Annotated in this window: 48 protein-coding genes and 2 pseudogenes (2 of these 50 only partly in view); 28 read left to right on the forward strand and 22 right to left on the reverse strand. The window is 61.4% G+C overall.

The window, feature by feature from the left end:
* On the reverse strand, positions 1-127 hold the 5' portion of the coding sequence (locus tag AC5RT3_RS10910) for a hypothetical protein (protein ID WP_494124148.1). Its footprint begins 1,886 nt before the window's first position; 127 of the gene's 2,013 nt are visible here — the first part of the coding sequence; it begins with the start codon at positions 125-127; the stop codon falls past the left edge of the window.
* 190 nt (positions 128-317) lie between these two features.
* Here AC5RT3_RS10910 and AC5RT3_RS10915 point away from each other — a divergent pair, with 190 nt between their 5' ends.
* The 5 genes from AC5RT3_RS10915 to AC5RT3_RS10935 all read left to right on the forward strand — a co-directional run bounded on the left by AC5RT3_RS10915 (position 318) and on the right by AC5RT3_RS10935 (position 8,912).
* Positions 318-1,556 (forward strand): glycoside hydrolase family 1 protein, encoded by a 1,239-nt coding sequence (locus tag AC5RT3_RS10915; protein ID WP_494124149.1) that lies wholly within the window; start codon positions 318-320, stop codon positions 1,554-1,556.
* Positions 1,553-2,590 carry a Gfo/Idh/MocA family protein gene (locus AC5RT3_RS10920; RefSeq protein ID WP_494124150.1) on the forward strand — a complete coding sequence of 346 codons (1,038 nt, stop codon included), beginning with the start codon at positions 1,553-1,555 and terminating at the stop codon, positions 2,588-2,590. The genes AC5RT3_RS10915 and AC5RT3_RS10920 overlap by 4 nt, the downstream gene beginning before the upstream one ends.
* A complete protein-coding gene (locus AC5RT3_RS10925) occupies positions 2,587-5,652 on the forward strand; it encodes a glycoside hydrolase family 2 TIM barrel-domain containing protein (protein WP_494124151.1) in 3,066 nt (1,021 codons plus the stop codon). Before AC5RT3_RS10920 ends, AC5RT3_RS10925 begins: the two co-directional genes overlap by 4 nt.
* A gap of 5 nt (positions 5,653-5,657) precedes the next feature.
* Positions 5,658-7,451, forward strand: a complete 1,794-nt coding sequence (gene uidA, locus AC5RT3_RS10930) for a beta-glucuronidase (RefSeq protein WP_494124152.1) — start codon at positions 5,658-5,660, stop codon at positions 7,449-7,451.
* Positions 7,452-7,538: 87 nt separating this feature from the next.
* Positions 7,539-8,912 carry an MFS transporter gene (locus AC5RT3_RS10935; RefSeq protein ID WP_494124153.1) on the forward strand — a complete coding sequence of 458 codons (1,374 nt, stop codon included), beginning with the start codon at positions 7,539-7,541 and terminating at the stop codon, positions 8,910-8,912.
* An 89-nt stretch (positions 8,913-9,001) separates the two neighbouring features.
* On the opposite strand, the gene AC5RT3_RS10940 is transcribed toward AC5RT3_RS10935, so the two are convergent.
* On the reverse strand, positions 9,002-10,045 hold the full coding sequence (locus AC5RT3_RS10940; RefSeq protein ID WP_494124154.1) for a LacI family DNA-binding transcriptional regulator: 1,044 nt from the start codon (positions 10,043-10,045) through the stop codon (positions 9,002-9,004).
* Positions 10,042-10,443: a hypothetical protein gene (locus AC5RT3_RS10945; protein WP_494124155.1), complete on the reverse strand. Its 402-nt coding sequence runs from the start codon at positions 10,441-10,443 to the stop codon at positions 10,042-10,044. Before AC5RT3_RS10945 ends, AC5RT3_RS10940 begins: the two co-directional genes overlap by 4 nt.
* Between AC5RT3_RS10945 and AC5RT3_RS10950 the strand changes: the two genes are divergently transcribed.
* Complete coding sequence (locus AC5RT3_RS10950) at positions 10,442-11,068, forward strand: TetR/AcrR family transcriptional regulator (RefSeq protein ID WP_494124156.1); 627 nt, start codon at positions 10,442-10,444, stop codon at positions 11,066-11,068. The genes AC5RT3_RS10945 and AC5RT3_RS10950 overlap by 2 nt on opposite strands.
* Here the strand turns inward: AC5RT3_RS10950 and AC5RT3_RS10955 are convergent.
* The 6 genes from AC5RT3_RS10955 to AC5RT3_RS10980 form a co-directional block, all read right to left on the reverse strand.
* Positions 11,065-12,576, reverse strand: a complete 1,512-nt coding sequence (locus tag AC5RT3_RS10955) for a glycoside hydrolase family 43 protein (protein ID WP_494124157.1) — start codon at positions 12,574-12,576, stop codon at positions 11,065-11,067. The two genes, AC5RT3_RS10950 and AC5RT3_RS10955, sit on opposite strands and share 4 nt — an antisense overlap.
* Positions 12,573-13,436 (reverse strand): ATP-binding cassette domain-containing protein, encoded by an 864-nt coding sequence (locus AC5RT3_RS10960; RefSeq protein ID WP_494124158.1) that lies wholly within the window; start codon positions 13,434-13,436, stop codon positions 12,573-12,575. The genes AC5RT3_RS10955 and AC5RT3_RS10960 overlap by 4 nt, the downstream gene beginning before the upstream one ends.
* Positions 13,436-15,223: a dipeptide/oligopeptide/nickel ABC transporter permease/ATP-binding protein gene (locus AC5RT3_RS10965; RefSeq protein WP_494124159.1), complete on the reverse strand. Its 1,788-nt coding sequence runs from the start codon at positions 15,221-15,223 to the stop codon at positions 13,436-13,438. The genes AC5RT3_RS10960 and AC5RT3_RS10965 overlap by 1 nt, the downstream gene beginning before the upstream one ends.
* Positions 15,220-16,161, reverse strand: coding sequence for an ABC transporter permease (locus AC5RT3_RS10970; protein ID WP_494124160.1), 942 nt, complete (start codon positions 16,159-16,161; stop codon positions 15,220-15,222). The genes AC5RT3_RS10965 and AC5RT3_RS10970 overlap by 4 nt, the downstream gene beginning before the upstream one ends.
* Positions 16,162-16,229: 68 nt before the next feature.
* On the reverse strand, positions 16,230-17,723 hold the full coding sequence (locus tag AC5RT3_RS10975; protein ID WP_494124161.1) for an ABC transporter substrate-binding protein: 1,494 nt from the start codon (positions 17,721-17,723) through the stop codon (positions 16,230-16,232).
* Between the two features lie 400 nt (positions 17,724-18,123).
* The gene (locus AC5RT3_RS10980; protein ID WP_494124162.1) at positions 18,124-18,726 is read right to left on the reverse strand and encodes a TetR/AcrR family transcriptional regulator; all 603 of its coding nucleotides are present in this window, start codon (positions 18,724-18,726) and stop codon (positions 18,124-18,126) included.
* A 93-nt stretch (positions 18,727-18,819) separates the two neighbouring features.
* Here AC5RT3_RS10980 and AC5RT3_RS10985 point away from each other — a divergent pair, with 93 nt between their 5' ends.
* From AC5RT3_RS10985 to AC5RT3_RS11025, 9 genes are all read left to right on the forward strand, one after another.
* Positions 18,820-19,599 carry an SDR family NAD(P)-dependent oxidoreductase gene (locus tag AC5RT3_RS10985; RefSeq protein ID WP_494124163.1) on the forward strand — a complete coding sequence of 260 codons (780 nt, stop codon included), beginning with the start codon at positions 18,820-18,822 and terminating at the stop codon, positions 19,597-19,599.
* A 102-nt stretch (positions 19,600-19,701) separates the two neighbouring features.
* Positions 19,702-21,339, forward strand: a complete 1,638-nt coding sequence (locus tag AC5RT3_RS10990) for an FAD-dependent oxidoreductase (RefSeq protein WP_494124164.1) — start codon at positions 19,702-19,704, stop codon at positions 21,337-21,339.
* A 638-nt stretch (positions 21,340-21,977) separates the two neighbouring features.
* On the forward strand, positions 21,978-24,422 hold the full coding sequence (locus tag AC5RT3_RS10995; protein WP_494124165.1) for a beta-glucosidase family protein: 2,445 nt from the start codon (positions 21,978-21,980) through the stop codon (positions 24,420-24,422).
* A gap of 10 nt (positions 24,423-24,432) precedes the next feature.
* Positions 24,433-25,839: a glucuronate isomerase gene (uxaC, locus tag AC5RT3_RS11000; protein WP_494124166.1), complete on the forward strand. Its 1,407-nt coding sequence runs from the start codon at positions 24,433-24,435 to the stop codon at positions 25,837-25,839.
* Positions 25,836-27,287, forward strand: a complete 1,452-nt coding sequence (locus AC5RT3_RS11005) for a mannitol dehydrogenase family protein (RefSeq protein WP_494124167.1) — start codon at positions 25,836-25,838, stop codon at positions 27,285-27,287. The genes uxaC and AC5RT3_RS11005 overlap by 4 nt, the downstream gene beginning before the upstream one ends.
* Positions 27,284-28,513 carry a D-mannonate dehydratase ManD gene (manD, locus tag AC5RT3_RS11010; RefSeq protein ID WP_494124168.1) on the forward strand — a complete coding sequence of 410 codons (1,230 nt, stop codon included), beginning with the start codon at positions 27,284-27,286 and terminating at the stop codon, positions 28,511-28,513. The genes AC5RT3_RS11005 and manD overlap by 4 nt, the downstream gene beginning before the upstream one ends.
* Entirely contained in the window at positions 28,510-29,046 is a 537-nt protein-coding gene (locus AC5RT3_RS11015) for a gluconokinase (protein ID WP_494124169.1), read from the forward strand. The genes manD and AC5RT3_RS11015 overlap by 4 nt, the downstream gene beginning before the upstream one ends.
* A gap of 141 nt (positions 29,047-29,187) precedes the next feature.
* Positions 29,188-29,622: a MarR family winged helix-turn-helix transcriptional regulator gene (locus AC5RT3_RS11020; protein ID WP_494124170.1), complete on the forward strand. Its 435-nt coding sequence runs from the start codon at positions 29,188-29,190 to the stop codon at positions 29,620-29,622.
* 327 nt (positions 29,623-29,949) lie between these two features.
* Positions 29,950-30,228: a hypothetical protein gene (locus AC5RT3_RS11025; protein ID WP_494124171.1), complete on the forward strand. Its 279-nt coding sequence runs from the start codon at positions 29,950-29,952 to the stop codon at positions 30,226-30,228.
* A gap of 36 nt (positions 30,229-30,264) precedes the next feature.
* Here the strand turns inward: AC5RT3_RS11025 and AC5RT3_RS11030 are convergent, their stop codons facing one another.
* From AC5RT3_RS11030 to AC5RT3_RS11040, 3 genes are all read right to left on the reverse strand, one after another.
* A complete protein-coding gene (locus AC5RT3_RS11030) occupies positions 30,265-31,362 on the reverse strand; it encodes a Fis family transcriptional regulator (RefSeq protein WP_494124172.1) in 1,098 nt (365 codons plus the stop codon).
* Positions 31,363-31,741: 379 nt separating this feature from the next.
* Positions 31,742-32,095, reverse strand: coding sequence for a helix-turn-helix domain-containing protein (locus tag AC5RT3_RS11035; RefSeq protein ID WP_494124173.1), 354 nt, complete (start codon positions 32,093-32,095; stop codon positions 31,742-31,744).
* Entirely contained in the window at positions 32,088-33,212 is a 1,125-nt protein-coding gene (locus AC5RT3_RS11040; protein WP_494124174.1) for a tyrosine-type recombinase/integrase, read from the reverse strand. The genes AC5RT3_RS11035 and AC5RT3_RS11040 overlap by 8 nt, the downstream gene beginning before the upstream one ends.
* A gap of 439 nt (positions 33,213-33,651) precedes the next feature.
* On the opposite strand from AC5RT3_RS11040, the gene AC5RT3_RS11045 reads away from it, so the two are divergent.
* Positions 33,652-34,551 (forward strand): LysR family transcriptional regulator, encoded by a 900-nt coding sequence (locus AC5RT3_RS11045; protein WP_494124175.1) that lies wholly within the window; start codon positions 33,652-33,654, stop codon positions 34,549-34,551.
* Between the two features lie 61 nt (positions 34,552-34,612).
* Here AC5RT3_RS11045 and AC5RT3_RS11050 read toward each other — a convergent pair whose 3' ends face one another.
* Together AC5RT3_RS11050 and AC5RT3_RS11055 are read right to left on the reverse strand one after the other, a co-directional pair.
* A complete protein-coding gene (locus AC5RT3_RS11050; protein ID WP_494124176.1) occupies positions 34,613-36,190 on the reverse strand; it encodes a BCCT family transporter in 1,578 nt (525 codons plus the stop codon).
* Positions 36,191-36,486: 296 nt separating this feature from the next.
* A complete protein-coding gene (locus AC5RT3_RS11055; RefSeq protein ID WP_494124177.1) occupies positions 36,487-37,374 on the reverse strand; it encodes a LysR substrate-binding domain-containing protein in 888 nt (295 codons plus the stop codon).
* Positions 37,375-37,501: 127 nt separating this feature from the next.
* Between AC5RT3_RS11055 and AC5RT3_RS11060 the strand changes: the two genes are divergently transcribed.
* Genes AC5RT3_RS11060 through AC5RT3_RS11080 form a run of 5 tightly spaced genes read left to right on the forward strand, consistent with a single transcriptional unit; the run spans position 37,502 to position 42,770 of the window.
* On the forward strand, positions 37,502-38,953 hold the full coding sequence (locus tag AC5RT3_RS11060; protein ID WP_494124178.1) for an aldehyde dehydrogenase family protein: 1,452 nt from the start codon (positions 37,502-37,504) through the stop codon (positions 38,951-38,953).
* A gap of 2 nt (positions 38,954-38,955) precedes the next feature.
* On the forward strand, positions 38,956-40,674 hold the full coding sequence (locus AC5RT3_RS11065) for a hypothetical protein (RefSeq protein ID WP_494124179.1): 1,719 nt from the start codon (positions 38,956-38,958) through the stop codon (positions 40,672-40,674).
* Entirely contained in the window at positions 40,671-41,663 is a 993-nt protein-coding gene (locus tag AC5RT3_RS11070; protein ID WP_494124180.1) for a membrane dipeptidase, read from the forward strand. The genes AC5RT3_RS11065 and AC5RT3_RS11070 overlap by 4 nt, the downstream gene beginning before the upstream one ends.
* Positions 41,656-42,396 (forward strand): hypothetical protein, encoded by a 741-nt coding sequence (locus AC5RT3_RS11075; protein WP_494124181.1) that lies wholly within the window; start codon positions 41,656-41,658, stop codon positions 42,394-42,396. The genes AC5RT3_RS11070 and AC5RT3_RS11075 overlap by 8 nt, the downstream gene beginning before the upstream one ends.
* A complete protein-coding gene (locus tag AC5RT3_RS11080; protein ID WP_494124182.1) occupies positions 42,393-42,770 on the forward strand; it encodes a RidA family protein in 378 nt (125 codons plus the stop codon). The genes AC5RT3_RS11075 and AC5RT3_RS11080 overlap by 4 nt, the downstream gene beginning before the upstream one ends.
* 777 nt (positions 42,771-43,547) lie before the next feature.
* On the opposite strand, the gene AC5RT3_RS11085 is transcribed toward AC5RT3_RS11080, so the two are convergent.
* Both AC5RT3_RS11085 and AC5RT3_RS11090 read right to left on the reverse strand, forming a co-directional pair.
* Complete coding sequence (locus AC5RT3_RS11085; protein ID WP_494124183.1) at positions 43,548-44,114, reverse strand: recombinase family protein; 567 nt, start codon at positions 44,112-44,114, stop codon at positions 43,548-43,550.
* Positions 44,115-44,347: 233 nt separating this feature from the next.
* Entirely contained in the window at positions 44,348-45,088 is a 741-nt protein-coding gene (locus AC5RT3_RS11090; protein WP_494124184.1) for a DUF6338 family protein, read from the reverse strand.
* A gap of 481 nt (positions 45,089-45,569) precedes the next feature.
* Between AC5RT3_RS11090 and AC5RT3_RS11095 the strand changes: the two genes are divergently transcribed.
* Complete coding sequence (locus AC5RT3_RS11095) at positions 45,570-45,791, forward strand: hypothetical protein (RefSeq protein WP_494124185.1); 222 nt, start codon at positions 45,570-45,572, stop codon at positions 45,789-45,791.
* 60 nt (positions 45,792-45,851) lie between these two features.
* Here AC5RT3_RS11095 and AC5RT3_RS11100 read toward each other — a convergent pair whose 3' ends face one another.
* The 3 genes from AC5RT3_RS11100 to cspE all read right to left on the reverse strand — a co-directional run bounded on the left by AC5RT3_RS11100 (position 45,852) and on the right by cspE (position 50,451).
* Positions 45,852-48,347, reverse strand: coding sequence for a DEAD/DEAH box helicase (locus AC5RT3_RS11100; RefSeq protein WP_494124186.1), 2,496 nt, complete (start codon positions 48,345-48,347; stop codon positions 45,852-45,854).
* 1,305 nt (positions 48,348-49,652) lie between these two features.
* A complete protein-coding gene (locus AC5RT3_RS11105; RefSeq protein ID WP_494124187.1) occupies positions 49,653-49,976 on the reverse strand; it encodes a tudor domain-containing protein in 324 nt (107 codons plus the stop codon).
* A 271-nt stretch (positions 49,977-50,247) separates the two neighbouring features.
* On the reverse strand, positions 50,248-50,451 hold the full coding sequence (gene cspE, locus AC5RT3_RS11110; protein WP_104046164.1) for a transcription antiterminator/RNA stability regulator CspE: 204 nt from the start codon (positions 50,449-50,451) through the stop codon (positions 50,248-50,250).
* 577 nt (positions 50,452-51,028) lie between these two features.
* On the opposite strand from cspE, the pseudogene AC5RT3_RS11115 reads away from it, so the two are divergent.
* The 4 genes and pseudogenes from AC5RT3_RS11115 to AC5RT3_RS11130 form a co-directional block, all read left to right on the forward strand.
* A pseudogene (locus tag AC5RT3_RS11115) lies at positions 51,029-51,244 on the forward strand (DUF4193 family protein); the annotation flags it as partial.
* A 49-nt stretch (positions 51,245-51,293) separates the two neighbouring features.
* A complete protein-coding gene (locus AC5RT3_RS11120) occupies positions 51,294-51,839 on the forward strand; it encodes a TetR/AcrR family transcriptional regulator C-terminal domain-containing protein (protein WP_494124188.1) in 546 nt (181 codons plus the stop codon).
* A gap of 555 nt (positions 51,840-52,394) precedes the next feature.
* Positions 52,395-52,727 carry a YegP family protein gene (locus AC5RT3_RS11125; protein ID WP_494124257.1) on the forward strand — a complete coding sequence of 111 codons (333 nt, stop codon included), beginning with the start codon at positions 52,395-52,397 and terminating at the stop codon, positions 52,725-52,727.
* A 249-nt stretch (positions 52,728-52,976) separates the two neighbouring features.
* On the forward strand, positions 52,977-54,152 hold the full coding sequence (locus AC5RT3_RS11130) for an excalibur calcium-binding domain-containing protein (RefSeq protein WP_494124189.1): 1,176 nt from the start codon (positions 52,977-52,979) through the stop codon (positions 54,150-54,152).
* Positions 54,153-54,364: 212 nt separating this feature from the next.
* Here the strand turns inward: AC5RT3_RS11130 and AC5RT3_RS11135 are convergent, their stop codons facing one another.
* On the reverse strand, positions 54,365-55,000 hold the full coding sequence (locus tag AC5RT3_RS11135) for a class F sortase (RefSeq protein ID WP_494124190.1): 636 nt from the start codon (positions 54,998-55,000) through the stop codon (positions 54,365-54,367).
* Between the two features lie 23 nt (positions 55,001-55,023).
* A complete protein-coding gene (locus tag AC5RT3_RS11140) occupies positions 55,024-55,425 on the reverse strand; it encodes an excalibur calcium-binding domain-containing protein (RefSeq protein WP_494124191.1) in 402 nt (133 codons plus the stop codon).
* 376 nt (positions 55,426-55,801) lie between these two features.
* Between AC5RT3_RS11140 and AC5RT3_RS11145 the strand changes: the two are divergent.
* Positions 55,802-56,100, forward strand: a pseudogene (locus tag AC5RT3_RS11145) (DUF4193 domain-containing protein); the annotation flags it as partial.
* Positions 56,101-56,470: 370 nt separating this feature from the next.
* On the opposite strand, the gene AC5RT3_RS11150 reads toward AC5RT3_RS11145, so the two are convergent.
* Entirely contained in the window at positions 56,471-56,764 is a 294-nt protein-coding gene (locus AC5RT3_RS11150) for an IS1096 element passenger TnpR family protein (protein WP_494124192.1), read from the reverse strand.
* A 362-nt stretch (positions 56,765-57,126) separates the two neighbouring features.
* Between AC5RT3_RS11150 and AC5RT3_RS11155 the strand changes: the two genes are divergently transcribed.
* A protein-coding gene (locus AC5RT3_RS11155) for an alkene reductase (protein ID WP_494124193.1) crosses the window boundary here: on the forward strand, positions 57,127-57,671 show its 5' portion. Its footprint extends 532 nt past the window's final position; 545 of the gene's 1,077 nt are visible here — the first part of the coding sequence; it begins with the start codon at positions 57,127-57,129; its stop codon lies off the right edge, out of view.

Here is a 57,671-nt window from a genome sequence, read left to right on the forward strand (position 1 = left end):
CGAAGCCACCATGGACGTATCTGTGCCGTACTGGCAGCTCACGCTCCTCGTTGATGTCCACGTACGGGGCTTCAAATCCGGGATGGGCCAACAAATGGCCAGATTGGGTTTGCTCCATTGCGGTCAATCCTCCGTGGTGTCGGGTTCCTGGGATGGGGGCCGAACCGACAATTTGGTACCAGGTTTTCCCCTTGCGCTGCGTGATCAGGGACGGCCCCTTGAAATTAGTGACGCGTTTCTAGATTCATGTTAGCATTCTTCAAGTGGCAATCGGTTTCCAAGTCTGGAACCCCAATTCCGACAGATCGGTACGTACAATGACGAACTTTCCGAACGGCTTCCTTTGGGGAGCATCCACCGCCCCTCACCAGATTGAGGGAAACAACGTCAACAGTGACTTCTGGGCGCGGGAGCAGCTTCGGGCTGGCATGGAGCGCAGTGGTGATGCTGTTGACAGCTACCACCGGTACGCCGAAGACATGCAACTGCTGGCTGACGCAGGCCTTAACGCTTACCGTTTCGGGATTGAGTGGGCGCGCATCGAGCCTTCGCCAGGCCACTTCAGTGCTGCCGAGCTCGCTCACTACCGCCGCATGATCGACACGGCGCTGGGGCTTGGCCTGAAGCCGGTTATTACGCTGCATCACTTCACGAATCCCCGATGGTTTGCCGAGGAGGGCGGGTGGATGGGCCCCCGGGCGGTGGAGCGTTTTGCCGCCTATGCGGAGGTGGTGGCAGGCATCCTTGACGGTGTTGAGTGGATTTGTACCATGAACGAACCCAACATGCTCGCGTTGATGACGACGATGAGCCGGGCAGCGGAACAGCAGAAGGACAAACAGTGGCAAAGCCCAACCGTTGACGGTGATGCCCGCCCGGTCCTGCCTGACCCGGACCCGGAGGTTGGTTACCGGCTTGTCGAAGCCCATCACGCCGTCCGGGACCTGCTGCGTGAGCGGACCGGCGCCGCGGTGGGGTGGACCGTGGCGAACCAGGCACTGGTGGCCTTGCCTGGCGGGGAAGACATGCTGCGCAGGAAGCAGTACGTCCGGGAGGACCTTTACCTTGAAGGTGCCCGTGGCGATGATTTCATCGGCGTCCAGTCCTACAGCAGCCAGAACGTCACCGCCGACGGCATAGTGCCCCACCCGCCGCATCCTGACAACACGATCGTTGGGAACGCCTACCGGCCCGACGCGCTTGGCATTGCCGTGCGCCACACTTGGGAAGTCACCGGCGGCGTGCCGATCCTCGTCACCGAAAACGGTATCGCAACGGCTGATGACGAGCGGCGCATCGCGTACACGGAAACGGCATTGCAGCACCTGTCCGCGGCGATGGACGACGGGGTGGACGTCCGGGGCTACCTGCACTGGAGTGCCCTGGACAACTATGAGTGGGGCCACTGGGAACCAACTTTCGGGCTGATTGCCGTGGACCGGACAACCTTCGAGCGGCACCCCAAACCGAGCCTGGCATGGCTTGGGAACGTCGCCAAGAGCGGGTCTGTTTCCTCGCAGGACCAGCAGGTCAGCACTGGAACGAGGGCGTCATGACGGCTCTCCAGAACCCCGATACCGTGCAGGCAACACTGGGCTGGGGGATTGTGGGCACAGGGCGGATCTCAACCAGCGTGGTTGCGGACCTGGCTCAATGTGACGGCGCGAAGATCCTGTCCGTGCACAGCCGGGACGCGTCCAAGGCTGCTGCCTTCGCGGAGCAGTTCGGTGCCTTACGCTCCACGGACAGCTATGAGGAGCTGTTGGGCGACGCCGGGATTGATGTTGTGTACATCGCCACGCCCTTCGCCACTCATCATGAGATGACACGTCAGGCGCTGTTTGCAGGCAAACACGTCCTGGTCGAGAAACCGATGGCAATAACCGCTAACGAGGTGGAGGACCTGTTCCAGCTCGCGGCGGAACGGAACCTCTTCCTCATGGAGGGCATGTGGATGAAGTTCAACCCCGCCTTCAATCGGCTCCAGGAAGAAATTGCAGCGGGCAGCATCGGTGAGCCCCGCAGCCTGCGGGCAATGTTCGGCATGCCGTTTCCACAGGACGGCGGCAGCCGCTGGGACGTCAAACGCAGCGGGAGCACCCTGCTGGACCAGGGAATATACCCTGTGACGCTGGCCCATGTGGTCTTCGGTGCGCCGGAATCAGTCCACGCCGCGGGCACGGTCCGCAGCGATGGCCTGGACCTCGCCGGGCACTTCACCCTCGAGTACAGCGACGGGCGCTTCGCCCAGTGCGCCGCCTCCGCCCTGGAGTTCGCAGACCTCGCCGGCTCGGTCAGCGGAACCAAAGGATGGGTGGTCCTCCCCGGCCCGTTTTGGGCAACCACGGCATTGAGGATGCACGCCGGATCCTGGCAGAACATAATCCACGCGCCTGAGGCTATCGACCTTGACCGTGAAGGCAATGGCTATATCCCCATGCTGCGGGGGGTCAGCGACGCTATCGCCGCGGGACTAACCGAGCATCCGGTACACACGGCCGCGGACACCATCGCCGTGTTCCTCACACTGGATAAAATCCGCGCCGCCATTGGAGCAGGCACACCAACCGTGGAGAAAAACAAGCAATGACCGGCACCGGCTTCACAGCAACTCCTGCTGATTTCTCGGGGCTGCATCCGATGGGACGGCTGCCGATGAGCTCGCTTCGACGTCCCGCCGATGTTGACCTCAATGGAACATGGGACTTCCAGTTGCTGGAGCGGCCGGACGCCCCGGTCGGCGACACGTGGGGAACGACGACGGTGCCCGGCCTTTGGACGATGTCCGAGCCCAGTGACCCGCCGCACTACACCAACGTGCCCATGCCCTTCGATGAGATCCCTCCGGAGCTTCCCAAGCGCAACCCCACCGGCCTCTACCGACGGACCTTCGAACTGTCCCCGGAGCCCGGACGCCGGGCGGTCCTGCACGTCGGTGCAGCGGAGTCAGCCCTTCGCGTGCTGGTTAACGGCGTCCCCGTGGGACTGAGCACGGACTCCCACCTCGCGGCCGAATTCGATATCTCGGAACACGTCACCCACGGCATAAATGAGCTTGTGCTCGTGGTCACCAAGTTTTCGGCCGAGAGCTACCTCGAGGACCAGGACCACTGGTGGCAGGCGGGCATCACCCGGCCGGTCTTTGTCTACACGGTGCCGGATGTGCGCATCACCGATGTTGTGGCGGTCGCTGACTACGACGCAGACTCCGGCAAAGGGTCGCTGACGGTTGATGTCGAGACCGCGGGACTGGCCCACCTGACAAAGGTCGACTGGTCTGTGCAGATAACAGTCCTGGGCCGGGAGGAGACCCTGCCCATCGCCCCGCGGCGGGCGACAATGACCCTCCCCAAGCCCACCGATGAACGAAGCAGCAAACCAAGTCCCCGGTTCCCGTCCGACTTCATGGACCTGCTGAGCATCCGGGCCGCCGGCGCGGAAGTGCCCGAACGGTTCGCCGCGATCGCGGGGAACTTCGCCCAAACAGTCACCCACGAGACGGCCGCCGGAAAGGCGCGCTTCGAACGGAAGGGGCTGGACGTTGCACCCTGGACGGCTGAAACGCCCCACCTGGAAAATCTCGTCGTCCGCCTCCTTGATGCAGAGGGCAAGATTGCCGATGAGGTAAGCCTCCGTATCGGCTTCCGCCGGGTCGAAATCCGGGGCCGCGATCTTCTCGTCAACGGCCAGCGCATCCTCATCCAAGGGGTAGCCCGCCACGACGTCGACCCCGGCACAGGGCGGGTGATGACACGGGAGTCCCTCCTGACGGAACTTTCGCTGATGAAACGCAACAACATCAACGCCGTGCGGACAGCGCACTACCCGAACGATCCGGTCTTCCTGGACCTGTGCGATGAAATCGGCTTCTACGTCGTAGACGAGGCAGACATCGAAGGGCACGCCTTCGCCGGTGGGATCGCCGACGATCCGTCGTTCCTCCCAAGCTTTATGCGCCGCTACTCACGGATGGTGCTGCGCGACCGCAACCACCCCAGCGTCATCATCTGGTCCTTGGGAAACGAGACAGGGTACGGCGCGGCGCACGACGCCATGGCTGCCTGGTCCCGCAAAACCGACCCCACCCGGCCCGTGCACTATGAAGGCGCCATAGCCAACGATTGGCATGGAGGCCACGCCGCAACTGACATTGTCTGCCCGATGTACGGCTCATTCCCGGCCCTGGAGGCATACGCCAAGGACGCCCGGGCGGACCGCCCACTGATTCTGTGCGAGTACGCTTTCTCCCTGGGCAACTCCATGGGCGGGCTGGACGAGTACTGGCGGCTCTTTGAATCACTGCCGGGGCTGCAGGGCGGTTTCATCTGGGGATGGCGTGACCACTCATTGGACCCCGACGGCGACGGCCACTACCGCTACGGCGGTGACTTTGGGGACGAGCCCAACAGCGGCGCGATCCTCAACTACGGCATCGTCTTTCCTGATCTCACACCGAAGCCGGCTCTCTTCGAAGCGCGCGGCATCTTCGCCCCGGTACGGATCATCTCAGACGCTGCAACGGCCCGGGATGGGCAGCTGCAGATCCTCAACCGCCAGGCGTTCGGGGACCTCCGTGAGCTAAGGGGCGAGGTGCGGATCGAAACGGCGGACGGCCCCGTCGCCCTAACCGCCGTCGACCTCCCCGACGCCGCTCCCGGTGCGGCCGCCGCACTGGAACTTCCGCCCCCCGTGCGCGCAGCAGCGCGAAAGCCCGGTGCGCTGGCGGTGACGCTGACACTGCGGACGCGGGAGCGCACACTATGGGCGCCGGCCGGCACCGAAATAGCGGCACTCCAAGTAAACCTGGAAGCCGAACATCACCAGCTCGCGTCCGTCGACCCGATCGAGCTTGAGCTCGACGACGACGGGTCACTTTCACATCCGCTGCTGACCCGCGCCCCCGAGCTGTGCCTCTGGCGCCCGCTCACGGATAACGACCGATCCTTTGCCCTCGATAACCGCTTCGTACGTTCCGGTTTCTTCCGCCTGAACCTCGTTGATACAGAGGTAAAGCACCAAGAAGCGGGTGCCGTGGTAACCCGGACCTATCGCACTGCCTTTGGCGATGACGTGGTCACCCACCGCCGCAGCATCACGGCAGCCGCCACGGGCGACTGGATCATTGATGAGCACGTCATCCTGCCGGAATCCACCCGGGACGGTCTACGCGTCGGCATCGAGTTCGAACTTATCGACGGCTTCGAGGACGCACACTGGGTGGGGCTCGGGCCGTGGGAAAACTACCCGGACCGCGCACAGTCTGCGCTTCTGGGAACCTGGGAAAGCAGCATCGATGACTTGGCTGTGCCCTACATCGTCCCGCAGTCCAACGGCACACGCGGGGGAGTGCGCGAACTCCAGCTCAAGGGTCCGGCAGGCACCGTAAAGACGGAGCACACCAGTGCCTTGCACATGACCGTATCCCGTTATTCGACCGAAGAACTCGAGTCAACAACCCATTACTGGCAGCTGCCCCGCTCTGGGAAGACCATCGTCAACCTCGATATAGCTCACCGGGGCGTAGGGACTGTGTTCCTCGGACCCGACACCCTGCCCAAGCACCGCCTCGACGGCCACGATTACGCCTGGCAATGGCGGCTCACACTCGACAACCCGGCCCCCGGAACAACCACCAAGAATTCAAAGGAATAACCCTCATGCTTAAACCGCAAATGTCGCCCACCCGTGAACTCGTTTCCCTTGACGGGCTCTGGGCGTTCGACATCGAACGCGAGTCCCGACCAAAGACCTGGACCGGCACCCTTGACAGCGGACTTGAAGCCGCAGTCCCTGCCAGCTACAACGATCTCTTCGTTGACTCCACCATCCGCGACCACGTCGGCTGGGCCTGGTACCAGCGCAAAGTGTGCGTCCCCCGCGGATGGACTTCAGACCGGATCTTCCTGCGAGTCGACGCCGCAACCCATGAAGGCCGTGTTTACGTCAACGACTCTTTCGTGGGACAGCACATTGGGGGTTACACGCCGTTCGAGATGGACATCACGGACCTGGTCGCTCCGGGGGAAGAGTTCCGGCTGACAATCGGCGTAAATAATGAACTGACAAACATCACCATCCCCCCTGGATCCATCACGGTAGCCCAGGATGGCCGGCGGCAGCAGAAATACCTGCACGACTTCTACAACTACGCCGGGCTTTCCCGCTCCGTTTGGCTCTACAGCGCGCCCCGGCAACGGATTGAGGACATCACCGTTGTCACCGGGATTGAGGGCACCACCGGCGTCGTGACGTACGACGTCCAAGCATCCGCCTCTTCGACAGTGCGGGTCCGCGCGCTGGATGCCTCCGGTACCCAGGTTGCCGAAGCTGAAGGAGCAGCCGGAACCTTGCGCATCGAGGCCGCAAACCTCTGGAAGCCCGGGGCCGCCTACCTGTACAACCTGGTCGCAGAGATCGTCGACAATGGGGAACTCATCGACAGCTACACACAAACCTTTGGCGTACGGACGGTCGAAGTGCGGGGAACCGAATTCCTTATAAACGGCGAGCCGTTCTACTTCACGGGCTTTGGCAAGCATGAGGACTCACCGGTGCGGGGCAAGGGCCATGATGACGCTTACCTGGTGCATGACTTCCAACTGCTGGAGTGGGTGGGCGCCAACTCGTTCCGGACCTCCCATTACCCCTATGCCGAGGAGGTCATGGACTTTGCGGACCGTCACGGCATCGTCGTCATCGATGAAACCGCCGCAGTTGGGCTCAACCTCGCCGTGCAGGGAGGTCTTGCCGGTGGAGCAACAACGCCTACGTTCTCCCCCGAAACCTTCAACGACGACACCCAGGCTGCCCATGCCCAGGCGATCCGCGAGTTGATCGCCCGGGACAAGAACCACCCGAGCGTCGTCATGTGGTGCATCGCAAATGAGCCATCGTCCAACGAAGAGGGCGCCAGAGAGTACTTCGCACCGCTCGTGGAACTGACCCGGACACTTGATCCAACCCGCCCGGTCACCTACGCAGTTGTCATGTTCGCCACATTCAAGAATGACAAGATCGCAGACCTCTTCGATGTCATGTGCCTCAACCGCTACTACGGCTGGTATGTAGCCACCGGAGACCTGGCAACAGCCGAAACTTACCTCAAGGGCGAACTGCAGGGATGGGTTGACAAGTTTGGAAAGCCCATCATGATGGCGGAGTACGGCGCGGATACCCTGCCGGGCCTCCACTCTGTCTGGGACATGCCGTGGACGGAGGAGTACCAGGCCGACTATCTGGACATGAACCACCGGGTCTTCGACAGCATCCCGTCCTTTGTGGGGGAGCAGGTCTGGAACTTTGCTGACTTCCAAACGTCCAACGGCATCCACCGCGTCGATGGCAACAGGAAGGGCGTCTTCACCCGGGACCGTAAGCCCAAGTCGGCAGCCCATGCACTCCGAACCCGCTGGCGAGGCCTCGAAAACCAAAAGCCCGGAACCAGCAACTAGAGGATATACGAGCCGAAACACATTACAGCGTGGACGTCCTGCCTGGTCGTGCGGCGGAGCTCCCGGATACGAGAGGTGGTGAGCTCAGTGGCACCTGAGGAGGAAGCGGCGGGGCGTTCCGAGCTGTTCGAGGCAGAAATCGGGCGCATTCCAAAGTCAAACGTAGCGTTGCCGTCGCCCCCCGCTACTGATTCCCCCCCACCTGACACTGCCGGGAATCCGCAGCAGCCTGTCAGCCGGGCAACGGTCGCCCTACTCGTCCTGGCCACCTTCGGCGGGGGCATGGCGATGATCGTGCCGATGGCCTTTTCCCTGGCCCTCAGGCTCAACCAGCTGGCCCCTGGGCGGGAGGAGTTTCTGGGGTACATGCTCGGCATTGGTTCGCTGTGCTCCCTGATCGCTGCACCGCTCACAGGCATCCTCAGTGACAGAATGCGGTCCCGATGGGGCAGGCGACGGCCGTTTACCGTGATCGGTACAGTACTTGGGCTGGCCGCGATACCGCTCATGGCGTTCGCTCCGAACGTTGTCGTACTTGGTGCCGGTTGGGTCCTGTCCACAGTCGGATGGGGTACAGCTGTGGGGTCCATAGGCAATTACCAGGCTGACAACCTGCCTGGGGTCCAGCGGGGCAAGGTGTCCGGCCTGACGGGCCTAACGATGCAGATTTCCCCGGTGATCGGAATCATCCTCGTCGGACGGGTTACTGCTGACGCATTATGGGTGTTCCTGCTCCCGGCTGCCATCGGAACACTTCTGGTTGGCGCCTTCGTCATCCTTGCTCCGGAAAAGGACACCCGCGGCGCCGCCTCAGCCGGCCCACTTTCAATTGGAAGCGTGTTCAGAAGTTTCGTATTCAACCCCAAGGAGCATCCGGCGTTTGCCTGGACATGGGCGGGGCGTTTCGTGTTCTTCCTCGGACTGACCTTCACCACCAGCTACGCAACTTTCTTCTACGCCCAACGGCTGGGCATCAGCGTCGCGGAGGTCACGACTGTCATCGCGGTGATCTCAGCTGCAAGCATCGTCAGCTCCACCGCCGGTGCATTAGGCGGCGGGTGGTTCTCCGACCGCGCCAACCGCCGCCAACCCTTTATTCTGGTGGCTGCCGTAATTTACGCGGCAGGCACGGTGGTGTCGGCCTTCTCGCACGACTTCATCACCCTTATGGCAGGATCCTTGATCTCATCCCTGGGCATTGCAGTCTTCATCTCGGTAGGACAGGCACTCGTCCTTGATGTCCTCCCACACCGGGAAACACAAGCAGGAAAGTTCATGGCGATAACGAGCTTCTCACAGAAGATTCCAGCCGCGCTGGCCCCCGGGCTGGCCCCCGTCCTCCTCTCCATCGGGGCGACCGGGACCGATAAGAATTACACGGTACTGTTCCTGGCCGCCGGTGCCCTTGCCCTTGTCGGCGGACTGATAACAGTGCTCGGCGTCCGCGAAACTAATAGCTGACAGCACGGGACCCACCAACTCACCGGCTGCCGTTCATGCCGGCGCCCCGACTCCTTTAAGCCAGGACAAAGCTGCACTCCAGCCCCGGGCTAGGTCCTTGCCCCTGGCGGGATCCGGCCTGTTGATCCGCGAGCCACGAGTTCTGTCACCAGTTCCACCGGGGCAGGTTCGTCATTACCCCGCACGCTCTCTACGAGGCGACGGACCGCGTATTCGCCGGCTGTGCCGAGAGGCGTGCGGATTGTGGTCAATTGGGGAGAAGTGAACGCGGAACCGAAGATGTCGTCGAATCCAACGATGCTTAGCTCTTCCGGTACGGAGATGCTTGCTTCCTGGCAGGCTGTGAGCAGACCGATGGCCATGAGGTCATTGTAGGCAAGGACCGCTGTGGCGCCGGCTGCCCGGATTCGGCGCAGTCCCTTATGGCCACCCTCCACAGTGGGCTGGCCTGGACCTATCTCAACAATCGACATGCCTCGGTCCAGGGCTTCTTCCAGGATCACTTCCCAGCGCAGCGAGTTCATCCAGGAGTTGGCCGGGCCTGACAGGAAGGCGGCAGAACGATGGCCGAGCTTGTGTAGATCATCCAGCGCATGCCTGATTCCCGGGACGACATCGGGGACCACACTGGGCAGCCCGGGCACAGCACGGTTAACCAGGACGACGGGTTTGCGGCCTGCGGAGGCACGGATGTCGTCCTCGGACAATCGGGTACCCACCAGAACCAGCCCGTCAACGGAGGCCAGAAGCCGCTGGACGGTTTGCGCTTCCAACTCCGGGGACTCCTGTGACTCGGCGAGGACAAGGGTGTAGCCTTCGGCCTCTGTGGCACGCCCCGCGCCACGAATAAGGTCAAAGTAGACAGGATTCGTAATGTCGGACATAACGAGGCCTACCGTATTGGTCATCCCCGTGGGCAGCGCCCTAGCCATCGGATTGATCCTGTAATCCATGGCGGTTGCCGCATCCCTGATGCGTTGAGCCGTCTTGGCATTGACCCGACCAGGATTGCTCAACGCTCTGGACACTGTGGACGGATTGACGCCCGTCGCGCGGGCGATGTCGTAAATGGTCGGCTGGGCTTTACGGGCGGGACGTATTGCCTTCTCATCAGCCACAATCTTTTCACTCACCCGAAAATCTCCCCGGCCAAAAGCAGCTTCACGTAAACGCCATCCTGCCTAAGGATCAAACGCCGGGTGGCTGCCCCCTCGTGGGCAAGCCACAGAATGGAGCCGTCATCCGTCACGGCATCAACTAGGCCGCGGTCAAGGAAGGTGCAATGTCGGTGGATTTCCACGAACCGGTCCTGGAGCTGTGTCCAATCATCGACGGGCTGCCAGTAGCCACCCAGCTCGCCCGGACTCTTCACAGGGCTTTCTTCGCGGCACATCATTTCCTCCCTTGCCGGCCCCCAGGCAACGGCTCTGTTTGATGATGATTGATTGTCAATTCCACCAAGTGCGTACCAATGAAATTTCAATCCTGATGCTATTTTGGTGTTAGAAACGGCGACGATAGGAATCACCATGCCCACGGCCACGGCCAACCAGCGCGGACCGTATGCGAAGACCGCGGCACTGCAGTTGAGAATCCTTGAGACGTGCATCGAGCTCTTTGGGCAGACAGGCTTCCACAACCTGACCATGAAAGAGGTGGCGCAGCGCGTTGGCATAAGTCACACGGGGCTCCTCCATCACTTTGCCAATAAGGACGAGCTGCTCTCCGGCGTTCTGAAGCTCAAAGACCAAAAAAGGAGGGAGTTCTTTCGTGACCGCGGCGTGGACGTGTTGAACGTACCGGAAGGTACCGCGGCCATTATGGCAATGCTGAAGACCGTAGCGGCAAATGATTTGCAGCCGGGTCTGATCGAGTTGCACAGTACGCTCTCCACGGAGGCCACTTCTCCAGACCATCCAGCCCATGAGTACTATCGGCAGCGCTATGCAACCTCCATAAGCGTCTACACCCGAGCGTTCGCGGCATTGGCAGAACGTGGTGAGCTGAAAAGCGACATCGCCCCCGAAGACCTGGCGGCTATGTTCGTGGCATTGACTGACGGACTGCAAATTCAATGGCTGTATGACCGGGACACGGAACGGATTCAACGGCATGTCCACCTGTTCCTCCGTTCGTTCATTCCTGACATTGACTAAGGTGTTGCTGCGGTTGTTTCCAGGGTTGCTTCGTTGATTTCCGATGCGGGAAACCCCTGGTACTCGAAGCTGGCGAGTCTTGCGGGCGAACCCAGCGCCTCGACGCCGATGACCCGCCCCGTGAAGCCGCCGGCGACCTCAGTTGAGAGATAGCGGCCGTCCGCGCTCGCGAGCCTGCAGAACTCGTTGTTCTTGAGGTACCCCAGCTCGAGTGTGTCCGGGCCGCTGCGGAACCGGCGCCCGGCCTCCGGTCCCACGGCCCGGATAGCGAGCGGCGACACAGGAAAGACCCCGTCCTGGACAGCCAGTTCCTGATCGAGCGGTCCCACCACCAGACGCGCCTTTAGGTGATCTCCACATCTTTCAACTCCGGCCCAATGTTGATCATCGATGCCCACCACGAGGGCGGCATCACCGTCAGGAATTGTTGCAACGGCGGTCCATTCCGGATCGCGGGCTCTTACAGCCAGCAGGTTGACCGCCTCTGTCTCCTTAACCCCTCGGCCCTCGGAGAGAATCAGCCCGGGTTCGCCGTCCCGGGTAGTGAAGGAACGCGGGTTGACCCCTGGAGAAATCCATCGAGGGTGCAGCTCATTCGTGGAGAAATTGTCGCCAAACGACGTTGCGGCTCTCGGGGGGTCAAAGGATTCCGGCCGGACGACGGGCCAGTCCTCCACCCAATCCACGCCGGCGAGAAAGGTTTCCCTCCCATTGACATGGTATTTCGGGAACGAACCGCGCGGACGCACGCCCAGGTAGACCATCGCCCAAGTGCCATCGGTGCATTCCACCAGGTCAGCGTGGCCCGTGTTTTGGACAGAATGCGGGGTACTCCGATGCGAGAAAACCGGGTTCTGCGGATGTCCTTGAAACGGACCCTCGATGCTACGGGAACGCGCAATTGAGACGGAATGTCCGTGATGGGTGCCGCCCTCCGCGACCAGGAGGTACCACCAGCCGTTGCGTTGGAATAGGTGCGGCCCCTCGGGATGGGCAAGGCCGGTACCTTTCCACAATTCATGTGGAGCCGACTGGAGGTCACCGGTAGTCGGGTCCACGGTCGCGTGAAAAATTCCGCCCATGGGATGGGACCAGGTGAGGTGGCAGGTTCCCTCGTCGTCCCAGGACAAATCGGGATCAACCCCCACCGCACCTGTCGTGTACACAGGGTCAGTCCATGGACCCGAGGGGTCCTTGGCGCGGACGATAAGGTGACCGCGGCGGATGTCCGTGATGTTGGTAGTAGCCAGCCAGAACTCGCCGTCGTGGAACCGGAGCGTTGGTGCATAAATGCCTCCGCCGGCGCCCGTGATGCCCGGGCGCACATTCAGCTGGGTCTCCCGATTTAGGACATTGCCGATCTGGGTCCAATCGAGCAGATTCTTGCTGTGGAAGATGGGCACGCCTGGAAAGTATTCGAAGCTGGAGTTCACCAGGAAGTAGCTGTCGGCTACCCTGCAGATGGACGGGTCCGGGTGGAAGCCGGGAATGATCGGCTCCGTGGTCATGCGCGGACAACACCTGCTTGCAGGTCCTGTTCGCGGTGGAGCTCCAGGAGCCGGCGTCGTTCAGCCCGTCTTTTCTCCTGAGCCACAGGATCGGCAATCGGGGCTGCGAGCAAGAGCCGCTGTGTGTAGGGGTGTTCAGGGTCCGATGTCACCACTTCAGCTGACCCGGTCTCGACGATATCTCCCTTATAGACAACGCTGACCCTGTGGCTGACATGCCTGACCACGGCAAGGTCGTGGGAGACGAACAGGTAGGCCACCCCGGTTTGACGCTGAATATCGATAAACAGGTCCAGGACCCGCGCCTGGGTGGAGAGGTCAAGTGCAGAAACCGGCTCGTCGCACACAATGAGCTTGGGCTCTGGGGCCAGGGCGCGGGCAATTGCAACCCGTTGGCGCTGGCCACCGCTGAACTCACGTGGGAGCCGTTCGATGGCATCAGCGGGCAGCCCCACTTGGTCAAGGAGCATCTTCACACGCGTTCGAGCATCCGCCCGGGTACGGCCCTGAATAATGAGTGGCTCGCTGAGGATGTCGCCGATTGTCATGGACGGGTTAAGGGAGGTGTAGGGGTCCTGGAAGACTACTTGGATGTCCTTGGACAGTTCCCTGCGTTCCTTGGGGCTGACATGGGTGATGTCCCGGTCCCTGAAAGTGATCTTGCCGCCGCTGGGTTTGACCAGTCCCAGTACTGCGCGGCCAATTGTGGTTTTTCCTGAACCGGATTCGCCAACGACGCCAAGAGTCTCGCCTTCGCTGATCGTCAGGGAAACTCCATGCAGGACCTCGTGTGGCTTGGCGCGGAAACCGCGACCGGGGTAGGCAACCCTCAGCTGGTTTACATCGAGCAGGGTGCTCATCAGTGCTGCTTTCCGACCGGGCTGTGGAAGGCCATAGGGCCATCCTTACGCACCGTGGTCTCGTCGAGAATGGAGTCTAGAAGCATGGTGGTGTAGGGGTGCTGGGGATTGTGGAAGATATCCAATGCAGTTCCCGATTCCACAATCTGTCCGTACTGCATCACGGCGATGCGGTCACAAATGTCCGCTACAACGCCGAAATTGTGAGTGACCAGGAGTACAGCCATGTTCAGTTCTGCCTGCAGGTCACGCAGGAGGTCCAGGATTTCGGCCTGAACGGTGACATCAAGAGCGGTGGTCGGTTCATCGGCGATGAGAAGCTTCGGCCGGCTTGCCACGGCTCCGGCAATCAGAACCCGCTGGGCCATACCTCCGGAAATCTGATGCGGGTAGGAATGGAAGGTCCGATCAGGGTCCGTGATGCCGACACGCTTCAGGAGCGCGAGCACGCGTTCCTTCGCTTCCTTAGCCGACATGTCGGAGGATGCACGGATACCTTCGACCAGCTGGGCGCCCACCGAAAAGGACGGATCCAGATTCGACATCGGTTCCTGGGGAATGTAGGCGATGGACCGGCCACGGAGGGAGCGAAGTTCCCCTTCGCTGAGGCCAAGAAGCTCACGGCCGTCCAACTTTATTGATCCGCGGGTGATAACGGCCTCAGGAGGCAGGACGCCTAGCACAGCAAAAGCTGTCTGCGTCTTTCCTGAGCCGGACTCACCAACCAAACCCAAGGTCTGGCCGGCAGCCAGCTCCAGGTTAACGCCGTTGACCACTTCGCGGAGTTCCCCTGTAGGTGTGGGATAAGCGATTGCGAGGTCCCTAACGGTCAGCAGCAGGGGTTCGTCGATGGTCGCCTCCTGCTGGTCCGGTGGTGTTGCCTGGACCTTCGCCGTCGGACGCTTTGCGGCTTTGGGCCGGACGCCTTCGAAGGCGTCACGCAGTGCATTGCCGAGCAGCACCATTGACGCGGTGATCACGCCCAGAAGCAGGCTTGGCCAGAGGAATTGGGTGGGCTCTTCATACAGGTTCAGGAATCCGTCAGCGATCATCGCACCAAAGCTGGGGATGGTGTTGGAACCGACGCCAAGGAACGCCAGGCCCGACTGCAACGTGATGGCTGAGCCGGCAAGGAAAGCTGTGGCGATGATGATCGGTCCGCGGACAACGAAGAGAACATGCCGGGCCAGGATTCTGATATCCGAAAGGCCCGATACTTTCGCGGCATCAACGAACAGTTCGTTCTTAACCCCGACAACCTGGTTTCGGACAATCCGATAGATCCCCGGAGAAAGCAGGACCCCGTAGATCAGCATTGTGGAGCGGTAGTCGCCTTTGGTGACAGGCATGAGGATGATCAGGAGGAGGATGCCGGGGAACGTCATGATGAGGCTGAAGACCCACTCGGTGACGCCTTGGAGCTTGCGCCCGTAGTAGCCTCCGATCAAACCAAAAGTCACGCCGATTACGAGGGCAACGCTCGCTCCGATCAGCCCGGAGATCATGCTGGTGTTGATGGAGTGGAGCAGGCGCGTAAAGATGTCCTGCCCGTTCTGGTCACCGCCCAAAGGGTATCCGGGAGTTCCCATGGGTGCGTTGATGGCATCCAATGAGGCCTCGTTGGGCCCATGCTGGGTCAGGAGCGGGGTCAGGATTCCGAGCAGGGTGATGACCAGCAGCAAACCTGCCGTGATGACAGCCTGGGGGTCCTTAAGCAGTTTCCGCCATGCCGACTTACGGGGGGCAGCTGTGTGGACCGGTTCGACGATGAGTTCTTCGACGCTCAAAAGATTCTCGCTTTCGGATTGAGCCACCCGTTCACAAGGTCGACTAGTAGGTTGATGCAGACCACGAGCAGAACGCTGAACAGCGTGATGCCCATGATCACGGTTATGTCCCCCTGCAGGGAGGAGTTGAATGCAAACGTGCCGAAACCGGGCAGCGCGAATACCTTCTCAATGATGAGAGCCCCGCCGAGCATGGCGATGAACTCGAAGGACAGCACGGTCAAGGCAGGCCCGGCGGCGTTCCGCAGGGCATGTTTGAGAACGATGGACCGTGTCGAGATCCCCCGGGTGCGCAGGGTCCGGACGTAGTCCTTGCGCATTTCGTCGATCATCGTGCCACGGACTTGGGCCGTGATGTTCGCGGCGCCGCCGATAACGAGCACGATGACGGGAATAGTGATGGTGGCTGCCCATCTGCCCGGATTCACACCGAAGGGGGTATATCCCGTTGCGGGCAACATTCGGAGGTTGATGGCGAAGACCACAACCAGCACAATCGCGATGAGCAGGCCCGGAATGACGTAACCCACCAGGGACGCTGCCTGTGCCAGGCGGTCCACGATGCCGCCTCGGGTAGCTGCGACGACTCCGAGAGTGACACTGATCAATACGGTAATAGCCAAGGCCACGAGCACGATGGACAGCGTGACGGCCAACCGTGAAGCAACCGCTGGTCCGACCGGTTCGCTGGTGAACAACGACGTACCAAAGTCACCGCGGAGCACTCCGCCGAGCCATTCAAAATACTGGACCAGTACGGGACGGTCGAAGCCAAGTTCGGCCGTCATTGCTGCCACTGATTCGGGAGTGGCGACGCTTCCGAGGCGGGCCCGGACGACCGCGTCGAACGAGAGGCTAAGCAGAAAAAAAGTGATCAGTGTCACCAGCATTGCGAGCAGGAGTCCTGTCCCAAGCCGGCGCAGAATATAGGTGGTCATGAGGGTCCTTCAAAGAAGTAAGCAGGGGAGGAGAGCCCCGGACAAACCACGCCCGGGGCTCTCCGTTATCACTTCGTGGCGTTGAACGCGCGGATAGTGCTCATGGTGTTTGAGCCATCACCGAGATACTCGATGCCGTCCTTGGTCGCCCAGATGGTGCCAAGGTAGAACAATGGCGAGGTCAGGGCGTTCTCTACGATGTGTGCGTTGATTTTCTTATACAGATCTGCGGCCTTGGCTTCATCGGACTCAAGGGAAACCTGGGAGGCGAGCTCCGTCAGTTCGGGGTCTTCAGTGCCGAAGGGGTTAAGGAATCCGGGATTCCCGAAGTTGTTCTGGAGTTCCCGCTGTGTCACGTTGAGCCCATCGATGAAGAACACCATGGGATATTTCTTCGAGGAAACAGCTGCGGCGGCGTTCTGCGGAGGAACTGGCTCCCAGTTCACCTTAATGCCAATGTCAGCGAGCGGTTGGGTGATAAGGGGTTCGAAGGACTTCGAAATCACGGTGCTCGGCATAGTGACTTCGAACCCGTCCGCGTATCCTGCCTCTGCAAGCAGCTTTTTCGCTCCGGCAGGGTCGAACTTGTACGTGTCATCCAACGAGGGGTCGTAGGCTGCACCCTTGGGATTGAAAATTTGCACTGTTGCCTTGCCGGATCCGCGCAGGACCTGCTGGACCAGCTTCTCCCGATCAAAAGCCATATTGATGGCTTTGCGCACGCGTTCGTCAGCCAGGGGCTTCAAAATCGTGCCCTCGCGGTCGGCAAGTACGAGGTTGGCAACCGCAGTGGCCTCCACCTTTTTGGTCTTAAAGCCCGCGCCCTCGATCTGCTGGACCTGCTGGGCCTCAACGTTTCCCGCATCGAGTTCCCCGGCCTGCAACGCGTTAAAGACGGCGGTGCGGTCCTGGATGACCCGGACAGTCAGGGTCTTGAAGGGGTACGCCTTGGCGTTCCAATAATCGTCGCGGCGGTTCAAAACGTAGGTGGTACCTGGAACGGTCGCGCTCTGATCAAGCGTGTACGGGCCCGAACCCGTGGGGTTCAAGGCAGTGGTTTTGTCGTTGAGGGTCTCGGGGTCACCGATGACGCCGGCTGCCAACGCCATGTTCTGAAGAAGCGAGGGGTCCTGTTGCTTCAACTTAAGGACGACGGTCTTGTCGTCCGGGGCTTCAATGGACTCGACGGACGCCAGCTTCCCCTGTTGCTGGCCTGGCGTGGTCCGGGTCCGCTCCAGCGTTCCCGCGACGTCTTTTGCCGTCACCGGCTCGCCGTTGCTGAACGTCAGTCCGTCCCGCAAGGTCAGCGACAATGTCAGGCCGTCCTCGGAAAGCTTCCAGCTTTCCGCTGCATTTGGCTGGAGCTTGCCCGCGTTGTCGACGTAAAGGAGCGTGTCAAAAACCGACCCCCAGACATAGGTCTGCTGACCCTCCTGGAGCTGGGCGGGATCAAGGGACGCCGGAGCTGAATTGACTGCCAGAGCAATGGTGGCGTTGGAGTTGGCGCCGGTCGAACCGGAATCGGCCTCTTCCTGGGCGGGGCTGCCAGAGCAGGCAGTCATGGCCAGCAAGACAGCTGCTGCAACTGAAGTAGCGATTCCGGAACGGAATCGAGGTCGGGTCACACGGGTGTTCACAAGAACTCCTTTGGTCATGGAATGAGTTGCCTGCACTGTAGAACGTCAACCTGCAGTGGGCCTCGCGGAAATTAGTAACAGCTTTCTAATTTCGTACTGAAACCAGTGAAGCATCCTTTGAGGGCCCTGACAACCGATTGCGTTAACTTTTTTGAGGTAACTTCAGCGGCAGATGGAGGCGCAGGGCGGCTGTAAAGCCTGAGGCCATCTTCTGGGGCGAACTCAGCGCTGGTGGAGCCGACGGAAGCCCGGATTGGGCGGTGCGGTGCCGTTGTTGCGGACTCGGCCCAAGGGAGCGGCCGGGAAGGCGCGTGGAGCGAAGGGGTCAGAGCCTGTCTAGATGCAGGACAGCCAGGGCTGCCTCCAGGTGTGCTGTGGGCGAAGGCTCATCGCCGACGGCCCACTGCAGCCAAGCCTCAAATGAAGCGCCAATAAGGGCAGCGCAAAAATATCGTGCTGAAGTCTCCGAGATGCCGCGGGCGGTCAGGTAGGAGCGTGTCCGATCACGCTGCCCCCCCAAAAATTCGTAGCTTCGGCTCATCAGTTCCGGATGTTCCGCGATCAGCCGCAGTCGTCCGCGGGTAACTGCGAGGTCCGGAAGTGCGTCAACACCGGCAATCAGCGCATCGCGAAGGCCATCCAGGATCTCCTGGGCTGTCGCATTAGGAGCTGGAGGCGCGTCCAATAGAGGCACGGAGGCCTGGATCGCCGGTCCCATCCCGCCCCACACCAGGTCCGCCTTGTTGGCGAAATGGCGGTATAGGGTCTTGCGCCCGACCCCTGCCTCACGGGCGATGTCTTCCATGGAGGTTTGCTCGTACCCGTGCTCAGCAAAAATGCGCAGCGCTAGGGCCGCCACGGCGTCAGGGTCGATGCTCACCGGCCGCCCCCGGGCCCGGGTGGGGGTGACCAAGTTGTCCGAAGGCATCCCACCAGTATTCACCCTTCCATAATGACACAGTGTGTCATAAGGTGGGTGGCGCGGCCATCACCGAATCTACTCAGCGTCTGGAAGGACATCATGAGCAACGAAGCCACGTGGCAAGAAGCCATCACCAACAACCGCTTTGCAGGGAAAACCGTCATCGTCACCGGTGCAGCCTCCGGGATCGGTCAGGCAACTGCCCTGCGTATTGCGAAGGAGGGCGGCAAGGTCATCGCCGCCGACATCAGCAAGGAACGCCTGGACGTGCTGGTGGAAGAGAATCGCGGCCTGGACCTGGTGCCTGTGGCCGGCGACATCTCCACTGAAGAAACGGTCGCCGCCGTTGTTGCCGCGGCCGCCGGGCGGGTGGATGCCCTGGCCAACGTCGCCGGGATCATGGACAACTTCGCTCCCATCCACGAGGTGGATGACGAACTTTGGGACCGCGTCTTCCGGATCAACGTCACCTCGCTGATGCGCCTCACCCGCGCCGTAACACCGTTGATGCTCGACGCCGGCGCCGGCTCGGTTGTGAACGTCTCCTCCGAGGCTGGCATCCGCGGGTCCGCCGCCGGTGCCGCCTACACCGCCTCGAAGCACGCCGTCATCGGCCTCACCAAGAACTCCGCGGTGATCTATGGACCCAAGGGGCTTCGCTTCAACGCGGTGGCTCCCGGCCCCACCATCACCGGCATCGAGGCGAACTTCGGATCCCGGATGGCCGCAGAGCGCCTTGGCCCGCTGATGCAGGCCAACATCCCCACCCCGGCAACAGCCGCGCAGCTCGCTGCATCCATCACCTTCCTGCTCAGCGAGGACGGCACCAACGTCAACGGCGCCATCCTCGCCTCTGACGGCGGCTGGTCAGCCCTGTAATGAACTGAAACGGACGACGGCGGGAGGTTCCGTCGTCGTCCGCGTCCAGAGCCAGTCCCGGTTAAAAGCGGAACCGGCGCCCATGTACTGAAGGAGCAGAGCATGTCAGAGTCAAAGCCTTTTGACCACAGCTATGACGTCGTCGTCGTCGGCACAGGTGCCGCGGGGCTGGCGACAGCAATGGGTGCCGCGGATGAGGGCCTGCGGGTCCTCCTGCTGGAGAGCACCGGGAAGTGGGGTGGCAACACGGCCATGTCGGGGGGCGGCATGTGGCTGCCCAACAACCCGCTGATGCAGCGCGACCGCGCCGGCGACTCCCGCGAGGAAGCGCTGACCTACCTCGAGACGACGGTCGGCGAGGAGGGGCGCGCCACCACACGGCTCCGGAAGGAGGCGTTCGTCGACGGCGTCTACGACTTCATCACCACGGCGGAGAAGTACGGGGTGAGGTTCGAACGTGCGGCGGACTACCCCGACTACTACCCCGAGCTCCCGGGCGGCAAGATCGGCCGTGGCCTGGAGGTGAAGCCGTTCGACATCAAAAAGATCGGCCACTGGTGGAAAACCTGCCAGGCGCCCGCCGCGCTGCCGATTAAAACCGACGACATATGGCTCCTGGGCCGTGCCTGGTCGACCCCTGCCGGTTTCATCCGCGGGACGCAACTCGTCTTCCGCGCCCTCGGCGGCCTGGCCACCGGCAAGAAGCTTGCCGGCATCGGCGCAGGATTCGCCGCTGCGTTCCTTGACGTCGTCGTGCAAAAGCAAGGTGCCGACCTGTGGCTGAATGCCCCGCTGCAGGAGCTCATCGTCGAGGACGGCCGTGTCGCAGGGGTTCGGATAACGCGGGATGGCAAGCCCCTGACCATCGGCGCTACACGCGGCGTGATGCTTTCCGGCGGCGGTTTTGACCACAATAAGGACCTCCGCCAAAAGCACCACGGGATCGACGGCGCCCCATCCGGCGCTCCGGGCAACCTGGGGCGCCCCATCGAGATCGCGCAGGACAACGGCGCAGCACTTGAGCTCATGGACGACGCATGGTGGGGCGGATCAATCGCCGCAGCACCCGGCCACGGCGCTGCGTTCATTGTGGGGGAGCGTTCCCTGCCATACTCGGTCATCCTCGACGCCAAGGGTGACCGGTTCGTGAACGAGTCCGAGTCCTACGTCGACCTCGGTCACCACATGCTCGAACACGACAAAGACGGCCCGTACTGGCTGGTCGGAGACGCCCGGCACGCCCGCCGCTACCTTCGCACCTTCGCGATCGACCCGAAGAACAACAAGGCAATGAAGGACGCGGGGATCATGGTCAAGGCAGACACCCTCGCCGAGCTCGCCGCAAAGCTGGACGTGGATCCCGCACGGCTGGAAGCGACGGTTCAACGGTTCAACGGCTTCGCCCGCTCCGGCGTCGACGGCGACTTCGGCCGCGGCAACTCGGCCTACGACCGCTACTACGGCGACCCTACAGTTCGTCCGAACCCCTGCCTCGGCCCGCTCGAAAAGGGCCCGTTCACCGCCTTTAAAGTGGTCATCGGAGACCTCGGCACCAAGGGTGGCGTTGTCACCGACGGCGATGCACGTGCGTTGCGCGAAGACGGCACGGTCATTGAGGGTCTTTACTCCGCTGGCAACAACTCCGCCTCCGTCATGGGGCGGACGTACCCCGGCCCGGGCTCCACCATCGGACCCGCCGTCGTGTTCGGCCTCCGCGGGGCCCGACACATGGCACGCTAAGCCGGCTGAAATCGGAGGGAAGCATCCCAGGGGACTGGCTTCTCGTTTGTCGCAACCGAATTCGACGCAGCGTGCAGGGCGCAGGCTACGCACGCTCGTCGTCGTCAATTGAGAGCCCACGCCCGCTCGAGGCTTACCTGTCCGGTGGGCACCGGTTCAGCCCCTGTGCGCTAAGGCACTGAAAGCAGGGGGTCCCTGCCTTCGGGAACCGCATGATGAAACTCCAACCACGGCAGGAGCGCCCGCTGCGGGCGCTCCTGCCGTGTCTTGTGACGGCTGCGCTCAAAGATGGTGCGATCTGTGCCCCCTTAGGGATGTCCATCAACTCCACGCAGGTCAACAATATCGGGGCGCCCCTGGCGTCCGAGCGGGGCGGGAGGGCTCCTATTGCGGGAAGCAGTCGGACATCAACGTAGCCGGCAGCCTCCCTGCCGAAGAACCCGCACGTTCCAACGTTGCGCTCACCTGAACCCCCAGGCCGGTAAAGACCATGCGTGAAACGCAAAAATTGGCATCCGAAAAACGGAAACCGATTGCCAAGAAGATGCTAGGATGAATTTCGAAACGTGTCACTAAATTCAGTAGCGGGTCCCGTTGATAGCCGCACTACGGCATGCGAGCCACACGAAAGGTCACCGATGACTTACCAGAACCCCTCTCTCCCTGTAGCCGAGCGTGCGTCGGACCTGCTGAGCCGCATGACTCCGGCGGAGAAAACCATGCAGCTCGTTGGGATCCTGCCGCAGCCGCTCCTTGGAGCCGACGGAATTGCCAAAGGGCAACTGAGCCGGCACCTCGGCCAGGGCATCGGCCACATCTCCGGTGTAGGCATGGCAGGCGGTGGACCTGAGCGTTTGGCCAAGATGAACAATGACATCCAGTCGTTTTTGCGCGACTCCACCCGGCTGGCAATTCCCGCCATCCTGCACAACGAAGCGCTCAATGGTGTTGTTGCAGAAGGCCACTCCTCTTTCCCTACGGCTATCGGTCTGGCTGCGACCTGGAATCCGGCCAAAGTCCGTGAAATGGCAGAGTTGACCAGGCGGCAGATGCTGTCACTCGGTATCCGTCAGGGGTTGGCGCCCGTCCTGGACGTGGCGCGGGACGCCCGCTGGGGCCGGGTGCATGAAACGTATGGCGAAGAAGTCCTGCTCGTCTCGGCAATGGGCGTGGCTTTTGTGCAGGGCCTGCAGGGGGAGGACCTCCGCCAAGGTGTTCTGGCCACAGCCAAACATTTCCTTGGTTATGCGATGACGGAAGCAGGCCAGAACCTTGCTGCCACGCAACTCGGAATGCGGGAACTCTACGACGTCTACGCAACGCCCTTTGAAGCTGCCATCCGCCTCGCCGGCCTTCGCAGCGTCATGAACAGCTACTCGGAAATTGACGGTGTACCGGTAGCAGTATCGTCAGCCGTGCTCACGGACCTGCTTCGACAGAAGCTGGGCTTTGAAGGGACCGTGGTGGCTGATTACCGCACCATTCAGTATCTGGTGGAACGCCAGCGGGTGGCCCGGACTCCTGAGGAAGCGGGAGTGATGTCACTGACCGCAGGCCTGGATGTCGAACTGCCCAGTGCCTACGGCTATGGACCGGCACTGGCCACGGCCGTGGAAAAGGGGATGGTCGATGAAGCTTTGGTGGACCGGGCTGTTCTAAGGGTCCTTACCCACAAATTCGAACTCGGCCTGTTTGAGGACCCTTTTGTGAACGAGGATCCAATCCGGTTGAGGTCCGTGGCGAAGGAAGGCCGTGAACTGTCGGAGGAACTGGCCGCCCAATCGGTAACCCTGTTGAAGAATGAAAACAATCTGTTGCCGTTTGACCGCGGTGTTCGCCGCATCGCGGTCATTGGCCCGCACGCGGACTCCGTGATGGTCAACTTCGCCAATTACACGTATCCCACGGCTCTGGAAATGATCAAGGGGATGATGACCGGCCGCTCGCGGATGGTCGGAATGGAAGGGGCGCTCGATGGCATGCCCGAGGCAATGAGAAAAGCTGCCGAGGAGCGCGTCAGTGCCATGGAGAACCTCGATTTGGAGAAGGTTGTCCGCGAAGAATATGGGAGCCAGAGCCTGGCAGAGGCAGTCGGGATGCTCATGCCAGAAGCGGAGGTCGTCACCGTTTCGGGTACAGGTGTCCTCGATTCAGATCCGCACGACATTGAGGCGGCCGTGGCTGCCGCCTCAGCAGCTGACGTGGTCATCCTCGCTATTGGCGGCAGGGCGGGCGCCTTCTCCGGAACAACCACGGAAGGTGAAGGCACGGACTCCGCAAACATCGACCTCCCCGCACGGCAGGTACAGCTTGTAAAGGAAGTGACAGCAGTCGGGAAGCCTACCGCAGCGGTCCTCTATATGGGCCGCCCCTACGGGCTCTCCGGCGTGGATGACGCCCTGCCCGCCCTGGTGACCGCCTACTACCCAGGCCCGGAAGGCGCCACGGCCCTCGCCCGCGTACTCTTTGGCCTTGCTGCTCCTTCAGGCAAGCTCCCATTTTCGATCCCCCGGCACTCAGGGCAAGTACCGATCTACCAGGCGCAGAAAAGAGGCAGCGGCTACCGGCGCGAAAGTATCGACATGGCCAAGGCCTACGCCGACATGCCAAGCACCCCCCTGTACGCATTCGGGCACGGGCTGGGCTACTCCGAGTTCGAATACGGTGAACTTCGGATTGAGCCGGCGGCCATCACTGCAGAGCAGGAAGTTACGATAACTGTCCCTGTCAGGAACGTAGGAACAATCCGCAGTGCAGAAGTTTCCCAGCTGTACGTCGGCCTGCTGGGAACGGGAATCACCCGGCCCGCACAACAGTTGGCAGGATTCGCGCGAATAGAACTTGAAAGCGGCGACGAGGCAGAAGTCAGTTATAAAGTCCGGGGCTCACAGCTGGGACATACTGCTCACGACGGCCGGTTCGTCGTCGAGCCGGGAGAAGTTTCAGTGTGGGTGGGCTCGGCCTCAGACGACCTCCGGGCTCATGGCTCCTTTACGGTTCTTGGTGACCAACCTGTAGACGTCTCTGGGACCCGTAGTTACTTTCCTGAGGTCAGGGTTCTTCAAGCAATGAGAGCTGAGTGAGTTGACGAGTATGTCACAGTCGATTGCCGCCCACCCAGACAGGCTCCTGCCCGCAGATCCCGGGACGCGCAGCATCGCGCGTTCCTTGCTGGAGCGAGTGCAGGACCTGCCCATAATTTCTCCGCACGGCCACGTTGACGCCGCAGTCATCGAGCAGAACACGCCGTTTCCCGATCCTGCCGCCCTCCTGGTCAGCCCTGACCACTACGTCACCCGCCTGATCCATGCCAGCGGGGTCCCCATGGACCGGCTGCGCGACGGAGCGGCGTCGGCACCCACATCGCGTGAGGTCTGGAGGACGTTTGTGGAATCCTGGCCGCTGTTTGAAGGCACGGCCTCGGGCTACTGGCTGCGCACCCAGCTCGATTCCGTGTTCAAGCTGGGTACAGACCTTGGGGAGATGTCGGCTGATGCCAGTTATGCCGCCCTTGCCGCCAAGCTCCAGGAGCCGGGCTTCCGGCCGCGGGAGCTGTTCAAGGATTTCAACATCGAGGTCCTGGCCACCACGGATGATCCGCTGGACACGCTGGAAAGCCACAAGGCCATCGCGCAGGACCCCAGCTTCCACGGGCGCGTCCTGCCCACCTTCCGCCCCGATGCCTACCTCAACATCGCCCACCCGGCGTGGTCGGAGAACGTGGATAAGCTCATCGCGGCAGCGGGTGACGGCGGCACGGGCTATGGCGCTTACCTCGCCGCGCTGGAGAACCGGCGTCGTTATTTTGTGGAGCACGGTGCCGTGTCGGCGGATCACGGGGTGCTGACGCCCGCGACGCTGAAGTTGGACGCCGCTGATGCGGCCAAGCTGTTCGACCGTGCCCGTTCGGGCGAGGCAACAGCCCAGGACCGGGACGCCTTCGAAGCGCACATGATGTACCAGATGGCGAGGATGTCCGTGGAGGACGGCCTGGTAATGACCATCCACCCGGGCTCGTACCGCAACCACCACGAGCCCACCTTCAACGCCTTCGGCGCTGACACCGGACACGACATCCCGTTCGCGATCAACTACACAGAGGCCATCCGGCCCGTGCTGCAGGACTTCGGCACCGCCAAGGACTTCCACCTGGTGCTCTTCACGCTGGACGAGACCGTGTTCTCCCGCGAACTCGCCCCGCTGGCGGGCTTCTATCCGTCTGTGTACCTGGGCGCTCCGTGGTGGTTCCTGGACGCACCGGACGCGATGCTGCGGTTCCGCTCCGCAGTGACAGAGACTGCTGGTTTTTCCCGTTCCTCCGGCTTCATCGACGACACCCGGGCTTTCTGCTCCATCCCGGCCCGGCACGACGCCTCCCGCCGGATCGAGGCTTCCTTCCTGGCCCGGCTCGTAGCCGAACACCGTGTCAGCGAGGACCGTGCGCACGAACTCATCGTGGACATTGTGGACAGTTCACCCCGGCGGGTGTTCAAGCTGTGAGCGCGGAATTGCACCTCTCATCCTCCACCACGGACGTTCCGCAGCTGGACCGGGCGCTCCGCCCGGGACCCAAAGCCCCGATCCGCATCGTCCACCTGGGATTGGGCGCCTTCCACCGCTCCCACCAGGCGTGGTACACCCAGCAGGCAGGGGACGCCGCGGAGTGGGGGATTGCCGCTTTCACCGGCCGCCGTCCCGATGCCGCCGTCGCGCTGGCCCAGCAGGACGGCCTGTACACCCTGGTGGAACGGGCAGACACAGGTGACTCGTTCACGGTGGTTGACAGCATCGTGGACGCGGTGGATGGGGCAGACGTTGAGCGGCTTTCCGGGCTTGTGGCCGCACGCGGCACTGCCGTGGTTACACTTACCATCACTGAGGCTGCCTACGGAGTGGTAGCTGACGGACGGCCCGACACGGCAGCGCCCGAGGTCGCCGCGGACCTTGCGCTGCTGGGCTCCGGCAGTGGGACACCGGCCACGCCGCTGGGACGGCTGGTGCTGGCACTTGCCGCCCGCCGCGACGCTGGGGCCGGGCCCATAGCCGTGGTCTGCTGCGACAACCTGTCCAACAACGGCGAGGTTGCACGGCGGGCAGTGGCCGGGTTCGCCGGTGTGCTGGATGCCGGGCTCGCCGCCTGGGTCGACGCCAATGTCAGCTTCGTCAGCACCTCCGTTGACCGCATCACCCCGCGGACCACGGATGAGGACATCACCGGCGTTCGGGATGCATGCGGCTACCGGGATAATTCACCCGTGGTGGCGGAACCCTTCTCCAGCTGGGTGCTGAGCGGGGATTTCCCCGCTGGCCGCCCGCGCTGGGAAGACGCCGGTGCCCTCTTCGTGGAAAACATCGAACCCTACGAAAACCGAAAGCTATGGCTGCTCAACGGCGCACACTCACTGCTGGCCTACAGCGGGCAACTGCGCGGGCACGGCACCGTGGCAGAGGCACTGGCGGACCCGGTGTGCCGCCAGGCCGTGGAAGCATTCTGGGACGAAGCCGAGGCCAACCTTCCTGGTGGGGAACTGCAGATCCCTGCCTACCGCGCCGCGCTGATCGCGCGGTTCAGCAACGCCAGGATTGCCCACAACCTCGCCCAGATCGCCATGGACGGCAGCACCAAGCTTCGGATGCGCGCTGTACCGGTACTGCAGGCCGAACGCGCGGCCGGCCGCTCAGGGGCTGCCGCTGCGTCCATGATCGCGGCCTGGATGAACTACACCGCAGCCAGCGCATCCTTTCAAGACCCGCTGGCTGACGCCGTGGACGCCGCCAACCTGCTCACCGACACCAACCGGACCCGTGCCCTGCTGGCCCTGGTGGACCCCATATTGGCCGCTGACGAATCTGTGGTTGAGCTGATCGAGAGCTTGCAGGGAAGCTTTGACAAGCCCGCCTCCACTTCAACTGAGGCACTTGCCTCCCCTCGAAAGGATTCGCTGTGAAAATCATTGCCGCCGACGTCTTTGTAACAAGCCCGTCCCGTAACTTCGTGACGCTCCGGATCACCACCGAAGATGGCGTGACCGGTATTGGTGACGCCACGCTGAACGGCCGCGAGCTTGCCGTCGCCGCGTACCTGAAGGAACACGTAGCGCAGCTGCTTATCGGTAAGGACCCGCACCGGATCGAGGACACCTGGCAGTTCCTGTACCGCTCCTCCTACTGGCGCCGCGGCCCCGTGACCATGGCTGCAATCGCCGCAGTGGACATGGCGCTGTGGGACATCAAGGGCAAAATGGCCGGCATGCCGGTGTACCAGCTCCTGGGCGGGGCATCCAGGAACGGTTTGCGCGCCTACGGCCATGCCTCCGGCGCGGACCTGCCGTCTCTGTTCGACTCGGTCCGGGAGCACCTGGAACTCGGTTACAAATCCATCCGTATCCAGACCGCAGTCCCCGGCATCAAAGCCGTGTACGGTGTGGCCGCCCAAGCACAGGCCTCCGGCGAACGCTACGACTACGAACCCGCCGGCCGGGGCACTTTCCCGCTGGAGGAGGACTGGGACACCCGCGCCTACCTGCGGCACCTGCCCACCGTGTTCGAAGCCGTCCGGAACGAGTTCGGCCCCGAGATCCCGCTGCTGCACGACGGCCACCACCGGATGACTCCGATCCAGGCCGCCAAACTGGGCAAGGCCCTGGAACCCTACGACCTGTTCTGGCTGGAGGACTGCACCCCGGCCGAAAATCAGGAAGGCCTCCGCCTGGTCCGCCAGCACACCACCACCCCGCTGGCCATCGGTGAAATCTTCAACACCGTCTGGGACTACCAGACCCTCATCAAGGAACAACTGATCGACTACGTCCGCGCGGCCTCGACCCACTTCGGCGGGATCTCCCCGTTGAAGAAGGTCATGGATTTCGCCGCGCAGTACCAAATCAAGTCCGGCTTCCACGGCCCCACCGACATCTCCCCGGTGGGCTTCGCCGCGCAGCTGCACGTGGGCCTGGCCATCCACAACTACGGCATCCAGGAATACATGCAGCATTCGGACAAGACCAACGAGGTCTTCGAGCAGTCCATGACGTTCGTGGACGGCTACCTCCACCCGGGCGACAAGCCAGGGATCGGCGTTGAATTCAACGAGGAAGCCGCGGCGGCCTACCCCTACCAGCAGGCCTACCTGCCCTACAACCGCCTCATCGACGGAACGGTCCACGACTGGTGAGCATTTCCAATACCGAAACCGGGCAGCCCAAGCTCCGCGTCATCGTGATGGGGGTTTCCGGGTGCGGCAAGACCACCATCGGAGACCTCGTCGCACGGGAACTTGGCGTCCCGTTCCTCGACGGCGATTCTCTCCACCCCTTGGAGAACGTCGCCAAGATGGCGGCCGGCACGCCCCTAACCGACGAGGACCGCTGGCCATGGCTCGCCACCGTAGGCGCCGAACTAGCGAACGCGGGCGACGGCGGCATGGTCCTAGCTTGCTCGGCGTTGCGCCGCAGCTACCGCGACGCCATCCGTGCACATGCCCCGGACACGATCTTCCTGCACCTGCACGGCAGCAAGGAAGTGCTCAGCCAGCGCCTCGAGGGCCGGTCCGGGCACTTCATGCCGCCGGCGCTGCTCGAATCCCAGCTCACTACGCTGGAACCACTAGCAGGCGACGAACCCGGCGTTGTGGTGGACATCGCAGCACCCATCCAGAACGTAGTATCCGCGGCTTTATCGATTCGCGGGACCGCTAAGCCCCGATAGCAAATCATGAAGAAACCAGCGAAGCCAACGCCGCTCCAGCGGACCACGCTGAACTCTTCAAGCAGGTCCTCCAACTCAACGGCCGGGAGTAGCCACGAAACTTTAAACCTTTCAGTCCGTGGACTCTCTAGCAATACCGAAATGACACTGAATCCCGGCACGACAGCGAATCTGGTATCCGAGATATTTGATCTCCAACGGGCAGTGCGTTGCATCACTGCAGCCAGCTCGCGGCGGGAAGGAACTGGACCAGCACTGCACTTCGTACTTCGGCTCGTAAATGAGGGGGAGTGCCGGGCCACCAGGCTCGCCGAGCGACTCGGTGTTGGTACTCCAGTCCTCAGCCGCCAAATCGCGGAGTTGGAGGAACAGGGTTTGGTGGTCCGGAGAAAGGATCCCGATGACGGCCGGGCCCACGTCGTAGCCCTAACACCGCTGGGCGCGGACAAACTTGAGCACCTGGAAGGCCAGCGGTCAGCCATGTTCCAGGAGCATCTATTGGACTGGACCGAGGACGATGCGACGAGAGCGGCGGCCGTCCTTCGTCAGCTCACTGATTCGCTAAGGAAGACCTGACCCCGGGCGTCAGAAAACACTGCCTAATGCCCTTAGTCAAAATGCAAACCCCAGCCTCAGCGCTCACTACAGCACGTCGACATGACTACAGCCGTGTGCACTCACATCAAGCGTCAGCCTATAACCCGGGAACACACCAGGTTCGCCGCGCAACGGGAGTTCTCACAGCTACTTTTACCCCCGTGCTCTAACTGGCATGCACGGGTATTCATGAGCCGGGAGTTGCTACGTCCGTCATTTGCGCGACGTAGAACGAGACTCGGGCTGCTCATGGACGGGGACCGGTGGGCTCATGACAGAAAGGTCCTCCGGTTGTAGGCTCCGGATATGTCTGAGGGTCGGAAGCGCCTTGAGCCGCGGATGACGCGGGGCGGATTTCGTTTGCAGCTGGTCATGGTGGCCTTGCTGGCCGCTAATGCAATCGTGCAAATTGCATTCCGGTGGGATGAAGCTTGGGATGCATTCCGCTACCTCATGCTGGCGATGCTGATTATGTGCGCGGTCTTCACGGCCTACCTGTTCTACGTGCGCCACTACGACGGTCATTTCTGGGACGAGGAAGAGACCCGTCGCAAGGACTGGGATCGTCGGGGCAGGCAGCTTTAGGTTTACCGTCACGGACGCAAACGGTATCGACCCGTTCTAGTTCCTCGGACTTCCATCCTGGGCTGCCTCGTTTACTGCCGCGATGTAGCGAGCATATGTCGCGGCTGAACTGGTGGCGTGGCGTTCGATGGTTTTGGGGGAGTAGCCAAGGGTCTCGGCGATGATGGCGACCGGGGCGAGTTTGGTGAGTTCGTGGAGTGTTCCGAGCCGTGCGGCGCGGGTGCTGAAGATCCGGGTGAGGCGTTCGGTTAGGTGGCCGGGGTGGATATGTTTTCCGGGGGATCCTCCGGTGAAGACCCAGTTGCTGTTGGGATGTGCGGCTGTGAGGCCATGCCTTGGGTTCTCAGCCAGCTCCCGCCAGGGCTCATCCAACGGGGCTGGCAGCGCGATGTTTATTGATCCGAGCTGGACGGTGACGAGTTCTTCAGTGACCGTCACGTCTTCCCACGTGAGCTGCGCCATGCGTTCGGCCTGTTGCCCGAAAACCAGGACGAGGACCGCGGCGGCCTGATCGCGTGCCTCGATTTGTCCGCCGGCGTGAAGCACGCGGTTAAGTGCTTCGTCCTGCCCTGTTTTATCGAGTTTGGCGCTCGTTCCACGACGATGCGAGATGATAGTCAGCCCTGCAGGAGCGGCCTTCGCCTTGATGGCCCATTTCAGGAAGTGTTCGGCGATCCGCCTGGTGGTGGGTCCTTCTGCTTGCCAGAGGTCGAGATGAGCTTGGGTCAGCCCGGCGAGGCTGGCGCCGTGGCTGGTGAGCCAGTTGAGCAGGTCGATTGCGACCGTCACTTGCTGCTTGGCTCGGAGGAAGGTGCCACGGGTGATTTCGTCCATCTGGTTCATCCGACGAAGGTGATGCCACCGGATGTAGCGACGGATAATGTCGCGGTTCTCAGGGTTGTTGATTCGGTCGAGGGCTTGTGCAGACCAGCTCTCGTAGCGCGTGCGAAGTTCGTCGCGGCGGGGGAGAACACCGTGCTCGATGAGGAGGCCCCGGACGTATTCACGGGTCCGCGAGTCGGGCAGTTCGTCGAAGACGTCATGCGTGATCGTTTGCGCGACGGCGAGGTTTCGGAGGAAGGCGGTGACGTGCTTTTGCTGAATCCAGGTAATGCCGCTGTTGGCGCGTTTCATAGACCTTAACGCCGTGGCGAGCGGAATCAAGTCCGGGGCCATTGCTCCCGTTGAGGGGTTTGTGAGCACCTCATCGACAACTGTTGTGAGCACGCATTTCCAGCAGCGTCCGCCGCTGTGGAGCTCGTCTTCTGCTCCGCAGGCCTCGCAGTCGACGTTGAGCCGAACTCCCGAGCACTGGCGGCAGGCAGGCTGCTCATCAATAAGGCCTGGCAGGACGCCCTCATGCCCGCAAACGCAGGTGCCTTTCGTGCGTTTTGCCTGTTGGTAGCAGTAGCCGCAGATTGCACCGTCGGGCCACCTCGCAACGGTTTTGTGGTGCTGGCGGCAGCGGGCGCAGGGGACTGGCCAGCGGGCGGGGTCCTCTGGCTTGCGTGGCCTAGTCACCGTTCTCGGGACTGACGAGTCGGATACGTTTAGCGATCGGGTTGCCGGGCTGAATTCCGAGGTCTTCGCTGCGTTGGGGTGCGTTGGCTGTGGCCGCGGCGCGCATCTCCACGAACGGTTCGAACAGGTCGTTCGGGGTGCAGTCCAGGATATCGCAGAGAGCTGCAAAGGTCCTGGCCGGGATGCGTTCCGGCGCTGTGGTGACTAGCCGGTAAACCTGGCTTTCAGAGAGGTTGATGCCGCGGGATCGCAGTAGGGGCATCAGTTCGGTGGTCTTCCAGAGGTTGCGTTTAGCCATCAGGGCCCTCAGGTTCCAGCGGTATCCGATCCGGCGCTGTTCAGGCATCTGGGTCCTCCAAGTTGGTGATGCGGCGTGCGATCATCTGCTGCACGGTTTTCTGCTTGAAGTCCGACGATACCGATGTATATAGGCCGGTGGTTGAAGCGTACGAGTGGCCAACCTGGGTCTGTACGAACGCCGCATCATAGCCAGCCTCGATCAGATGGGTCACGTAGGAGTGCCTGAGGCAATGCAGCCCCAATTCTTTTGGCAATCCAACGGCGTCCCGCGCGGCCGCAAAGGCATCCCCGAAGGAACCGAGCGACATCCGCGCGCCACGCTCGCTGGGCCAAAGAGCCGAGGACCTGTCAGCGGTGGGGAACCGCTCCCGCATCCCGTTGGACGTCCAAGTCCTTAGCTGGTCCACGACCCAGTCGAACTCCGGGACGGTCAGGACGGTCCGCCGTCTGGGCCCGGATCCTGCTGTGCCCTTGGCGAAACGGACCTGCAGGGCGCCGAAGCGTCCATAGTCGCTGATATGAGGGTTGGGGCCGAAGTCCTCCAGGTCCAGCATGGTCATTTCGCGTCGGCGGAGACCGTAGGCATAGCAAACCTTGAAAGCCACCGAGTCACGGAACAGGGGCAGCCACCGCTTGCTGCCGGCCGCGTATTCCCGGTCGATGAGATCGTCGAGGTAATCGAAGAGCCGTTGCAGTTCTGCCTTGGTGAATGACCGCCGCTGCGCCGGAACCGCGTCGTCGGTCGTATGCCTGGGCATGTTCCACTCGAAGCAGATCTGGCTTGGTATATTGCCAAAACTGCGTTCGCAAAACTCGCCCCAACCATAACCGGGATGTGTCAGGTAGGCGCAGAACATCGCCACGGCGTTGCTGTACGAACGCAGCGTTTTCAGACTGATCGGCTTCTCACCGGAACGCAGCTCAGCCAGGAAATCCTCAATGTCCGCCGGACGCCATTGCCACGGAAACTCACCGGTGAACTTTTGAAACCGTTCCAGCAGCTGGCAGCGCTGTTTGATGGTTTCCGTCGTGAGGCCGCGTGCGAGCATCTGTGCGCGCCAGCCATCCAGCATCGCCGCGAAAGCCCGTTCGTCGGCCCGGAACAGCCCGATATCCGGATCAACCAGCATCCGCGGGACGAAACCCGGGACGGAACCACTCACCGCCACCCCTAAACCGTGGAAACATGCATTAGATGCAGGAAACATATAGCTTCAGCGGTCAGCGCGCCAAATCGGGCCGGCTTTAATGTGAGTTGGCTTCGAAGCAAAAGCGGCTTCTGACCTGCGGAAACGTTGAATACGTCAAGAGGCGGGAGTTCTCGCAACTACTTCTACTCCCGTTATTTAAACGCCGATAACGGATATTCCGTCAAGCTGGCAGCGGTGTCAGGTTTGGGTGGGTGTGAACCCGACACAATCGCGCCGCGGGCGCCGATGGCGGTTCACCACGCCGCGTCGCCCTCACGGACTAGGACTGCAACTTCAAGGTTGGCTAGGCTCTGCACAGAGGGTACGACGTCACTCTTCTACCAGCTCTGGGGCGGATCGCTTACTTCAGCTGAATATTTGTTGCCCGCTGAATGATAAGTCATGACAATGAATGGTGATGGAACTTAGACAGCTTCGGCACTTTGTTGCACTGGCGGAGGAGTTGCACTTCAACCGTGCTGCCAGGCGCCTGCAGGTCGCCCAGCCGGCCTTGAGCCAGCAGATCCAGCGGCTTGAGCATGAGTTGAAGACGCAGTTGTTTGTGCGGACGACTCGTTCTGTTGAGCTCACTGACACCGGCCGGGTGTTGCTCGAAGAGGCGCGGCGGGTGATCGCTGATGCCGAGCGTGCTGTGGCAGCGGTCGAGCATGCAGCCAGCGGCCGAACAGGAGTGTTGGAGGTCGGCTTCGTCGGGTCTGCAGCCCTGCAAATAGTGCCCCGTCTCGTCCTAGAGATGCAGGTCCAGTGGCCTGGTTTGCGCCTGCAACTGCAGGAGAGCACAACGGAGCTGCAGATCGAGGCCATTCTTGAGGGGCGGCTTGACGTAGGGATCGTGCGGGAGGTTGGCAGGGTCGAAGGTCTGCACGTTCAGGAACTCGGTCACGAGGCATTGGTCGTGGCGGTGCCGGCCAATCACCGTCTGGCGAGGCATGTCAACGTGCAACTGGCCGAGCTGCACGGCGAGGACTTCGTTGTCTTCCCGCGCCGCCAGGTTTCGCGCTTGTACGACCGGATCGCGGCCCTGTGCCATCAAGCCGGGGTGCGTTTCGTTGTAGCCCAGGAGGCCGTGCAGTTTCCGACAATTCTGGGGCTTGTTGCCGCTCAAACCGGCATCGCGATCGTGCCGGCTTCTTTGTGCTCACTCCATATCCCCGGACTCGCCTATATCGCCCTGACGGATCCCGAAGCGTTTTCAACAGTCTCGATGATCTGTGCCGGCAGCCGCCGCGACACGCCTCTGGTTTCACAGTGCCTGGACACGGCTAAACGTCTGGGCGTCACCGGTCCCTGACGGCAGGGTACGGCGACGCCCGGACGTCGACGGTACGTCCTTCCAGGTTTTCCCTGTGCTCTTAGTGGACGGCCACAGGGGCCGATGTACGCGGGCGCACGATGCCCTGGTCAAGTGCCATCCGGCGGACGAAGATGGGGGCGGCCCACACGGAGGGGAGCATCACGAAGGCGACCGGGACCGCGGTAATGACGATGAATGACTGCAGTGCTGATATTCCGCCATCGCCGATGGAGATCAGCACTGCCGCGGCCGCACCCATGATCAGCGCCCAAAGGGCCCTGAGCCTGGATGAAGGTTCACCTTCTGTTGTGCATGACTGGGCGATGCTGTAGGACATGGAGTCTGCCGTTGTCGCGACGAACATGATGGTCAGAAGCAGGAAGGCGGTGCCGATGAGCCCGGGCAGTGGAAGTTGTGCAGAAATGGACATGACTGCAGCCGGAAGGCCGGTGTCGGTAAGCGGTCCTGAGATTGATCCGGGGGATTTCTGTTCCAGCATGATGCCGGTTCCGCCCAGCACTGTGAACCAGAAGCAGGTCACGACCGGCGGCAGGACTGCGGTGCTGACGATGAGGTCGCGCACTGTGCGGCCGCGTGAGATGCGGGCTACGAAAATTGCCATCAGCGGCCCGTAGCCGAGGAACCAGCCGAAGAAGAAGATTGTCCAGCCTGACAGCCAGCCCGCATCGCCTTGGTACAGCGACATGCCAAAGAAGTTCTGTACGTAGGTGCTGAATCCACCAATGAACGCGTTGAAAACGTAGCCCGCCGAACCCAGCACGAGTACTGCCGCCATCAGGCCCAGGGCCAGCCAGACATTGGCCCGGCTCAGTAGTTGAATACCTCGGTTGACGCCGGACATGACGGAGAGAACGGCGACGGCGGTCAGGACGGCGATCACGGTGAGCTGCATGGGGTAGTTATTTGGCAAGCCAAAAAGGGTGGACAGACCGTAGGAAACCTGCAGACCGAGAAATCCGATCGGGCCGACCGTTCCGGCAACTACTGCGATGATGCAAACGATGTCGGCGGCGGCGCCGATGCGGCTGGTGGCCGCACGTTTACCCATGATGGGATAAAGCAAGGTACGCGGTCGCAGCGGCATGCCCTGTTCTGCGGCATACAACATTACGATTGCGCCCAGTGAACCGAGGATCGCCCAGGCCAGGAAGCCCCAGTGCACGAAGCTTTGCGCCAGGGCAGCATCTGCGGCAGCTTTGGAACCGGGAGCAGTGTCGGCGAAAAACGGCGGTGTGTTGATGAAGTGGTACATCGGTTCCGCGGCTGCCCAGAAAACGCCGCCGCCGGCTAGCAGGGTGCACATGATCATGGCGATCCACTTAAACCGTCCGAACTCCGGCGTGGAGGTTCCACCGAGGCGGGCGCGGGCGTACGGCGTCAAAGCGAGCAGGATCGCGATACAGAACGTGGCAAGCAGTAGAACCTGCCAGAACGTCCCGAACCAGGCCGCCGACGTGCTGAAGCCGATATTCACCCAATCAGTGACTTCCGCAGGGAAAAGCAGCGTCCCGAGAACGAATACCAGGAGCACGCCGAGACTCACGCCCGCAACGCTGCGGTCGATGAATTGGCCGGAAACGGTCGGTTTTTCGGCGTGCAGAGTCTTCTTGCACATAAGTGCCTCTTTCCTTGGGCTGAGGTGCCGAGAATCAAACGGTGTGTGTCTATGCCGCCGGACAGGGAGGGGAGTGACGGCGTTCACATCGTGTTGATTGACGTTAGGCTCAAGCAAGGGGAGAAGTCCAAGTCTTATTAAGCCGTCATTGATGCATCATGAGTATTTATCGGGTGCTGGCTTCCACTCTTCGAATCACCGGCGGAGCCAGGCGCGGGACATGCGAATGGTCAGCGGGAGCCAGGGGAAGGGTCCTGTCTTTGGGTCCGGCTGCGTGACCCGAACCGGTGGGAGTTCTATCGTCTTATTGTTTCGATGGCCGCTTGTCTGATTTTGACGATCAGGGCCGAGTCCGCCAGATCCGAGCGATAGATGAGACTCAGTTGGGAGACGGCGGCCTCGTCGGTCAGGTTGATGTACGTGACTCCGGGGATGGCGAAGGTGCGCAGGCATTCGGGCACGATTGCGACCCCGACACGGGCCGCGACGAGTGCCAGGATCGTTGGAAACTGAACGGCTTCCTGGGCTATGTCGAGGGTGACGCCTGCGCTGTGCAGGAGGGCGGAGACGTGGTCAAAAAGGCGGGAGACCTGATGGCGGGGGAAGGTGACAAACTTTTCGCCCTGCAGGGCGCTCAAGGGTATGGCCTGATGCCGGGCAAGGGCGTGGTCCGAGGACACCGCAGCTATCAGGCGTTCGTCGGTAAGAAGCGTGCGTTGGATTCCTTCCGCCGCGCCGGTCTCCCTCACGATGCCTACATCCAGTGCAGCATCCTGGATCAAGGCTATTTGCGCATCGGTTGTTTCCTCCTGAAGGGCCAGATCGATTTCCGGCCAGCGTGATTTGACGTGGGGTACCAGCAACGGAATGGCCGAGATGGCGGCAGAGGCCACGAATCCAAGCCGGACGCGTCCGGCCTCCCCGTTTTGGGCATGTTGCAGGGCGAGTGACATTGCGTCGTACTGGGACAGCACCTTCCGGGCATAGGTCAGCAGGACCCTGCCTTCGGTGGTCAGTTGGACGCTGCGGGAATTGCGCTCGAACAGCTGGACTTTCCACTCCTGTTCGAGTTTGCGGATCTGCTGGCTCAGCGGTGGCTGGGCCATGTGCAGCCGCTGGGCTGCGCGGTTGAAATGCAGCTCCTCCGCTACTACGACAAAGAGTTCCAGGCGCCGAAGGTTCATAAGAACAAGACTAAACACATATTGATGAGCGTCAAATAGATACTTCAGTGAATGGACTTCGGGGGCTACCGTTGATCGTGAGGACCATCACAGATCCGCAAACACTAAGAGGTTGAGAATGCCCGTCATGACCAAGCCCGCCAGCAGCTTCATCAACGGACGTTGGGTTGAAGGCGCCGGGGACACAACGTCCCGTTTCAACCCCTCGGCACCGGACGAAGCAGTCACTACCTATCATCAGGCCGGTTCCGAGGAGCTGACCCTGGCGATTCAGGCTGCCACTGATGCAGCCCCGGAATGGGACAGGCTGGGGATTCTGGCCCGCGGCCGGATCCTGTCCAATGCCGCAGCACTGATCCGGGAACGGGCCGACCAGATAGCCCGCGTCATGACGGCCGAACACGGCAAGACACTGGCTGAATCCAGAATGGAGGTCGACGCCTCCGCTGACACGTTCGACTATCACGCCGGTTCGGCCCGGAACCCCGTGGGCACCGAGTACCCTTCCAGCCACCCCGATGAGCGGATCCTCACCGTGCGGCGCCCGTTGGGCATCGTCGGTGTGATCACACCATGGAATTTCCCGCTGCAGATCCCCGCGTGGAAGATCGCGCCGGCACTGCTGCACGGCAACACGGTGGTCTGGAAGTCCGCAAGCCACACCCCCGGTGTATCGGTCCTGCTGATGGATATCCTGGCCACGGCCGGCGTTCCGGCCGGTGTCGCGAACCTACTCCTGGGCCCGGGCCCGCTGGGCTCCGAGCTGGTGTCCCATCCCTCCGTGGCGGGCGTGACCTTCACTGGATCGGTTCCGGTGGGCCACCACATCCGCGGGATTATCTGCGGACGCGGAGCGAAACTGCAGATGGAACTGGGCGGGCACAACGCCACCCTTGTCCTGCCTGATGCCGACGTCGAGCTGGCCGCATCCAGCGCCGTCAACGCCGCGATGGGCTCCACGGGCCAGAAGTGTACCGCGACCAGGCGGATCATCCTTGTCGGAGACGGGCACGAGGCGTTCCTGGAACGGGTCAGGGAGAAGGTCTCCGCTCTTGTCCTGGGCCCCGGCACTGACCCGTCGGTGCAGGTCGGCCCCGTAGTTTCCGCCACCGCCCGCGCTGAAATCACTGCCGCGATCGACACGGCGCTCACCGAAGGCGGGGAAATCCTTGCCCAGGCCCCTGCTCCCGCTGCGGAGGGGCACTACGTACGACCCACCGTGCTGACGGGGCCGGCGTCAATGACGATCTGCCGCGAAGAGGTCTTCGGCCCTGTGGTTACCGTCCTCCGCGTGGCGACCCTTGATGAAGCCATTGTGTTGGCGAACGACACCGACTTCGGCCTGACCGCCGCGGTGTTCACCAGCGATGAGCGCGCCGCCCGGCGCTGCGTGACCTATCTGGACGCCGGCCTCGTCAAGGTCAATGCCCCCTCGACCGGTTCCGAGATTCATGCTCCCTTCGGCGGGATGAAGGATTCCACTTTTGCCGGTCCCCGGGAACAGAACAGTGCCGTTGCCGCAACGTTTTTCACCCACGAGAAAACCGCTTACCTCCGCCTGGCGCCGGAAAAGGCATGATCATGACCCTTCAGGACGAACGAACCGCACACCAGCTCCGGTCCCGGGAGGAAGTGCTCTCCGGCGCCGACATGAACGGCGCCTGGGCCACCAGGCACAGCTTTGCCCGCACGATGCTCCGGCGCGCCGCAGCCCGTAGATGGACTGTGGCCAGGACCCGGCTGGATCTCGACGCCGAGGCCCGGGGCACGGCCGTCTACACCGTTGAGGCTGAAGGCCGGCAACTGCACTTCATCGCCTTCTGCCGCACCCTGGAGGAAAGCGAACGCACCGACCGGGTCATCGCTGATGCCTGGGACGTGACCGCGGCACTCATTGAAGGAGACCTCACTCCTGAACGTGAAGCTGAGCTGCGGCTTAATGTTCCCGTCCAGGAGCGGGGCCGCGTCGATCCGGACACCATCATCCTGACCCGGGCGAACCGCAGCGCCCGCTTCTTTGACTATGTCAGTGACTGTTTGGCCTCCGGGTCCCAGCCCGATGTCAATGCCATCGGCCCCAGCCCGTATCTGATCCGTAGCACCGCTTTCTACGGCAACGGGAAGTTCGGGCTCAAGGAATTCACGGACATCCCCGCCGACCACCCGCTGTCCGTGCCGTATCGGTCCCAGATGCTTGCCGCGTGGCTGCTGCGTGAACTGAGCATGGACATGGTTGAACACGTTGCCCGTGCCAAAGCAGCGGCGGCCGGCACCACCGCGGTCCCGCTGGATGGGCAGTGGAGCCGTTACCTTGGCCTGGGCAACGCCACCGGGCTGGGCATGGTCCCTTTCGTGATCAACCACCCGGACTACATGGACGCCTGGTGCCGGCTGCGGGAAATACCGCTCGCCTCCGGACTCCACCGGGACTATGCCCCAGAGCATCCGGACCTTGTCCGCGTCGCGGAGCTTCTTCTCAAGGCTGACCGCCACCTTGAAGAGAAACACGCCCTCCAGACGGCCCCGTTCCTGCCCACCGATGCGATCCGGCCCCAGCTCCAGCAACTCCTGCAGGAGCTGCAGACCCACAGGGCCTCCGCCGCCGAACCGGCACCGGTCCTGGCGCGCCTGCACGAGAAGGCCGCCAGCCTCAGCCCTGAGGCCAGGGGGATCCTTGCCTCGATCGTCATTGAACTCCGCGCCGACTTCGACGAGGACGCCGAGTCTCTGCTCAGAATTGATGGCGGTGTGCCGTTCGAGCCGGCCATGCGCTGCTGGGAACTGAAGCAGCTGCTGGAGAACAACTACGCCTGGTCCCGCGGCTACGACTTCACCGATCCGGAGAGGACACGCTATTACTGGTTCTCTTCCGCCGCCAACGAAGAACCCCGCCGCGCCCTACGCACGTCCCGGCCCGAAGGTGCCGCCGAGCACTGCACGGACATTGCCCGTCGCATTATTTCCCTCGCCGCGGACCTCGAAAAGTTCCCGGCGCACCGCAGCATCGCCGACTTCCTCCTGGCACACCCCGGTCACCGCTTCGCCGCGGCCCGGGTTCAGCAGACACGGCACTATCTGTACGGGGAGCTGCAGGACAACCTCATCGACGGTGAGTTCCTGCCCCTGAGCACCCAGCGCTTTCAGCTGGCCAGTTACGGGATGAACAACTTCAGCCCGCAGTCAACGGACTGGCTGCGCGTGACCTTGTTCAGCGGAGCCCCACGTGCAGTGGATATTAATCACGGGACGGACGAGGATGACTGGCTGTTCCCCACTGCACCGAAGGGGGCGGAACAATGAGCCTGCACGAGCAGCTGACGGTCGTGGACGGGCTGCAGATCAGTAACTGGAGCCGCCCGGTCCTGGAAGAATTGCGCACCGGCGGGGTCAGCGCCGTCAACGCGACCTGCGCCGTCTGGGAGAACGCCGCGGACACCCTCCGGTCCGTCGGTCAGTGGCTGGAACTCGTCAACCGCAACCCGGACCTGGTGTTCCTCGGCTCAAGCGGGGCAGACATCGAAACCGCGAAGCAGCAAAACAGGATCGCAGTGTTCCTGGGGTTCCAGAACGCCAGCCCCTTTGAAGATGACTACCGCTACGTTGAACTCTTCCATCGGCTCGGGGTGCGGATCGCCCAGCTGACCTACAACAACCAGAATCTGATCGGCAGCGGGTGTTTCGAAGCTGACGACGCCGGGCTGACCCGCTACGGACGGGTAATTGTGGAAGAGATGAACCGGGTCGGAATGCTCATCGATCTCTCCCATGTCGGATACCGGACCAGCCGCGACGCTATTGAAGCATCCTCCGTCCCGGTCTCCGTCACCCACTCCAACCCGCTCTGGTTCTTTGACACCCCGCGGAACAAACCCCACGGCCTCATCGAGGCTCTTGTCGACAGGGGCGGCGTCATCGGCTGCTGCCTCTACCCCACCGTCAGCGGCGGTGAACACGTCACCATCGAAAGCTTCTGCGCGATGGTTGCACGCATGGTGGAACAGTATGGGCCCGAAAGCGTCGGTATCGGCAGTGACTGCACCCGCGGCTGGGACCAGGAATTCGTCGGCTGGCTCCGCAACGGCCGCTGGCAACCGACCGACCCACAAAACACACCGACCTGGCCCCTGTGGCCGGACTGGTTCACAGGCCCCCTGGACTTTCCGCGCCTCACCGAAGGCCTCTCAGCAGCAGGCCTCACCGACCACACCATCACAGCCGTGATGGGCGGCAACTGGAACAGGCTGTTCACACAAGTCATGGACACAACAAAGGAACCCGCGCATGTCTGACACCATTACCGGCCCGGGCCCCGCCGGGCCACAGACGGGCCGCACCATCGCCGTCCAGCCCCGTGAAATCAAGGAAGCGGCCTTCCGGTCCCTCTGCGGGGCCGGCGCCGACCCCCTCGAAGCCCAGGAAGGAGCCCTCGCAGTCCTCCGCGCCGAAGCCGAAGCACATGCCGGCCTCCGCCTCCTCGAAGCGCTGCTGGACGCAGACTGGACAACACTTACCCGGCCGACAGCGGCCAAGGACATGTTCTGGGCGGGCGGCACCCTGCGCGAGCTTGACCCCGCCGGACAGCCTCCACTGCGAACAGCACTGCAACTCCTCGACCTCGCCACGGATGCACCGGCAGGCGGGATCTCCGCGGCCCGCGCATCGGGCACCGGCATTCCCGATCTTCTCTGGAATGACCTGCTGCTCAGGCGCACCGCGTCCCTCCAAAGCCGGATCATCATCGCCACGGCCAACCCCGACGCGACACGGAATGACGGACCCAGCACTGGCTGCCTCACGGTGCAGCACGGGGCGCTTTCGGCCATGCAGACCCTGGCGCCGGAGGCGATCACGGCCCTCATCCCAGAAACCGGTAAAGACAGCACCGTCGTCATTGCATTGCCCGAACCAGACCACGAAACACCGGAAACAACCTTCGTCCCACCCAAACCGCTGAAAATGCGTGAGAAAGAATGGCAAAGCATGTACCAAATGTCCCGGAAATACCTGGTGCCGGACGCATGAACGCGATCACCCGGACCCAGTTCACCGACGGTAAGCCGCGGCCCTACTCCGCCTCCGCCGCAATCGGCGGCATCATCTACCTATGCGGGCAAATACCGGCCCGCGAAGACGGCACCGTCCCAGCCGACATCGCAGAGCAGGTATTCCAGGCCTTCGACAACCTCGAAGCCGCCCTCAAAGAGGCCGGGTCCAGCCTGCCCCACCTTCTCAAACTCACCGTCTTCCTGGCCGACCTTGACGAATTCGACGACTACAACACCGCCTACCTCACCAGGCTCAGCGGCCACCCCCTGCCTCCCCGGACCACCGTGCAGGTCGCACGCTTCAGAGGCGAAAAGCGCATCGAAATAGACGCCATCGCAGCAACAGCGTGACCCACCGCAACCAACCCGTCCCGCAGCCCAAAACTCGAGCGTCATGTCGAACCATTTGCAGTTCGGTGGCGTCAAGCAGCCCGGTCTTGACCGCGAAAGCTGCCCGGAAGATACCGAGGCACCCGTACACCGGCATCAACGGTCCCTGCCTCCGCTGCAAACGCCCGGACGCTTCCCAGCCCCTTGACACCCGCCAACGTGGTACCCGAAACCACCAGGGCTTCCCGTTCTCGCAACGTGGGAGGCCCTGGTTTCACCGCCTTCGACCAATTGGCCAAGATGCAGCAATCAAGAACGCCAGAGTCCAGCAGTCTGGACGTGGGGTTTGTTGACACCGGCCTTAGTCCTTGAGCCTCAGAAAACGCCGAGATTCGTCATGGGACGGGAGTTCCTGCAGCTACTTCTACTCCCGTGCTAAAAAGCCGATAATTGTGATTCCGTCAACCGGCCTCGGTGGGGCAAGCGCGTGCTTGTCGTCACGCGGCCGGAACTGGTGGCGACTATGATCCGTCCATGGCTGGGGTCAATTCAGGTTATCGACGGCTTGAAATTGGCAGCCATTGGGGTAGCTCCCTGGCAGCAGTAGCGGTGGGTAACCTACGAGAACCATCCCCGGCTATGGACGGGCGGGCCGGACTTCTCGTTCGAACGCAGGTCAGTGCCGGTCGTTCCGAGGACCAACGCACAGCGACTCCGCGCGGCCGGCCACACCTACGAGGTAACCAAACTCGCCTGAACCCAGGTCCTGCACATCGACCGCGCAGGCAGGGGAGCGGCTCACTCCACCTTGGCCTGTCGCAGGTACTGGTAAACCGTCTCCCTGCTGATCCCATAGTCGCGGGCAAGGACGGCTTTCGGAACACCGTTGCCGACCCGCTGGACCAGTTCGGCGGCCCGTTCCGGCGTAAGGGTCTTTTTCCGCCCTTTGTAGGCGCCGCGCTGCTTGGCCAGGGCGATCCCTTCGCGCTGGCGTTCCCTGATGAGGGAGCGTTCGAATTCGGCGAACGCGCCCATGACGGAGAGCATGAGGTTGGCCATGGGGGAGTCCTCGCCGGTGAAGACTAGGCTCTCTTTGACGAACTCCACCCGCACGCCTTTGCGGGTGAGTCCCTGGACGAGGGCGCGTAAGTCATCGAGGTTGCGGGCCAGGCGGTCCATGCTGTGTACGACGACGGTGTCCCCGTCTCGCGCGAACCGCAGCAACTCTGTAAGCTCTGGCCTCGCGGTGTCCCTGCCCGAGGCCTTATCCGTGAAGACCCGGTCCAGAACCTGGCCTTCGAGCTGGCGCTTCTCGTTCTGGTCCAGCGTGCTCACGCGCACGTACCCGATCCGCTGTCCCGCCACCTGCGCCTCCAACCCTTATCCTGTCAGGTTGAGTTCTAGGTCCGTACCAGAAGAAAGTCAAGACATGCGGTCCTCTTTGCCAGGCTGGCATGAGCCCTAATTGGACGCACCCCAAGGCCATGAGCCAAGTTCTTCAGACTTCCCGCGGCCGTGAACGAGAGGTGCAATGGGTGATTCACGGCTTCCCCGCCGTAGCCACAACTAGAAGCGGACCCACAAAGGATGCTCCCAGGCTACGCGGCGTCGTTCGTAGACGAGACCGAAATCTGCTCAGGGAGACCAGCGGAATCAGTGTCGACTTCTACGTATCCCACAGTCAGATAATCAATCTCCGAAGCTTGGACAACGACGATCGAATACCCCTCAAGAGGATGAGCAATTTCACTTTCTGGAGATCTGTAGAGAAGGTCATGCGTCAGCGTGAGCGCACGTTCTCCAGTTTCTTCCCCAGTATGAGTCCAGGTTTTCAGGGTGCCTTGGAGCCAAGCCCCGCTTTTCAGGTACACGCCCACGACCACTTTGTGGTCGGGATACATCTCGAAGGCCGCGTTCCATCCGGATTGGCCCCGCTCAAATGGGATGTCCTTTTTTCGCAGTTTGTACCAGAGGCCCTTGGCCTTCTTCAGCATTCGATTTGCCGCATTACTGCCGTAAAAGAATCCAAGGGCGACCGCCAGAGCTAGATCAGCAAAGACCATCGTCAAGAAGAGTTGCGAATCGGCGCGGAAGAGCACCGCGGGGTCTATGAAGAACTGTCTTACGACTGAGCTAATTGGTTCAAACGCGAAGGACAACACGTGGTGGAGGACCAAGACCGATAGAAGAGACGCAGCACTGGCGACGACAACGATCGCGGTCTCCCTGAAGACTGATCGCTTGACTATTGAGGCATGACCTTCATAACTCCAAAGAAAAGCTATCCCCGGTAGGAGTAAACAGATATAGAGTACTGCTGCAAGCGGTTCTGTTGGCACGCGTATCCCTTACTGGTGTCCGGACCCTCAATAATGAATGACAACGGTAGGACGACAAAATGACTGACAACAAATCCACCAAGAAGGTCTCTACGACCAACAGCGGAACTCATAAGTTCTCGGAAGGCCAAAAGCCCGCCAGCATCCAGGTACAGCCGATGACTATGAAGCCAGGAGCAACCCCACCGGTCCCTAAGAAGTAGGAGCAGAAGGGCGCTGGGCTGATGAGAGGCGCTGGCTTTCCTTGTCCTTCTGCCCGCCCCATCCAGCCTTCAGATGAGTCCCGAAGCCACCAACATCGTCTGCTTCAAGTAACGGTAGCCGCGCTCACCCTTCACCGGCATTCGCCTCCCTCCGTCTGAACTCGTGGGCCTGATGCAGAAGAACATGCAAATGGCTAGCAGGCTAGCGTCAAACTTTTCTGCAGACTGGCTGCCTGAGTTTAGAGTTAGCCCATCAATCAAACTGAGGCTGGAGTGAAATGGAACTGGGAAACATGTTCGGGGATCGTGAAGCCAAGCTGGGCATCGAAATTGACGATGCGGATTCCATCGAAGACATTGAAGAGCGCTGGAAGCGTCGTTTTGATGAAGCAGGCATCACTGTTACCGCAGAAGATCTGAAAGATCTTGCACGTCGGAGCTACGACCACTTCTTCGATGCGAACGGCAATGTGCGTGCGGAAAACGTCGAGCAGCGCTGAAGCCACGGCGGAACTGAAGAAGACCGCTTTCCAGGACTCCACCAGTGAGCGGGTCTGCGCCTAGCCCGAGTGAGCGACGGTACTCGTGGCGAAGGTAAGCAGCGCGTTCTTACCGTTGATCTTGTGATGCATCAACTGCTCGCCGACCCTATCCGGATTGTGGAACTGCCCCTCCGATGCCAAAGCCGTCGCGAACGCCGACAACGCCGATTTCAGTCTCGTAAGACCTGCGTCCGTGATAATGCGCGTTCCCGGGGGAGCGAAGGCATCCTTGTTCGGCTTGTGGGACCGATGGAACATAACAGGAATGGCCGACGCTGGTTGCTCGTACTCGTTGTTAAACCAGTTGACTGAAACTGCGAGCTGACCGAGATCATGTTTGCGAATGAAGTCAGTGACTACGTTGTTTTTCGCCTCGATGATGGCGTATTCATTTCCACCGAAGTGCCAGAAAACATCCGGCCCCCTTTTGTAGTCGCGCTCTGGTCTCTGGGTAGCGAATCCCAGGTGAAGGCCGAGCCTGCTGATGGCGTGCTCAAACGGCTCAACGAGAGCTGGGTTCGAATCATAGACGAGGTCTGCCAGTAGCCCGTTCATCCCGATCAAGAGATCGTTTGGAGATCCGTACTCCGAGCCAAGAAATTGTGCTGCCTGCTGCGCCTGCTGGGCGGCGACACCTTTGAGGCGGACGTACGCAATGCCTTGCTCCGGCTTGAGCAATGCCCTGTTGTCATCCAAAGCCGATGCCTGACATTTCTGGGCGCCCACAGGATTGACAGGGGTCAGATACGCAACCTGTTGTTGCTTAAGCCACCCACGAAGTCGAGGGTCGTTTGAACTTGCGTTGACCGCCATCTGCTGAGCATCCGACGCCTCTTGAAATCGCTGCTGTGCTGCGAGATCAAAGGCCCGTCGTATCGCCTGAGAATACGGAGAAACTGTTCCAGGCCCGTACTCCAGTCCGGCAAGCGCGTTTCTACTGGCCGTCACCCAGCCAATGTCTCGGCTAAGGGACTGATCAACGACCGCCTTGAAATCAGCTACTGTCGCACCGGTGAGTTGCTCGGAAATAAGGCGGGACAGTTCCAGCTGGGCTCTTGTGGCAGCGCTGAAATGTTGCAGTGCCTGCGGGTCGTGCAACCTGCGCACCAGCCGACTACCCAGCAGGATGACCACGCAGTAGTCGTCGCGTGAGCGAACGCCGCGACCCATACCCTGCTCGATGCGCTGTAGTTGGCGGCCAGTCATGGACAAAGTGTCTTCAAGTGCGGAGGCTTCAACCCTATCTACCCCCGAATAAGCCTCGGGTAGGCCGTCAAGAACCAGTATTCGGCATGCGTCGTCGGGAAGGTCAACCCCGTCATACTTTGCGACAAGAACGGTGAGACCATTTCTGACCTTGGCCAGGCGCGCAACACCATCTTGTATGTTTTCCGCGGTCAGGGTTGCTCTGGAGACGTCAGCCCACCACTGGGCTCGAGCAGCCGAAGGAACGATCACGACGACATTCCAATGTGCTGACTGGTCAACCAAGTATGCTTTGATTTCCGCGTCCGCCCAGTCGGGATTGGCTTCCTGCGGGACGAGGATCATTCGATCACCGATATCATCGGCGGCACTTGGCGTAATGGACCTAGCAACAGACGCCGCATCTGCTTTGAAGTGCGTGACAAGGACACTGTCGTCTGCGAGCGTCGCAGTCAGGTAGATACGACGCTTGGCATCAACAAAGCTAGGGATCTCATAGACCGGAGGCAGGGGTGGCTTTATTTGCACTTCGGCAGCCGTGAAGACGCAGCTGCAGATTGGTAAAACATTCTTGATGAGCGGCCAGGACCACTTGAAATCTTCATCCTCGCGTGCACTGTGGAGGTGTTCTATGACCTTCGAGCGCGCGTTGTACCAGTCCCATGAGGGCACGAGAAGTGCCGCTGTTCTGTCGCCGGCTTTGAGGTCAAGCAAGCCAGCGGGGTACTGCTTCGCAAGGGGTTGATCAAAAGCCTCAAGGAGCTTGCCGTAAACGGGATGGGCCACAGGGATGCGGAGCTCGAACTGCTGTTCCACGGCGCTCAAGCAGGCATGAGCGTCGTCGATGAGAATGGTGCCCAACTTAATCTTTCGTGCGCCGACGCCGAACTTGCTAATACCGTTGAAAAGCGTGTGCACCGTGGCAATCAGGATTGCGTTCCCGCTCAGAACTTGAGTATCCCGAGGGTCTCTGGAGAACTTGATACCCAGATCAATGGCTGTGGCACTCACCTGGTCAGCAAGATACGAATCCGGTGTCAGATAAACGGCAGGTCCGACGCTTTCGTTCAACGAACTCTTCAGAAGGAGCAAGCCAGCCAGCGTCTTACCGTTTCCAGTATTCATCTTCACGACTAAGTCAGGCTCGTTGCGGCGTCCATGCCACTTCTCAAAAACTTCACCTTGAACATTCCGCAGATACTCATAACGCTTGCTCTTCGAAGGAAGCGCAGCAAAGATGGCGCGTGGATGAATCTCGCGATCCGCCGCTGACGGCCCGCCAAGAGTGCTGAAGTCGATCCCCGCCATTGATTCCCCATTTCTACGGTTTGCCCAAATAGTACGTCTCAGATGAGAGTTCGCCGTTCTCATGTACCGTGTCTTGCGACTAGAGGTGCCTTAGACGACAGCTATATGTAACGTCGGTTAACGGCAATTGATTTTGCCCGGGGGAGTGCCTGCAAAAAGGGCTCTTTCCTGCCGACATTCCTGTCGTTTTTCCCCAAGCTCCGGAACTCGCAACAGCTTAGCCAGCGTCTGGTGCACGGCGGAGATGTCCAGGAAGGCCAAGTCAAAAGGCGCATCGGAAGTGCCGGGCGTTCGACGCTACGGATCTCCGTCGGGCCGGTACGCAGTTAGCGGCACCGATGGCGTACGAATATCAACAGCACCGGCGGCCGCTCCGCTGCGGTACCAGGAGGTCCTGAATGCGCCGGGTGTCCACGAACAGGACCGCAGCCGCCCGGAAGTGAACCACGGTACAGCGGGTCAGGTCTTGCACACAGGAATGGATTCATTGGCCCAGCACACGCGCATGGTCGTCTACCTTTTGGTGGGGAGGATCGAGTACCCGGTACTCGTGCGCTTCAACCCGCAATAACTTGTACTGGTATCTGTACTAGAGCGCTGCCCGCATGCCGCTGCGAACACCAAAGTGATCAAGTGGATGGGGGATCGAATATGAAGCAGCATCGCACCCCAGGTGAGATCCCATGCTACGGCCCCCTACGCAGGGGGCCCGTGGCAAGACAACTTGAAGGAGAACGGTCAGTATGACCCCTCGCGAAGCACAAGCCCCCGACTTCCGGGTCGTGAAGGACGTCTACGAGCCGGCGCAGTACGAAGCTAGAGGGCGGTTGAGGCCGCGCCCCTGGCCTGTTGGCCCTAGTGAAAGCTACGGGACAGTGGACTTTGATGACGGCGAGGGAAAGGCTGTCCTCACCCTCTACATTCAGCGCGGGCCCGAAGAAGGTTACGTCCTGCACGTAGAGCACCTAGCCGCGCCGCTGCGGGTGGATGGCACGCTCCTTCGCCTGAGCCCAGCACCTCACGTTGACAGGGACGCCGCGGACTTCCGCCGGATGACCGCTGCCCGTACGGCTGCCGCGAAGGCCGAGGCCGAGTTAGACGCTGCCATCAGCGCCGCCCGCGCGAACGGAGACTCTTGGGAGGTTATCGGTGCCGCCCTCGGCACGTCCGCTCGAACTGCCCGGGAGCGGTTCGGACACACACTGAGACGACCGCGAAATGGGCTGTCGACGAGGTGACGAACGTGCGCGTGATTGCCGTCGCGCAGGAGGACCAGTTGCGCTAATCGTGATGTGTATCCGGTCCTTAGGATTTTGGCGACGCGGGCGCGGGGCGTAGCTCCTGGTGGCTGCGCCAGGCCTGCCGGCCGTCGTCGTACTCCACGGTCCACTCATCGACACCGACCCGCTCGACGATAACGGCACGGTCCCAGCCGGAACTGTCGTTCCGGAGCACCTCCACCGGGGTCTCGTCAGGGAATGGGTTGTGGGTGCCCAGGTACTCCTGGACGGTCTCGTCAATGGAATCGGGTCCGCCGTTCGGCGCTGCATTGACCCATTGTTCCAGGGGGTCGGACCCGGCCCAGTGCGATGCGAGATCCGCTACATAGTTCTCCTCGGCGCCGCTCATGACAGCCCAGCCGGAAGCGAAGAGTCGTGCGGTTCAGAAGTCATGCTGACACCCTACGCGCCCGGACTGACATTCCAAGTGCGCCCACGATGGGGCAGGCTGATCAAGCAAATATGATGTAAAAACAGGCATTAGCTGATGCTCAAAGCAAACAACTTTACATAACGTCGGCTATCAGCAGAGAACGCGATTTGAATGACGAGGCGGGCTCGGCGTTGAGGGAACAAAAAGAAGCTGGCCAGCATGTGCCGGCCAGCTTCTTATCAACCGCTTAGAGCGGCTGGATGTTCTCCGCCTGGGGACCCTTAGGTCCCTGGGTGACGTCGAACTGAACCTTCTGGTTCTCGTCGAGGGAGCGGTAACCGCTGGATGCGATTGCCGAAAAGTGTGCGAACACGTCAGCGCTTCCGTCGTCGGGGGCGATGAAACCGAAGCCCTTTTCGGCGTTGAACCACTTGACCGTACCTGTTGCCATGCTTGTTTCCTTCAAGGGTCGCGGGCCGGATCCGCTTTTCGGATTGCCGTCCCCGCCACTCACACCATGAGCCTATGTCCAGCAGTGGGGGCGGGCAAGAGATTGGTCAAGGGCTGGACGCCGGGAGGACGACCATACGAGGTTGCGGCAGCCTGACTTCGAGTACCGAACCGGCGCGCAGTGTGCCCTCCGGAGGCGACACGAGGGGCCTCTCGCCCCCGTTGCGATACCACCGGTAAGAGTGCGTCGTTGCCGCACCCGGAGTGGCGGTCGTGGGCCTGGGGTTGCCAGCCTCGCAGCGGTTGCTCAGGTTGCGTGGTCATAATGAATCGAAGCTCCGGTCAACCGCTATTTGACCGGAGCTTCACCAAGCTGAGCGCAGCGTGCTCCTGAGGTGTGTAGCACCTGAATCGTCTTGACGTAAATATTGATCGGGGGAGCGTGAAGCGTTGCCACGCGCCTACTAGACGCCCCGATATCGCTGGCATGCGTTCTGAGGAACAACCGCGCAACCGCGTACGTTAGAGTCTCGTCCGACAAGAGCATCAGACAGACGATAGAAGGAAGAAGCACCTAAGTGGCAGCCGACTATGACGAAGTCCGTTCCGACGTCAAGGAATCTCAGGACCGATCTCTGGAGGATTTGCAGTCCGCGAACGCCCCTGACGCCCGCAGTGTAGTCACCGAGCTGGACGAAGCCGATGTCCTCGATGAAGGACTGACACCTGGTGGCGAAATCATCTCCGACGAGCTCATCGTGCAGGTGATTCCCCAGGCTGCGGACGAGTTCACCGGCAGCAGCCTTCACGCTCATCAATGAGTCCGGGTACCAGGGCCTTACGATGGCAGCCCTCGCCAGCAGCCTCAGCGTCTCAAAATCCGCACTTTATAACCACGTCACCTGTAAACAGGACGTCCTGCGGCTGCTCGAAGAACACCTCATTACCCAGGTCAGCGTCTCCGCCTTCCGCAGCTCCCACTGGGAAGACGCCGTCCAATGCTGGGCCCTCAGCTACCGCGATGCCTTCGCCAAACACACGCCGCTGATCCCGGTCATCGCAGTCCTTCCAGTGACGGGCGCGCCCAAGACCCTCGCCATGTACGAAGAAGTCAGTACCGGACTCCTCAAAGCGGGATTTCCCGAAGAATGCATCGTCCCGATCATCTCCGCACTCGAGGCATTTATCTTCGGCGCCGCATTTGACGTCACCGCGCCCGAAGGCATCTTCAACCCGGGGGCCCTGGCACAGAACGTCCCGAGATTTTCGGCAGCCGTGGCCCAACGCGTCCCTGGCCAGAACAACGAGCATCCCTCCGACATCGCTTTCCGACTCGGTCTTGACGCCCTCATAAGGGGACTAAGCAACCTTCGGACGAATCTCCCGTAAGGCCGCGGGAGACGCAACAGCAAAACTACGGCCCTGTCGTGTCTTAGACCGGGCTAAGTGGGTGGACATATGTCAGTCGTCAGGGCCGGCCCTGCTCAGCTTCCCAGGGAACCCTCAGGTTTAGCTCACATAATGAACCGAAGCTCCGGTCAACCGCTATTTGACCGGAGCTTCGCCAAATTCAGGTGCCTGCAGGGCAGGACTTATGTCGCGGTCAATCGGCTAAAGGGCTGTCCCAAAGAGACGGCTGAAAACCTTCAGGGAGCCCCTTCTCAGCCCCAGCTTGGCATAACGTCGGCTATCAGCCAGGGAGGTTCCCGTACTCGTTATGCCCCTGGACCGAACCTGAGAGCGGGGGATCACTTCGCTTGGATGCCGGGCAAAGCCTTGCGCGGCCAAGCGTCCCTGCGGAAGACTCGGGGAACGCATGCTGAATCTGATGGAAATTTGGATGGCGGGATATCACGGAAAACGGAGGCAACGATGCCTCGTGCCTGATGGCGGCAAAGACGCAGCCTAAGAGTCCCGCGGACCGAAAGGATCGCAATGGCAGGAATGTTCGAACTATTTGTCGATGCGGAATCAGCTTTTAGGTTCCGACTGACAGCGCCCGATGGCACCGTCATGGCAGTGTCCAAGCCCTTTGACACCAAGACCGACGCCGTTGCTGGGATCGCCGCCGTGCGCGAGTACGCCGGAATGGGACTGATTAGCGACCATTGCACAACGACCATCAATGCCACACCGCCCCGAGCCTACGATGATGCTGCCGGTCAGTCTGCTGATTCCCCGAGGGTCCCAAAGATCGACTTCCACGCGCGCGCCAGGGCCGTTCGCAGAGCCGTCTCCGGTCCCCGCTGGGCCGGTGCAATACACAACCTCTCCTGAGCGTCGGTGGGCCCCTTTACATAAGCTTTGCTATCGGCTCGATGCGATCTCTTGACGGGGCAGGGGAGTGAGGCGCTCTTCACGGCTCCGTTGGCCATACGTCCGACCTGGCATAGTCCTGCTTGAAGGCAGAGCCGGCCTGCCAGTATTGAACTCGGTCAGCAGAGCGAGCAGGAGGAAAGCTCAGCCAACTCCTGCACGCGGATTTGCGTGAGACGATTACGCATCAACACCTATTGGGGGTCCAAAATGAAGTACCAAAAGTCCTTTGCAGCCATTGCTGTAATGGTCACTCTCGGCCTGAGCCTGTCCGCCTGTTCGGCGACAACAACAGCAGCTTCGGAAAACAGAAGCGCCACCACAGCAGCGTCACCTTCTGCAACGGCAACGGCAACTGCAACGGCAACTGCAACCGCCACTGATACTGGGGCACCTTTGGATCCCGAGAGCGTTGCTGCTCTTACCTCAGGCATTGATTACACAGCTCCAGGTTCCCAACCCGTATATGCAACGAAGGCTGTTGAGCTGTTGGGTACCCTCGCAGTGAAGGGAAGGGCGCCGAAAACGGGATACGACCGTGCCCAGTTCGGTCAATCCTGGGCTGATGTAGACAGGAACGGCTGCGATACCAGAAATGACATTCTCAAGCGCGACCTGACTGCAATCACCTACACCAACAGTGTTCCCTGCAGAATTCAAAGCGGCGTTCTCGCAGACCCCTATACCGGGACGACTATTAACTTCCAGCGTGGTTCAACCACGAGCACGGCTGTTCAGATTGATCACGTCGTCGCGCTTAGCGACGCGTGGCAAAAAGGTGCGCAGCAGTTGAGCCTTGAGCAGCGCATGGCATTCGGCAACGATCCGCTGAACTTGCAGGCAACTGACGGTCCCACTAACCAGAAGAAGGGCGACGGGGACGCGGCCACATGGTTACCGCCGAACAACGGATACCGCTGCGAATACGTCGCACGCCAGATCAGCGTTAAAGCCACGTACAAGCTGTGGGTGACGCAAGCCGAGCACGACACGATGGCCAGGATCCTGGCTAACTGCTCCGATCAGTTGGCGCCGACCAACGAGAAAGCGCCCGAGCCCGCACCTGCCGAAGCTGAAGGCTACCCCGACTGCTCTGCTGCAGCAGCAGCAGGCGCTTTCAACATCCCGATCGGACAGACAGGCTATAACCCCAAACTAGATTCGGACGGTGACGGCATTGCCTGCGAAAGGTCTGCTGGTGCCCCGCAAGCTCCTGCTCCTCCCCAGGCTCCCGCACCAGCAGCACCGGCCCCGGCACCCGCAGCCGCCTATTACAAGAACTGCGATGCTGTCAGGGCTGCAGGTGCCGCTCCCATTCACATCAGCCAACCCGGTTATGGAACGCACCTTGACCGGGACGGGGACGGCTGGGGCTGCGACAGGTAGGAAAAAGCATAAAGAGCGCGACGTAGTGGCCACTCCTGCTAAGGGGTGGCCACGGCTGTGTCCGGAATCCTTGACCGTGTGCACTGTGCTTGACTGATCTCCGGGCTGCCGGAATTTACAGACGTACCAATTGCTCGCACGGTGGAACAGCTCTGGTACAGCAAGACCCCGCCCCTAAGAGCGAGGTCTTGCCCATGTCGAGAGGCATTTACCTAGGAGGCGAGCTTTGCGTAAACAACATAGTTATCGTCGAACTCACCAGTTTTCGGGTCGTATCCGTCGCACGTGATTAGCCGTAGCTCAGCTCCGTCCGTATTCCCGTAAACCTTTTCTGTCGGGAACTCGGCCTTGGAATATTGTTCCCCGCGATCAGCTATAAAAACGGCCGTTGTGCCGTCTTTGCGGATGACCTTGATGAGGTCCCCCTTCGCCAGACTTCGCAGGTCGGCGAACACGCCTGGCCCCCCGTCAGTCGCGTTGACGTGCCCGTAAATTACAGCAGGCCCCTGATCGCCGGGTGTAGGCGACCCGTTGAACCAGGCTGCTGGGGCTCCTGGCTCGTCCGGCGGCACTTCCAGAGTCCCATCATTACGAAGGCCCAAACTGATCAGCTCGGACTGCGTGCCTGAGGTCGGGATCTCTATGGATAGCGGGGCAGAAGCCACGGCGAGCTCATGCGGCGACACCGGTGCTGTCGGGGTGGACGACGGGGCAGCCGACGTAACAACACCCGCGTCCAGCGCGCTGACAGCGTGTGTTGAAGCGTTCGAGGCGCAGCCTGTAAGAAGTAGCAAAGCAACCGCCGCAGACGCAAAGCATCTGCGACGGCCACTGATTGAGCTAGTCATTCGAAGCGATCAGTTCGAATGCTCTACGCCTGAACGGCCATACGGCGGCGCACAATGACCGTTCCGGTAGCAGCGGCCGCCACGAGGCCCCCAAGGGCAAGGAAGCCCATGCCATTGTCAGTCTCCTGAGCGACACCAGTAGGAGCGCCACCAACAGGCTTCTTCGCTACCTGAGCGCCAGTCTGAGACTGCGCGGGAGCCTGAGCGGCGGCACCGTCGCCCTGCTCGCAACCAACACCATCATTGTCCCTGTCCAAGTGCGTGCCGTAGCCAGGGTCCCCTACCGGGATGTTGAACGCGCCAGCTGCTGCTGCCTGAGTGCAGTTTGCGTATGCGGCCCCGACGATGGCATTGGCGGGGGTCGCTGTCAGCGCTGAAAAACCGACCACTGCCGCCACTGCCAAGATTGACGTGCTTTTCCTCATTTTATTCCCCAGTTCTTTTCTATCAATTGCAGAGAGTCAGGCACGCAAGACCACAGGGGAAAACAAAAGCACGTGCCCCCATGGCCAGTGTGACTGGCTTCTCATTGGCTCTTGCCAAGCTATTTATATCAATACCGTGGAGTAAGCGCGCCTTATTACGGCCACGCTGCAACACACGTGCCTAGTGTCTGAAACCTACGGTCTGCGGGCAATCGCGGTCCGTACGTGGTCCAAGGTGAAATGCGTTTCGACATAGTTAGGCCTTGGTGGCTTCCAAACAGCCAGACCCCGATCCGGGAACAAGGTTGCCCTGCAGTACGTTGCAGGTCTCGTCAGTAAGAACATCAGACAAAACGTAGGAATGAGAATCCCCCACGTGGCAACCGATTACGATGAAATCCGTTCTGACGTAAAGGAATCCCAGGACAATTCCCTGGAAGCACTGCAGTCAGCAAACGCTCCGGATGCCCGCAGCGTCGTGACCGAACTGGACGAAGCCGATGCACTCGATGAAGGCTGATCCCCGGCGGAGAAATTGTCGCCGAAGAGCTTATCGTTCAGGTAATTCCTCAGGCGGCGGATGAATTCACCTGCTATTCCTGTTTCCTGGTCCGGCACCGGTCCCAGATCGCGCGCGAGAGCAACGGCCACGCCTACTGCATCGAGTGCGAAGGTAGGCGGAATCCTGAAGACCGGGAGCCGCTCCGGGCGACCAACCAGGCCAGCGGCTCCCGGCCTTGGAGTATCCGTTCGTTGCACTGATCCTTCCCAGCAAATCCTCAGCTTGTGGTGGGCATAATGTCACCGGAGCTACGGTCAACCGCTATTTGACCGGAGCTTCGCCAATTAAAAGTGATTCCTCAGTGCCCCTGGGCCGCATCGGACGATGGACAAATAAGGCGCGGTATTTCAGCCCGGAAGCCCCCTCTCACCGCCAGCCTTACATAATCACAATTATCGGCGTTTGAAAATGGCTGGGGGAGTGCCCGCACGATGGGCTGTTCCTTCCGCCTAATCTGTGGAATTTTCTCCCAATATCCGGGACTCAGAGCCGGTCTGCCAGCCTCATGTTCACGGCGGAAATGTCGAGAAAAGCAGGGTGAAAAGGCTCATCCGATCCGGTTATGTCGGCCACCCAGGCGGAGTGTTCGGCGTGGTCCGGATGAGACGGATCGGCCAATGCGACCGTGATCTCCTCATAGCCGGAAAATCCTCCGGAGTCTTCCAGCGGGCCGCGCCGCGCGCTGTCGATCAGTCGGGCCGGCGCAGTGTCTGCGTTCGCTGGCCGGCGGGACATTAGCTCGAGCCTGTGTAGCCAGCCCCCCGTCGCGACTGACATCTACATTGAAAACGGACACCCGCTCTTACCTCCCAATGAGGGCTCTACCAGCAGCGGCGGAATTGCTCGCCGGTCCGCGCCGATGCCGCTGGTCACGAGAAGCTCGCGACGCCTTCGCCGTGGGGCCGACGCACGGCGCCGTCGGATGCGGTCCCCAGTAGAGCTTCTTCTGCTTCCTTTGCTCGCGCCGTCCGGCCGCTTGAGGGGCAGACGAATCACCTGGAATAGAATCTGATTGTGCTCAGTTATGAGTGTAGTCACCACCGCGTGAGTTAGTTAGTAAAGCTACTGTCCCTTACGGTCGAACATCGGCTTGTCGCGGTGGTGATGTTATGACACATCGAACGCAAAGGACTAAACCCATGACCTCATCTTCTCTCTGGCAACCGTTCACACTTGGCCGCCTGGACCTTCCCCACCGACTGGCGCTGGCACCAATGACCCGAAACCGATCGAACCCGGATGGCACGCCGGGCGACTTGGCCGCTGAGTACTACGGGCAGCGCGCCTCATTGGGGTTGATCATTACCGAGGGGACGCAGCCGTCAGCGGACGGGCAAGGCTATATGAACACGCCGGGGATCTACACCCCTGAGCAGATCGAAGGCTGGCGAAAGATCACCGACAAGGTGCACGCGGGCGGTGGGGCAGTGTTCATCCAGCTGATGCATGCCGGCCGGATGTCCCACCCGGACAATACTCCCCACCACCGTCGGCCGGTGGCGCCCTCTGCGATCCCCGCCGACCAGGAAATATTCACGCCAACAGGGCTGCAGAAGACGCCGACGCCGCGAGAGCTAAGCATCGAGGATATCCGGACCACCGTGGCTGAGTTCCGTCACGCCGCAGCTTCGGCCATCGCGGCCGGCGCCGACGGAGTCGAAATCCATGGCGCTAACGGCTATCT

The organism is Arthrobacter sp. Y3221159 (assembly GCF_059089885.1).

What these genes read in the sequence shown, in the direction of transcription:
- AC5RT3_RS10915 (WP_494124149.1), top strand. Translation starts at nt 318, where the DNA reads ATGACGAACTTTCCGAACGGCTTCCTTTGGGGAGCATCCACCGCCCCT.
- AC5RT3_RS10920 (WP_494124150.1), top strand. Translation starts at nt 1,553, where the DNA reads ATGACGGCTCTCCAGAACCCCGATACCGTGCAGGCAACACTGGGCTGG.
- AC5RT3_RS10925 (WP_494124151.1), top strand. Translation starts at nt 2,587, where the DNA reads ATGACCGGCACCGGCTTCACAGCAACTCCTGCTGATTTCTCGGGGCTG.
- uidA (WP_494124152.1), top strand. Translation starts at nt 5,658, where the DNA reads ATGCTTAAACCGCAAATGTCGCCCACCCGTGAACTCGTTTCCCTTGAC.
- AC5RT3_RS10950 (WP_494124156.1), top strand. Translation starts at nt 10,442, where the DNA reads ATGCCCACGGCCACGGCCAACCAGCGCGGACCGTATGCGAAGACCGCG.
- AC5RT3_RS10945 (WP_494124155.1), bottom strand. Translation starts at nt 10,443, where the DNA reads ATGGTGATTCCTATCGTCGCCGTTTCTAACACCAAAATAGCATCAGGA.
- AC5RT3_RS10955 (WP_494124157.1), bottom strand. Translation starts at nt 12,576, where the DNA reads ATGACCACGGAGCCGATCATTCCCGGCTTCCACCCGGACCCGTCCATC.
- AC5RT3_RS10960 (WP_494124158.1), bottom strand. Translation starts at nt 13,436, where the DNA reads ATGAGCACCCTGCTCGATGTAAACCAGCTGAGGGTTGCCTACCCCGGT.
- AC5RT3_RS10970 (WP_494124160.1), bottom strand. Translation starts at nt 16,161, where the DNA reads ATGACCACCTATATTCTGCGCCGGCTTGGGACAGGACTCCTGCTCGCA.
- AC5RT3_RS10975 (WP_494124161.1), bottom strand. Translation starts at nt 17,723, where the DNA reads ATGACTGCCTGCTCTGGCAGCCCCGCCCAGGAAGAGGCCGATTCCGGT.
- AC5RT3_RS10980 (WP_494124162.1), bottom strand. Translation starts at nt 18,726, where the DNA reads ATGCCTTCGGACAACTTGGTCACCCCCACCCGGGCCCGGGGGCGGCCG.
- AC5RT3_RS10985 (WP_494124163.1), top strand. Translation starts at nt 18,820, where the DNA reads ATGAGCAACGAAGCCACGTGGCAAGAAGCCATCACCAACAACCGCTTT.
- AC5RT3_RS10990 (WP_494124164.1), top strand. Translation starts at nt 19,702, where the DNA reads ATGTCAGAGTCAAAGCCTTTTGACCACAGCTATGACGTCGTCGTCGTC.
- AC5RT3_RS10995 (WP_494124165.1), top strand. Translation starts at nt 21,978, where the DNA reads ATGACTTACCAGAACCCCTCTCTCCCTGTAGCCGAGCGTGCGTCGGAC.
- uxaC (WP_494124166.1), top strand. Translation starts at nt 24,433, where the DNA reads ATGTCACAGTCGATTGCCGCCCACCCAGACAGGCTCCTGCCCGCAGAT.
- AC5RT3_RS11020 (WP_494124170.1), top strand. Translation starts at nt 29,188, where the DNA reads ATGACACTGAATCCCGGCACGACAGCGAATCTGGTATCCGAGATATTT.
- AC5RT3_RS11025 (WP_494124171.1), top strand. Translation starts at nt 29,950, where the DNA reads ATGTCTGAGGGTCGGAAGCGCCTTGAGCCGCGGATGACGCGGGGCGGA.
- AC5RT3_RS11030 (WP_494124172.1), bottom strand. Translation starts at nt 31,362, where the DNA reads ATGAAACGCGCCAACAGCGGCATTACCTGGATTCAGCAAAAGCACGTC.
- AC5RT3_RS11035 (WP_494124173.1), bottom strand. Translation starts at nt 32,095, where the DNA reads ATGCCTGAACAGCGCCGGATCGGATACCGCTGGAACCTGAGGGCCCTG.
- AC5RT3_RS11045 (WP_494124175.1), top strand. Translation starts at nt 33,652, where the DNA reads ATGGTGATGGAACTTAGACAGCTTCGGCACTTTGTTGCACTGGCGGAG.
- AC5RT3_RS11050 (WP_494124176.1), bottom strand. Translation starts at nt 36,190, where the DNA reads ATGTGCAAGAAGACTCTGCACGCCGAAAAACCGACCGTTTCCGGCCAA.
- AC5RT3_RS11055 (WP_494124177.1), bottom strand. Translation starts at nt 37,374, where the DNA reads ATGAACCTTCGGCGCCTGGAACTCTTTGTCGTAGTAGCGGAGGAGCTG.
- AC5RT3_RS11060 (WP_494124178.1), top strand. Translation starts at nt 37,502, where the DNA reads ATGACCAAGCCCGCCAGCAGCTTCATCAACGGACGTTGGGTTGAAGGC.
- AC5RT3_RS11065 (WP_494124179.1), top strand. Translation starts at nt 38,956, where the DNA reads ATGACCCTTCAGGACGAACGAACCGCACACCAGCTCCGGTCCCGGGAG.
- AC5RT3_RS11070 (WP_494124180.1), top strand. Translation starts at nt 40,671, where the DNA reads ATGAGCCTGCACGAGCAGCTGACGGTCGTGGACGGGCTGCAGATCAGT.
- AC5RT3_RS11075 (WP_494124181.1), top strand. Translation starts at nt 41,656, where the DNA reads ATGTCTGACACCATTACCGGCCCGGGCCCCGCCGGGCCACAGACGGGC.
- AC5RT3_RS11080 (WP_494124182.1), top strand. Translation starts at nt 42,393, where the DNA reads ATGAACGCGATCACCCGGACCCAGTTCACCGACGGTAAGCCGCGGCCC.
- AC5RT3_RS11095 (WP_494124185.1), top strand. Translation starts at nt 45,570, where the DNA reads ATGGAACTGGGAAACATGTTCGGGGATCGTGAAGCCAAGCTGGGCATC.
- AC5RT3_RS11100 (WP_494124186.1), bottom strand. Translation starts at nt 48,347, where the DNA reads ATGGCGGGGATCGACTTCAGCACTCTTGGCGGGCCGTCAGCGGCGGAT.
- AC5RT3_RS11105 (WP_494124187.1), bottom strand. Translation starts at nt 49,976, where the DNA reads ATGAGCGGCGCCGAGGAGAACTATGTAGCGGATCTCGCATCGCACTGG.
- cspE (WP_104046164.1), bottom strand. Translation starts at nt 50,451, where the DNA reads ATGGCAACAGGTACGGTCAAGTGGTTCAACGCCGAAAAGGGCTTCGGT.
- AC5RT3_RS11120 (WP_494124188.1), top strand. Translation starts at nt 51,294, where the DNA reads ATGGCAGCCCTCGCCAGCAGCCTCAGCGTCTCAAAATCCGCACTTTAT.
- AC5RT3_RS11125 (WP_494124257.1), top strand. Translation starts at nt 52,395, where the DNA reads ATGTTCGAACTATTTGTCGATGCGGAATCAGCTTTTAGGTTCCGACTG.
- AC5RT3_RS11130 (WP_494124189.1), top strand. Translation starts at nt 52,977, where the DNA reads ATGAAGTACCAAAAGTCCTTTGCAGCCATTGCTGTAATGGTCACTCTC.
- AC5RT3_RS11135 (WP_494124190.1), bottom strand. Translation starts at nt 55,000, where the DNA reads ATGACTAGCTCAATCAGTGGCCGTCGCAGATGCTTTGCGTCTGCGGCG.
- AC5RT3_RS11140 (WP_494124191.1), bottom strand. Translation starts at nt 55,425, where the DNA reads ATGAGGAAAAGCACGTCAATCTTGGCAGTGGCGGCAGTGGTCGGTTTT.
- AC5RT3_RS11150 (WP_494124192.1), bottom strand. Translation starts at nt 56,764, where the DNA reads ATGTCAGTCGCGACGGGGGGCTGGCTACACAGGCTCGAGCTAATGTCC.